Here is a 55,738-nt window from a genome sequence, read left to right on the forward strand (position 1 = left end):
TTCAAAGGGCAATGACTCTTGCAAATTTCTTCGAAGCCGCACCGCTTCTGCGATCACTGACTTCTCAGTTGTTGTCACCTTGTTTAGCGGCGACTTTTATAATATAACACATTTGCCTATTGTTTTGCAATACCTTTTTGAAAGTTTTTTATTTCCCTTAAATTCTTGATGGATTTCAAAAACCTCTAAAAAAGGAACGAGATATAACTTACCATAATTCCAAACTGAAAGTCAACCACTTTTTCTAATAAATTAATGATACATGCGATTCCTTGCGTATTTTGAAATTTCCTTAGGAGAAGCCAGCCTGGCGTACATTCGAAATATGATTTTGTATCTCGATTCGATCGCCACTTTGATATCGGGATCAATCCGTTTATCGTTGAGATCGAAAAGCATCTCATCGAGTTCTTTTTTCAATACATAGTCCAATTCCTTGCATTCTCTTTCATTAAACAAAAAACCAAGCATTGGCTCCTGTGCCCCTTTCAGATATGTGCTGCAATGTGGGATTAGACACAAAAAAGGTATGTTACTGAGATAAGCACGGTTATTGCATTGTTCTGCTGCGCTTCTCCAGACATACCTTTCAGTCAAAGCATATTTCGCGCTTTACTGTTATGCACATATTTGGTTATTTTTATGCTATTTGGGGCTTTGTGGTTTTACGAGCCAGTAAGTAAAGGTGCTTTCAATTAATGCTGCCGCCGACAGGGAAATAACCAGAATGAGAACCACGGGGAGCAGTATCTTGAGAAAAGCCCGAAACTCCTCTTTGATTTGAACTTGCCGTGCGGGACTTATCACCGAGACAATCCACTTCATCACAAGTGCACCAAAACGAAGTCCGATTGCACATGCGAATATGATTGCCGGGATTTCAATAATTCCATGAGGCACAATAGCTTTAATCACATAGAGCAGCGATTCTTTTTGAGCGGAAGCAGACATGACATATCCAAGCAGCAGCCCATTTCCAAGAAGGAAAAAAAGCGGGAGAACACCGAAAAAGGCACCCAGTCCAATAATTAATATGGATTTGGACGTATTATTCCAGAATATAAGCCAGAATAAGGCCCACTGCGGGTTCGGTTGACCGGCTATCGATTGAGAAAGCTGTTCCAATCCCTTCATTTGCGCTTCGATATAGGTTTGGAATTGGCTTGAAAACCCTGCTCCCAGCACCATCCCTGTTATAAAAACAAGTGCCGACGCTATAAAATAATGTTTCATTCTTCCAAATTGCTGCATCATATTTGCCACGATAAATCACCTTTCTCCTATGCTTGATAGCATATCTTTCTTGTCCCAGCATACATTTTATTAAACTTATTATTAAAACAAGCCCTACTTGTACCGCGGGGCACGAAGGAGGCTATGAATTGTGAATTATTTTTACGTGCTGAACGGGAAAAAGATTAAACAAGCGTTCATTATTGCGGTATCCATTCTGTTCGCTATCGGCATTATTTATTCGGAACGTGATAATGTGACAGTGTTCTCACAAAATGAGCCTGCTGCTATCTACAGCGTTCAGACGGATAAAAAAGTCATTGCGCTTACTTTTGACATCAGCTGGGGTGACAAACGCACGGAGCCGATACTCAAGATTCTAGAGGAAAAGGGTGTGAAGAAAGCTACCTTCTTCCTTTCCTCCCCATGGAGTAAAAGTCATCCTGAAATTGTTAGCCAAATTGTAAAAGGCGGCTGGGAGATCGGAAGTCATGGCCATAAGCATACGAATTACAGCGGTTTGAGTGACGAAGAGATTCGTTCACAAATTACAACGGCACATCAAATTCTGAACGAAGTGACGGGACAAAGCCCGCGTTTACTTCGATTGCCCAACGGTGATTTTGACAAAAGGGTGTTAAGGATCGCCAATGAATTAAATTACTCTGTTATTCAGTGGGATACGGATTCCCAGGATTGGCTGAACAAAGGGGCTGACAATATTATAAATCGTGTCGTAACGAAAGCTCATCCAGGAGATATTGTTCTGCTCCATGCCAGCGATTCGGTTAAACAGACCCACGAGGCCCTTCCTGTGATCATAGACCAACTTAAAGCAAAAGGATATCAGTTCGTAACTGTCAGCGAACTTTTAAAGCAAACCCAAGTAGATAACAAACCACCGGTTGAAGATCAAGCGATGAAAAGAGTTCAATAACAAGTTATACGAAAAAGACGAAGAGCCGTTACAGCGGCTCTTTGTTTGTTTTTAATACTTTGGATAAAATTAAAATTTGCCATGCATTGCATGCCAATAATGGAACCATCATAAACAAGGTAGAGGCTGCACTATCCAGCCTTAATGCAGGGACGGCCTCAATCGCTGTTACTGCCGTCATAAAAAACAACGTAGGAATGAATCCATTGCGGTTCGTGAGCTTCACTTTCAATAGCGCAACACTCACGGCCAGGATAAGCATCAAGAGAGGCAGTGCTAAATACGTTGTCCAGCCTGAGGATTGCTCTGTATGTCTTAAGACAACGAGATCCACAATAGAGACAATAACCAGAAGCAGTTGCAAGGTGTCCCAAACCCATTTGCTTCTAACTATACCCATTGCTATAAAGCGAATGATTAAGTAAGCAAAAAAGCCCATTTGACTTAATACGCTAATGGTTGCGCCGCCCAGGAGCATATTGACGATATTAAATCCTAACGCCGATCCACCTAGCCAGCTGAACTCTTGGTCATTGGCCTGCAGAACAAGTCCCGTAATTAAAGCACCCAAAGCGCCAATAACCAGCGTTGTCCAGAATAAGTAAAACCATTTTCTCAACGTCACCGTTCTATTCCCCCAAAACCATCATGTGTTCAAATGTTAATTGTACCAACGTTCTCAATAAAAAGCCAATAAATCAACGGAGTGAAATATGTCCTTTCGACAAATACTAACAACACTTACACTCAAGAAAGGAGCTTCAGATAATGATGAAATGGTGGTTGCGTTCCGTCTCCCTCCTTTTAATTGTGATCGTGATGAGCTCTTGCGGGTCTGATAAAAACGCTTCTCAATCCCCAAATGCAGGTTACAAAGATACAAAAACCATGGTACTTGATATCCTGAAAACAGAAGATGGTCGAAATGCCATCCAGAATGCAATGATTCGGGTTACAGCGCAAGACGAAGGACAGCTTAAGCTCTTATCGACCGGCGATACCCAGCAAATGAAATTAGCCGTAAAGGATGTGCTTACCGACACTGAAAGCAATAAATTTTTGCAGCAATTAATACTTGATCCCCGGTTTGCCGGACAATTTGCAAAAGCCATTCAAAAAGATACGAAGCAGCTGCAAAAGGAATTAATGAAAGACCCAGAGTATCAACAAGCATTAAGCGACGCAATGAAAAATCCCGATTTTCAAAAGATGCTGATGGACACGTTGAAAGGACCTCAATACCGTCAACAAATGAAAACCATTATGCAGGAATCTTTACAAAGTCCTATGTTCCGTCTGGAGCTTATGAACCTGATGAAAAAAGTACTGGAAGAAGAAGCTATGCCTAAGGAGCAAGGCCAAAATAAGCAACAGCAAAGTAAAGGCGGAAGCAGTAGTGACCAAGGGAATCAAAGCCAAAAGGATCAAGGCAATAAATAAAATAAGGACTGGCCCAAGGCCAGTCCTATTTCATTCGTAATTCCATTAGCTTAGCTTATTTAAAACCTGACTCGCTAGATCCAAGTATATTTTCCCAGTCTCGGAATCGGCTTTATAGACAGATGGAGAATAGTCTGCTTCGGCAATATGATTATCCGGTGCTCCGAGTGGAATCTGGGCTAATAAATCGGTATGCAGCTCTTCTGCTAGCTTCCCGCCTCCGCCGCGTCCAAAGATATAGTCTTTTTCTCCACAATGGCCGCATTGATAATAGGACATGTTCTCAACGATACCCAGCATCTCATGGTTCGTATGAATGGCCATAGCTCCTGCTCTAGCCGCTACAAATGCCGCTGTGGCATGCGGTGTGGTCACGATAATTTCTTTACTTTGCGGAATCATCTGATGCACATCCAGCGCAACATCTCCTGTTCCTGGAGGTAAGTCAAGCAGGACATATTCCACATCACCCCAATCGACCTCGGAGAAGAAGTTGCGTAGCATTTTACCAAGCATTGGACCTCTCCATATGACAGGGGTGTTTTCCTCGACAAAAAAACCCATGGAAATCACTTTGACTCCAAAACGCTCGATGGGAATAATCCGATTCTGAATGAGCTGTGGTCTTTCTTCAATCCCCATCATATCCGGCACGCTAAAGCCATAAATATCGGCATCAATCAAAGCAACCTTTTTACCTAGCCGGGCTAAGGCAACCGCCAAATTCACCGTAACCGTCGATTTGCCGACTCCCCCTTTACCACTAGCTATCGCGATAAAATGGACACCTTGCTCCGGATCCAGCAGATTGCGGACAGGTGCAGTCGGTACTTCAGCAGATGTGTTTTTCTCCTGCAGCTTGCGCTCAGCCTCATTACGATCAAATTCCGTCATAGCTCTATACCGAAGATGAACCTCTTCAGCGCCTGCTTCCCTGAAGGCATTAGTTATCTGATCCTGTAGATCGGAACGATAACCTTCGTCTTCGTTTGATAACAGCACCGTGGCTGATACGAGACCTTCTTTAATCACTATATCCCGAATCAATTGAAGCTCCGTCAGAGTCAATTGAAATTCAGGGTCTTGAAGATGATGAACCGCATCTAATAACTTTTCTTTAGTTAACACGTTTTCACCTCGGGGAATCAATAATAAGTAGCTTTATTTATTATATCACATTTGACTCAAGAACCTACTTTTTCCCCGGAATAGTATCGCAAAATCCCCTGGTATATCGCTGCAGCTACTTTTTTCTGATACGCCGGGCTGCGGAGCAGGTCCGCCTCGGATGGATTCGACAAAAAACCAACCTCTACTAACGCACTAGGTATCGTTAAAGTTTTGAGCAAATAAATATTATCAATCGACTTAGCTACCCTGTCCGTATTTTGCATATTTTTCTTCATTTCATCTTGAATGAGTGCAGCTAAGGTGGCATTGTCCTGATTACCAGGATAGTAGAACGTCTGTGCCCCTGACCATTTATTCGAAGGAATGCTATTCAAATGCACACTGACAAACAAATCAGATTTTTGCTCTATGATGAACTGTGCACGATTCAATAGATCTTCTGTCTTTCGCTTGCTATATCCTTTTGTTGTTGATTGAGCCAAGTCACGATCGCTCTCCCTAGTCATGACTACTAGCGCCCCTGCCTGCTGCAAATAATCCCGGAGATGCAGTGTAATAGCCAGATTGATATCCTTCTCAATAATTCCGTCCTTGCTTTCGGCACCACCGTCAGGACCACCATGCCCGGGATCCAGAGCGATTTTCTTCCCTGACAACGGCATCGTCCAGTACGTCCAGGTTTTCGTTGCAGGCAGCTCGTAAGTAAACATAAACAACATTAAGGCCACAAGTAATGCAGACATCACAATTTTCAAGCTGCCATGCATCGTCATCCATACGACAATTCTTTTCCTCCTTTTGAACATAAAAAAATCCACCTCACATCCCCATAGACTTTTAATCATCTATATGGGACGAGGTGGACAAATATACCACTGAACGTTAATTAAGAGTTCGCCGGCTCCAATTGATCCCTCATACCGTCGATAAGAATCTCGGCCACTTCCGGTCTTGTAAATTCAATTGGAGGACAATGTCCATTGCGAAGCAATGCACGAACTTTTGTTCCGGACAAGTGCATGTGATCCGCTTTATCGTGAGGACAAGTTTTGCTGGAAGCCATGTTGCCGCACTTTGTGCAGAAAAAGCTATGCTCAAAAAACAGCGGGGTAATACCAAGCTCTTCTGCAGTAAAGTTGCTGAAAATCTCCTGCGCTTCATATGTCCCATAGTAGTCACCCACCCCTGCATGGTCGCGACCTACGATGAAGTGTGTGCAGCCATAGTTTTTGCGAACCATGGCATGGAAAATAGCTTCGCGTGGTCCTGCATAGCGCATGGCCGCCGGGAATACTCCTAAAAACACACGGTCTTTCGGATAATAATTTTCCAATAATGCCAAATAGCTGCGCATGCGAACGTCAGCCGAAATATCATCGGATTTGGTTTCCCCAACCAGCGGGTTAAGAAAAAGGGCATCTACAATTTCCATCGCACTCTTCTGAATGTATTCATGGGCGCGATGAACCGGATTCCGGGTCTGGAATCCGACAACGGTTCTCCAGCCTTTTTCAGCAAAGATACGACGCGTCTCCGAAGGGTCAAAATAGAAATCTTCAAATTTCCCAAGTTTCGGTCTGTTAAGTACTTGAATGGAGCCTCCTACATGAGTAGAAGGACGTGATAACAGCTTCTGTACTCCAGGATGTTCGGTATTATCTGTCTTGAATACTTTGACTGCTTCATGCTTCTGGTCCACATTGTAAATGCTCTGAACATTCAAAATAGCGTACACGACATCATCAATGTCGCCAACCAGAGCTACCTGCTTGCCTTCGCACAATTGTTCAGCTGCGCCTTGTTCCACCGGCAAGGTGATAGGAATACTCCATACGGTTCCATCGGCCAATCTCATACGTTCCACTACAGATTCATAATCCTCTTTCCCCATAAAACCAGTCAATGGAGAAAATGCGCCCACACCGATCAAATCCAAATCAGAAATAGACCACTTATTAATTTTCAATGCATACAAGTCTTTGGCATGCTCAAGAAGAGCTTCTCTTTCGGCACCATCTACGATTCGATTAATTAGAACACCGCCATGAGGCTTAATCGTTTCTGCCATTAGCTGTGCCTCCTAACGAATGTTATTTATGAAGACCACATTCTGTCTTTTCAAAACCAGCCCAACGACCAGCACGAGGGTCTTCTCCCGCGGCTACTTGACGTGTGCAATGCTCGCAGCCGATACTTGGATAATTGCGGTCATGCAGCGGATTATAAATAATATTGTTGTTACGAATGTAGTTCCACACATCCTCTGAAGTCCAGGCCGCTAACGGATTAAACTTAACCAATCCGAATTTCGTATCATACTCCACCTTTTTGGAGTTGGCGCGAGTCGGTGCTTGATCACGACGAATTCCGGTTATCCAAGCATCGTAGTTTCTCAAAATATCTGTTAACGGATCCACTTTACGGATATTGCAGCATTGGTTAGGTTGGGATTTCCATAGCTCTTCACCATATTGAGCAGCTTGCTCCTCAAGTGTAAGCTTTGGCAGAACTTGTACAAATTCAACACCATAGTGCTGCTGCAATCGGTCACGTGTCTCATAGGTTTCTTTAAAATGCACATTCGTATCCAGGTAGAAAATATCTGTCTTCGGGCTCACCTTTTGCAGCATATCAACCAATACTACATCTTCTGAGCCAAAGCTACAGGCTAAAGTAATATTAGGAAACTTCTCAACAGCAAGTTCAATTAACGCTTCCGGAGACTGATTCTCAAACTTCTCAGCCATTTCGTTAATCCATCGCTCTTTCTCAAATAAATTCATTCTTTTTCCTCCTATAGTAAATTCCGAGTATTTTAATGTGTTTTATTGTGTATGATTTAATTATAATGATTGGCTACTTTTTGTCAATTTAATTTTTTGTTAGGCATGTGTTTATTATATTCTCAGTTATCTAGGTATGTGCGGAGCAAAACAAAAAAACCTTTCCACCGAAATAGTGGAAAGGTTTTTGCGTCGTAATATCGGTACGAAACTTAACGTTTCGAGAATTGAGGCGCACGACGAGCAGCCTTCAAGCCGTATTTTTTACGTTCTTTCATACGAGGGTCACGAGTCAAGAATCCGGCTTTTTTCAAAGATCCGCGGAATTCTGGATCTGCTTTCAACAATGCGCGGGAGATACCATGACGGATTGCTCCTGCTTGTCCTGAAATACCACCGCCGTTAGCAATAACCAATACATCGTATTTACCCAATGTTTCAGTCAGGTTCAACGGTTGTTTCACGATCAATTTCAAAGTCTCCAGACCAAAATACTCATCCAAATTACGTTTGTTAATGATAATACGGCCTTCGCCCGGCACCAAACGTACACGTGCTACCGAGTGCTTACGACGACCTGTTCCATAGTATTGAACTTGTGCCACAAGACAGTCCTCCCTTTATATTAACCGCGAAGTTCCCAAACTTCAGGTTGTTGTGCTTGATGCGGATGCTCAGAACCGGCATATACTTTCAACTTCGTTTTCATGCTATCGCCAAGGCGATTTTTTGGAAGCATGCCATGAATAGCGAATTCAAGCACACGCTCTGGTTTTGTGTTCAGCAAATCTTGAGCGGAAGTTACTTTCAAACCTCCGGAATACAAAGAGTGACGATAGTACATTTTGTTTTGCAGTTTTTTACCGGTCAATCTGATTTTCTCAGCATTGATTACGATAACGAAATCACCAGTATCCACATGCGGTGTGAATTGTGGTTTGTGCTTACCGCGAATGATACTAGCAGCTTCGCTCGCAAGACGACCTAAAGTTTTGTCGGTTGCATCAATGATGTACCATTTGCGCTCAACTTCATTTGGCTTAGCCATATATGTGGTACGCATGAATAGTTCCTCCTAAACGTAATTGCACTTCGGTGCTTGTTTGATGAAATGACACACAGCTATATGATGATATAGATTGAAAGGTCATTCCATCATCAAATCTATCTGCATCATATGTTCATTATTTTCATTGTGAGAAAAGCTATGGATGGTTTCTTGACCCGGGGCCGTGGGTTAGCCGATCATGAAACGCCAAGTGATATTGTACTACAAATCACTTAAACAATCAAGTGTTAAAGCATCTTCATTATACGAAACTTCCCACAGTGTCAAACCGTGCGGTACGGCCGTAGGGCCTGCCTTAGCACGATTTTTAGCCTCAAGAATCGTACGAATCGCTTCACTCGTTCGTTTGCCTTCTCCGACCTGAATTAAGGTCCCAGCAATGATTCTAACCATATTGTATAAAAAGCCGCTTCCGGTCAAATAAATATGGATAGCGTAGGATTCAAGCATAGCATCGGGTGGATCGCATTCCAGCTTTGCCTCAAATATCGTACGTACATTGGATAATTTGGTCGATCTTTCGGAACAGAAGGATGTAAAATCATGCGTACCTACAACGTGTAGAAGCCCCTCACGCATCGCATCCGTATTCAATCTAGTTGGATGATAAAACTCCAGATGTCTTTTAAACAAATCCGGATGCCGTCCACAGCGAATCGTATAACGATATGTTTTCCGAATAGCAGATCTTCTAGAGTGAAACTCCATTGCAACCTGTTTGGCTCCACTAACGACAATATCCGCCGGAAGCAGCGTGTTCATCGCCAGACACCATCTCTCGATAGGTATCTTGGCTGCTGTGTAGAAATTGATGACTTGACCACGCGAATGAACACCTGCATCTGTCCTTCCGGAAGAGGTAACCTTAATTACCTCACCGGTTAGACGGAGCAGTGCCTTTTCCAAATAGTCCTGTACGGTGTTTTGGCTTGGCTGCGTTTGAAATCCGCTGTAAGCTGTACCGTCATAGCTGACAGTCATACATATGTTTCTCACGGCCGACCTCCGCTTTGACTACAAAAAAAAGGGTTTCATCAGAATCAGAAGATCCCGTCCACCCTTTCCCATCCTTTTATGCACGATCTACTAGCTCTAAATATACCATTGGTGCTGCATCGCCACGACGTGGTCCCAGCTTCAAGATTCTGGTGTAACCGCCTTGACGTTCAGCATAACGGGGTGCTAGCTCAGCAAACAATTTTTGGATTGCATCCTGATTTTCATCAACTGCTTCACGACGAACAAAGGAAGCAACTTGACGGCGAGCATGAAGATCTCCGCGTTTTGCCAATGTGATCAATTTTTCTGCGATCGAGCGCAATTCTTTAGCCTTAGCTTCAGTTGTTTGGATGCGCTCATGTATGAATAAGTCAGTTACCAGGTCACGAAATAAAGCTTTACGCGCACTGGAATCACGACCTAATTTTTGGTATGCCATTTGTGCAACCTCCTTCTGTTAATAATAACCTAACGTTTAGTCTTCCATTCTAAGCCCAAGTCCAAGCTCTTCGAGCTTCTCTTGAACCTCTTCAAGAGACTTACGTCCTAGATTACGAACCTTCATCATGTCTTCTTCCGTTTTCGTAATCAATTCTTGTACCGTATTAATACCTGCGCGCTTCAGGCAGTTGTAAGAACGAACGGAAAGATCCAGCTCTTCGATAGTCATCTCAAGCACTTTCTCTTTTTTGTCCTCTTCTTTTTCTACCATAATCTCAGCATCTTTCGCTTCGTCTGTCAAACCGACAAACAGCATCAAATGCTCTGTCAAGATTTTAGCGCCCAAGCTTACGGCTTCTTCAGGTCGAATACTTCCATCGGTCCAGACTTCGAGGGTTAGTTTATCATAGTTGGTAACTTGGCCGACACGAGTATTCTCAACGCTGTAGTTGACGCGGGTAATCGGAGTGTAGATCGAATCAATCGGAATCACACCAATAGGTTGATCTTCCTTTTTATTCTTGTCAGCTTGAACATAACCGCGGCCACGGTTCGCATGAATTCGCATATGAAGACGTGCGTCCGATGATAAAGTAGCAATGTGCAAATCCGGATTAAGGATCTCAACATCGCTATCGCCACGAATATCGCCAGCTACGACAGCTCCTTCACCTTCAGCATCAATTTCCAACACTTTCTCTTCGTCGGAATGAATCTTTAACGATAGCCCTTTTAGGTTTAGGATAATCTCCGTAACATCTTCCATGACACCCGGAACGGTAGAGAACTCATGCAGAACACCATCGATTTGGACGGATGTCACTGCTGCCCCCGGAAGCGAGGACAACAAAATTCTGCGAAGTGAGTTCCCCAACGTCGTTCCATAACCTCTCTCAAGAGGTTCTACAACAAACTTGCCGTACGTGCCATCTTCACTCAATGATACGGTTTCTATTTTCGGCTTTTCGATTTCGATCATTTATAACCCTCCTTCAAAACGTCGTTTCCCTCTGGATAACTTAAGACGCATAAAACGTGCAGTATTCCTATCCAAATAGTATTCACAACTTTTGGATATTTATACCACTGTTTGCAATCCTGAATTAGACACGACGACGTTTTGGAGGACGGCAACCGTTATGTGGAATTGGAGTCACGTCTTTAATCAGGTTAACTTCCAAACCAGCAGCTTGAAGCGAACGGATCGCAGCTTCACGGCCTGCTCCTGGACCTTTAACCATAACTTCAACCACTTTCATACCATGCTCCATTGCAGCTTTGGCAGCAGATTCAGCAGCCATTTGAGCAGCAAACGGAGTGCTTTTACGGGAACCTTTGAAACCCAGGTTACCAGCACTTGCCCAGGAGATTGCATTACCGTGTGGGTCAGTGATAGTTACGATAGTATTGTTAAACGTGGAACGAATGTGAGCCACGCCAGTATCAATATTTTTCCGGTCACGACGTTTCGTACGGACAACTTTTTTAGGTTTAGCCATTTAATTGTTAACCTCCTTTACTATTTTTTCTTGTTAGCTACAGTACGACGAGGACCTTTACGCGTACGAGCATTTGTTTTAGTACGTTGACCACGAACAGGCAAACCACGACGATGACGAACACCACGGTAGCATCCGATCTCGATCAAGCGTTTGATGTTCAGGGCGATTTCACGACGAAGGTCGCCTTCTACTTTAACTGTTTTATCAATAGCATCCCGAAGTTTGGAAACTTCGTCTTCCGTAAGATCGCGAACGCGAGTAGATGCGTCTACTCCTGTAGTAGCCAGAATCTTCTCAGAAGTGGTCTTGCCGATACCGAAAATGTACGTCAACGCGATTACAACGCGCTTGTCACGGGGTAAGTCTACACCAGCAATACGTGCCATTTATAGGAGCACCTCCTTATCCTTGTTTTTGTTTATGCTTAGGGTTTTCGCAAATTACCATTACGTTACCTTTGCGGCGAATGACTTTGCATTTTTCGCAAATGGGTTTGACCGATGGTCTTACTTTCATTTTGGTTACCTCCTAAGAGCTTGTGTAACAAGCTAACTACGTAAGAGTAAGCTTTGTTTCCGTTAGAAAACTCACTTCGTAAAGACAATCCATTTATTTAAAACGATAGGTTATACGGCCTCTGGTCAAATCATACGGGGAAAGCTCCACCGTAACCTTATCACCGGGCAAGATCCGGATAAAGTGCATTCTGATTTTGCCGGATACATGAGCAAGTATCTTATGACCGTTCTCCAGTTCCACCTTAAACATTGCATTCGGAAGAGGTTCAATCACTGTACCTTCAACTTCAATTACATCTTCTTTGGCCACAGTCATTCTCCTTTCTCTAGTGCTTCTGATTTCATTAGGTCCACATATTTATTCAGTGCATAACGTAATTTCCCGTTTGTTACACGACCGCTCTCATTTAAGCTATCCACTACTTCGCTGCTTATCGCTTCTAACAACTCGAGGTGAATCAGATTCTTCTTCTTAGGCTGGTCGAACTTCCGTTTGTCGCCGTCAGCAATCCACACGAATCGTTGGTCTTCGACGCCAATAACGACGGCGTACTTCCCGGAATCTCTCCCCCGAATAATCCTAACGAGTTGTCCGAGTTGAGGTATGTTACCCGAATTCAAACTATCACCTACGATCCAGATTTCGTGAGTATTTCATATCCGTCTGGTGTAATAGCAATGGTATGCTCAAAATGTGCGCACAGTGTGCCATCCACTGTAACAACCGTCCAATTGTCCTGCAGTGTTCTAACGTATCTTTCACCGACATTGACCATTGGCTCGATGGCTAATACCATTCCCGGCTTCAAGCGAGGACCACGTCCTGCTGGGCCGTAATTCGGAATTTGAGGCTCCTCATGAAGCTCAGTGCCTATGCCATGACCTACATATTCTCGAACAATTGAAAAACCTTCTTCTTCTACACATGTTTGAATCGCATTGGAGATAGTGAACAGCCGCGCATCCGGTTTGGCTTCCGCAAGTCCCTTGAATAAAGAACGTTCTGTTACCTCTAACAATTTCTTAGCCGTATCCGATATCGTTCCCACACCGTAGGTCCAAGCCGAATCACCATGATATCCTTTGTACTGCGCACCGATATCAACACTGATGATGTCGCCATCTTTTAGCTTACGCGCACTGGGTATGCCGTGTACCAATTCATCATTGACTGAAGCACAGATGCTGCCAGAAAAACCATTATAGCCTTTAAAAGATGGGATTGCGCCTTGACTGCGAATATAATCTTCTGCGATCTGATCCAGCTCTTTCGTTGTAATATCGGGCTGAATGGCCTTCTGTAACAATCGATGGGTGTCGGCGACAATGCGGCCGGCCTCTCTCATTAGCTCCAATTCAGCTGCTGACTTACAAATGATCATTACGCTTGCCCTCGCAATATTGAACTGATTTGTGCAGTAACCGTATTAATTTCTTGCTCGCCGTTAACCTCACGCAAGTTTCCCTTGTTACGGTAATACGTTAAAAGCGGTGCTGTTTTGTTCGTATATTCGTCAAGACGAGTCCCTACTTTTTCTTCGTTGTCGTCTGATCTTTGATACAATTCACCGGAACATTTATCACACACATTTTCACGTGTTGGAGGGTTAAACAAGACATGATACGTAGCTCCACAACTCTTACAGATTCTTCGTCCAGTCAAACGAGCCAAAAGCAGATTGCGATCTACTTTTAAATTAACTACATGGTCGATGCTTTTATCCATGGATGCCATAATGTCATCCAATGCTTCCGCTTGGGAGATGGTTCTAGGAAAACCATCCAGCAAAAAGCCTGGTTTGCAATCCGGCTGCTGCAGTCTTTCCTTTACGATACCGATAGTGATTTCGTCAGGTACAAGCAGTCCTTGATCCACATATTTTTTGGCTTCCAAGCCAAGCGCGGTTTCTTGTTTCATAGCCAATCGAAACGCGTCGCCTGTAGAAATATGCGGGATTTGAAACTCATTGACGATACTTTCCGCCTGCGTACCTTTACCTGCACCAGGAGGTCCCATAAAGATCACGTTCATAATGATTTCCTCCCCCATTGCATCGAGTGATGCTAACAGCACAATAGGTGCCGATAGCTAAAAACAACTATCAGAACCTATTTGCTATTTATTAATGAAGCCTTTGTAATGGCGTTTAATCAATTGGCTTTCAATTTGCTTCATCGTTTCCAAGCCAACCCCGATGACGATCAATAAAGAAGTACCACCGATTCTTACCGAGTTCGGCAAGTTCGCCAGACTTCCCAACACCATAGGGAGGATCGAAATGATGGACAAGAAGATGGCACCGGACAATGTAATGCGAGTCATTACTCTTGTCAGGTAAACAGAGGTTGTTTTGCCAGGACGAATCCCAGGAATATAGCCGCCGTTCTTTTTCATCTGGTCCGCCATTTGCTCAGGGTTAATCTGAACAAATGTGTAGAAGAAAGTGAAACCGATAATTAGAAGCACATACAAAGTCATCCCGAGTGGTTGTGTGTAATTCAAGTTAGTTATAATCCAGTCCGCTACCGGATTACCTCTCCAGAAGCTGGCAAGCGTAGGAGGGAAAACCAGAAGCGATAGTGCAAAGATAACTGGAATAACACCAGCTGCATTCACCTTCAACGGGATATGAGTTGATTGACCGCCGTACATTTTCCGTCCCACTACGCGTTTAGCATATTGAACCGGAATTTTCCGAACACCCTGTTGAATAAAAATGACACCTGCTATCAACGCAATAACGACGACAACGAGGATGACCACCTTCACGATATTCAAGAACAAAGCGTCGCCCGCTTGGGCAAATTGGGTTTTGTAGATTTGCGACATTCCGGTTGGAATGGCAGCTACGATCCCTGCAAAGATGATAATGGAAATACCATTTCCAATTCCATTTTCAGTGATTTGTTCCCCAAGCCACATCAGAAAAGCAGTACCCGCGGTAAGCACAATCGCGATTAGAGCATAGGTTGTAAAATTCGCATTTACAACCAGTCCCGTGTAGATTCGGTTAAATCCGATCGCCAAACCAAACGCCTGAACGAGCCCTAATACAATTGTACCATATCGAGTGATCTGCGCTAATTTCCGTCTGCCTACTTCGCCTTCTTTGGCCCATTGAGCAAACCTTGGAATTACATCCATCGATAACAGCTGAACTATGATCGATGCTGTAATATAAGGCATAATCCCCATCGCAAAGATGGAGAATTGAAACAATGCGCCTCCGGAGAACGTGTTCAGCAATCCAAATACATCATTGGAATTGGCCTGGTCCTGAAGCTTCAAAATATCTGTGTTGATATTAGGTACCGGGATGAAAGCACCAATCCGGTAGACGAGAAGTACCAACAAGGTAAATAGAATTCTTCTTCTCAGATCTTCCACTTTAAAAATATTGGATATGGTACGAAACATTAAATCACCTCGGTTTTACCGCCGGCAGCTTGAATTTTATCCACCGCAGATTGGGAGAACTTGTTAGCTTTTACGTTCAACTGAACAGTAATTTCGCCATTACCCAAGATCTTGATGCCGTCTCTTGCGTTTTTCACGATACCAGACTCAAGAAGAAGCTCTGGTGTCACTTCAGTGCCCGCAGCGAACTTGTTAAGCTCAGTCAAGTTCACGATCGCAAATTCCTTGCGGAATTGGTTCGTAAATCCACGCTTAGGCAAGCGACGATATAGAGGGTTTTGTCCTCCCTCAAATCCAGGGCGTACGCCACCGCCGGAACGAGAGTTTTGCCCTTTGTGACCGCGAGTCGACGTTTTACCCATTCCACTACCGATACCGCGACCTACGCGTTTGCGAGTCGAGCGGGAACCTGGAGCAGAAGTAAGTTCATGCAATTTCATCGTTTGCACCTCCTCTAGTACTATTTGTTAAGCAATTTAAGCTTCGATTTCTTTAACTTCGATCAAATGACTAACATGATTGACCATGCCGCGGATCGCTGCATTGTCGTTATGTGTAACCGTTTGGTGCAGCTTACGCAAGCCGAGCGAAGCGACTGTGCGACGCTGAACTTCCGGACGACCGATCAGGCTGCGTTTGAGGGTAATTTGCAATTGCTTAGCCATGGTATCCCTCCTAACCTAACAGTTCTTCAACGGTTTTGCCACGCAGTTTTGCAACTTCTTCAGCACGCTTCAGACGCTGCAATCCTTCAAGAGTAGCATTCACCATGTTGATGGAGTTAGAAGAACCTAGGGATTTTGTCAAAATGTCGCCAACGCCAGCCAGTTCAAGAACTGCACGAACAGGACCGCCAGCGATAACGCCTGTACCTTTGGATGCCGGTTTCAAAAGCACATTACCTGCTCCGAATTTACCGATAACCAAGTGAGGAATCGTAGTGCCAACGATAGGTACATGAATCAGGTTTTTCTTGGCATCTTCAATACCTTTGCGGATCGCATCAGGTACTTCACCAGCTTTACCGATTCCTGCGCCTACCCAGCCGTTACCGTCGCCAACAACGACAAGTGCGCTGAAGCTGAAGCGACGTCCGCCTTTTACTACTTTAGCAACGCGATTAATGTTAACAACTTTTTCAGTTAACTCTAAAGTATTGGGATCAATACGCAAGTGACTTTACCTCCTTGTGGATAATTTTTATTAAAATTCAAGACCTGCTTCACGAGCTGCATCAGCCAGTGCTTGCACACGTCCGTGATACAAATATCCGCCGCGGTCGAATACTACTTTTACTACACCGTTCTTTTTCGCACGTTCTGCGATCAAAGCGCCAACTTTAGCAGCTGCTTCTGCATTACCGCCGTTACCGATGCTTTCTTTCAACTCTTTATCTTGAGTGGAAGCTGCGGCAATTGTTACTCCCTTCACATCGTCGATCAATTGAGCGTACATGTGTTTGGAAGAGCGGAAAATGTTCAAGCGAGGACGTTCAGCCGTACCTTGAATTTTCTTACGAACGCGAAGATGTCTTTTCAGACGTGCTTTATTTTTATCGCCTTTTGTAATCATTGTAGGGTCACTCCTTTCGACTTGGATGAGAAATTATCGCTTTACGCGATCTTATTTCTTCTTACCGGCTTTACCTTCTTTACGAAGAATGCGCTCGCCTTCGTATTTAATACCTTTACCTTTATAAGGCTCTGGTTCACGAACGGAACGTACTTTCGCAGCAGTTGCGCCGACCAACTCTTTATCGATACCTTTAACGATAATCTTAGTGTTCGAAGGAACTTCGAATTCAATGCCGTTTTCTGGTTCGATTTCAACTGGGTGGGAGTAACCAACGTTCAAAACCAGCTTATTGCCAGTTTTGTTAGCACGGTACCCTACACCAACCAAATCAAGGGATTTTGCGAAACCTTCCGTTACGCCACTAACCATGTTGGCAACAACACTTCTTGTCGTACCGTGAAGGGATCTGTGTAATTTATTATCAGAAGGACGTTCTACAGAAATTTCGTTTTCTGCAACAACAACCTTCATGTCTCTGTGTAATTCGCGGCTCAAAGTTCCTTTTGGACCTTTAACTGTAATAACAGTGTTGTCCAAAGTAACGTTTACGCCGTTAGGAATTGTAATTGGCTTACGACCAATACGGGACATGGTTTGCACCTCCGTTCAGATGAATTGTGTTTATTACCAAACGTAGCAGACTACTTCGCCGCCAGCTTTGGATTGACGAGCTTCTTTATCGGTCATAACGCCTTGGGAAGTAGAGATAATAGCTATTCCCAAACCGCCAAGTACACGAGGAACCTCTTGGCTTTGCGTGTAAACGCGAAGACCTGGTTTGCTGATTCTTTTCAAACCGGAGATAACACGCTCATTGTTAGGGCCGTATTTCAAGAAAAGACGGATAATCCCTTGCTTGTTATCTTCGATATATTCAGCGTCACGGATAAAGCCTTCCTTTTTCAAGATCTCAGCGATTTCTCTCTTGATCTTCGAAGCCGGGATTTCAACCGTTTCATGACGCACTACGTTTGCATTACGAATGCGTGTAAGCATATCTGCAATTGGATCTGACATCACCATATTGTGTGAACCTCCTTCCCGAAACTAGGGTAATTACCAGCTTGCTTTTTTAACGCCAGGAATCTGGCCTTTGTATGCTAATTCGCGGAAACAAATTCTGCAAATTTTGAATTTCCGTAGAACGGAATGTGGACGACCGCAACGCTCGCAGCGAGTATACGCCTGTACCTTGAATTTAGGAGGGCGCTGCTGCTTAACTTTCATCGAAGTTTTTGCCACTTACTTTTACACCTCCGTTTTGACCGTCGCGATTATTTCGTGAACGGCATTCCCAATTGGGTTAATAACTCACGGGACTCTTCGTCAGTATTAGCAGTCGTTACGATAACGATATCCATACCGCGAACTTTGTCCACTTTATCATACTCGATCTCAGGGAAGATCAATTGCTCTTTCAGACCCAGTGTATAGTTACCGCGGCCGTCAAAAGCTTTGGAAGAAACACCACGGAAGTCACGTACCCGAGGAAGTGCCACATTGAACAATTTGTCCAGGAAGTGATACATACGCTCGCCGCGAAGTGTTACTTTTACACCGATTGGCATATTTTCACGCAGCTTGAAACCTGCGATGGATTTTTTTGCTTTAGTTACAACTGGTTTTTGACCAGCGATCAGCTGCAAATCTTGAACAGCAACGTCGAGTACTTTAGAGTTGGAAACTGCCTCACCAACACCCATGTTGATAACGACTTTTTCAATCTTAGGCACTTGCATAACTGTGGAATAGCTGAACTTTTGCATCAACGAAGGTGTTACTTCGTTCAAGAAACGATCTTTTAATCTTGCTGCCATGTTTCATGTACCTCCTTTCCTAACTTATACGATTAGTCGATGACTTCACCGGATTTTTTAGCTACACGCACTTTTGTACCGTTATCCAGCACTTTGTAACCTACGCGAGTAGGTTGGCCGCTCTTTGGATCAATCAGCATCACGTTCGAAACGTGAATTGGCGCTTCTTGAGAGATGATACCGCCTTGTGGGTTCGCTTGGGAAGGTTTAGTGTGCTTTTTGATCATGTTCACACCTTCAACCAACACGCGATTTTCACGAGGATATGCTGCGATTACACGACCTTTTTTACCTTTGTCTTTACCAGTAATCACGAACACGTTATCGTCTTTTTTCACGTTCAATTTATTGTTGTGAGACTCCAATTTCTTGGGTTGTTTTGGCATTGAGTTTCCACCTCCTGAGGACATTCCTGCGAATGTCTAGCTTGCTTCGATAGAAAGCACTAAGAACTAAGTTTACTATACAGTCAGACTCACATTCAAAAGAATGTTATTGCCTTATTAGATAACTTCCGGTGCAAGAGACACAATTTTCATGAAATCTCTTTCGCGAAGTTCACGAGCAACTGGTCCAAAGATACGAGTACCACGAGGACTCTTGTCATCTTTAACGATAACAGCTGCATTTTCATCAAAGCTGATATAAGAACCGTCTTTACGACGAGCGCCACGTTTTGTACGAACGATAACCGCTTTAACTACATCACCCTTTTTGACAACGCCACCTGGTGTTGCTTCTTTCACGGAGCAGATGATCAAATCACCGATATGTCCTACACGACGACCCGTACCACCCAGCACACGGATACACATAAGCTGTTTCGCACCAGAGTTGTCAGCCACATTTAAACGAGATAGAGGTTGAATCATTGTCTAAACCCTCCTTCCGGAATTGATGCACAATGCATATCTTAAACGATAACCGCTTTTTCTACCACTTCAACCAGTCTCCAGCGTTTGTCTTTGGAGATCGGACGAGTTTCCATGACTTTTACAACATCACCGATTTTCGCTTCGTTGTTTTCATCATGAGCTTTGAATTTCTTCGTATATTTGATTCTCTTGTGGTAAAGGTCATGCTTTTTGTAAGTCTCAACAGCAACAACGATGGTTTTGTCCATTTTGTTGCTCACGACTTTACCAACTTGAGTTTTACGTTCGTTACGTTCACTCATTGGGAGATCCTCCTCTCTCATTCATTAACTAATGATACCCAGTTCTCTTTCACGCAAAACAGTCTTTGCACGAGCAATCTCTTTGCGGATTTCTCGAATCTGAACTGGGTTATCCAGTTGACCGGTAGCCAGTTGAAAACGGAGGTTAAAGAGCTGCTCTTTAAATCCGGCAACCTTTTGTTCAATTTCAGCAGTGGTTAAGTTGCGAAATTCACTAGCTTTCATTTGCTTCACCACCTACATCTTCTCTTTTAACAAACTTCGTTTTGATCGGCAGTTTGTGAGAAGCAAGACGCAACGCTTCGCGTGCAATCTCTTCACTTACGCCAGCCAATTCGAACATGATTTTACCTGGTTTTACTACAGCAACCCATTTCTCTACGTTACCTTTACCGCTACCCATCCGAACTTCAAGAGGCTTTTGCGTAATTGGTTTCGCAGGGAATATTTTGATCCATACTTTACCGCCCCGTTTGATGTAACGAGTCATGGCAATACGAGCTGCCTCGATTTGACGGTTGGTAACCCAAGCTGGCTCCATAGCCTGCAAACCGAATTCGCCGAAACTAACTTCTGTACCGCCCTTAGCGCGTCCGCGCATTTTGCCGCGGTGCTCTTTACGGTGCTTTACACGTTTAGGAACTAACATGATTAGTTGCCTCCTTCCGTAACAGCCTTTTTCTTAGCCGTTGGAAGAACTTCGCCACGATAGATCCATACTTTTACGCCGATACGACCGTATGTGGTATGAGCTTCTGCTGTACCGTAGTCGATGTCTGCACGCAATGTATGAAGAGGAACAGTACCTTCGCTGTATCCTTCTGTTCTGGCGATCTCTGCTCCGCCCAAACGACCGCTAACCGATGTTTTGATACCCTTAGCGCCGGATCTCATCGATCTTTGGATAGCTTGTTTCAATGCACGACGGAACGATACACGACGCTCCAATTGTTGTGCAATGCTTTCTGCAACCAAGATAGCGTCAAGATCAGCTTGTTTGATTTCAGAAATGTTGATGTGAATCTTTTTACCGTTGGACAGTTTGGAGATGTAGTTACGGATAACTTCAACTTCAGAACCGCCTTTACCGATAACCATACCAGGCTTCGCCGTATGAATAGTAACATTTACACGGTTAGCGGCACGCTCGATATCAATATGAGAAACAGCCGAATCCTTCAGCTTTTCTTTCAAGTATTCGCGGATTTTCACGTCTTCCAATAGCAAATCGCCGAAGTCTTTACCAGCGTACCATTTGGATTCCCAATCGCGGATAATACCAATTCTAAGTCCTACCGGGTTTACTTTCTGACCCACACGTTATCCCTCCTTATTTTTCAGATACCACTACTGTAATGTGGCTGGTACGCTTATTGATACGGCTCGCACGTCCCATAGCGCGAGGACGGAATCTTTTCATTGTTGGACCTTGGTTAACATAAGTTTGGCTAATAACCAAATTGTTAGGGTCCATGGAGTAGTTATGCTCAGCGTTAGCAATCGCAGAGTTCAAAACTTTCTCAACAATTGGAGATGCAGCTTTCGGCGTATGACGCAGAATTGCAATCGCCTCTCCTACTTGCTTGCCGCGGATCAAATCGATCACCAATTGCACCTTACGAGGAGCAATACGAACGAATCTTGCAATGGATTTTGCTTGTTGCATGGAAGTACCTCCTCTCATTCACAACTTCATTCAAAAGCTCACACTAACGATTAGCGTTTGCTTGTTTTTTTGTCATCACCATGACCTTTGTAAGTACGAGTTGGTGCAAACTCACCAAGTTTGTGTCCAACCATATCTTCAGTCACGTAAACCGGTACGTGCTTTCTACCATCATACACCGCAAATGTGAAACCGATGAATTGCGGGAAAATCGTGGAGCGACGAGACCAAGTTTTGATAACCTGCTTTTTTTGAGTATCCCCTTGTTCTTCGACTTTCTTCAAAAGATAGCCGTCCACGAAAGGACCTTTTTTCAAACTGCGACCCATGTTCCGTTCCTCCCTTCTTCAAACACTCGCTTAAATCGATTACTTCGTACGACGACGAACGATATATTTATCAGAAGCTTTGCCTTTTTTACGAGTTTTATAACCAAGAGTCGGTTTACCCCATGGAGACATAGGAGATTTACGACCGATTGGAGCGCGGCCTTCACCACCACCGTGAGGGTGATCGTTAGGGTTCATAACAACCCCGCGGACTTCAGGTCTTTGACCCAACCAACGGGAACGTCCTGCTTTACCGATCTTAACCAATTCGTAGTCTTCGTTACCAACGGAACCGATAGTAGCGCGGCAAACTTTCAAGACTTTTCTTACTTCGCCGGAAGAAAGACGAATCGTTACATAACGTTCTTCTTTACCGAGCAATTGAGCTTCTGTACCAGCTGCACGAACCAATTGTCCGCCTTTACCTGGTTTCAACTCAATATTGTGAATTACTGTACCAACTGGAATGTTTTCAAGCGGCAATGCATTACCGATCTTGATATCAGATCCAGGTCCGGAAACGATTTGATCGTCTACTTTCAAGCCTTTTGGAGCGATGATGTAACGTTTCTCTCCATCCACGTAGTGAATCAAAGCGATGTTAGCGGAACGGTTCGGATCGTACTCAATTGTAGCAACGCGTCCTGGTATTCCATCTTTGTTCCGTTTGAAATCGATAATCCGGTATTTACGCTTGTGTCCACCGCCTTGGTGACGAACCGTAATTTTACCTTGGTTGTTGCGTCCTGCTTTTTTGCTTAGAGGAGCCAACAAAGACTTCTCCGGTGTAGATGTTGTGATTTCTTCAAATGTAGAAACCGACATAGCGCGTCGAGCAGGCGACGTTGGTTTATATTTTTTGATTGGCACTTGGATTCCCTCCTTACTCTAAAGAATAGATTACACAGTCTCGAAGAATTCGAGTTCTTTACTGTCTGCGCTCAAGGAAACAATCGCTTTTTTCCATTCGGATGTATATCCGGCATGACGACCGTAACGCTTAGGCTTAGCAGGCATTCTCAGTGTGTTAACATTCGTTACCTTCACTTTGAAAATAGACTCAATCGCCTGTTTGATTTCCGTTTTGTTCGCACGGAGTTCCACTTCGAAGACATATTTCTTCTCGGCCATCATATCACTCGTACGCTCAGTGATCACAGGGCGCTTAATAATGTCGCGAGGGTTCTTCATTACGCAAACACCTCCTCTACCTTCTGTACCGCGTCCTTAGTGATGATCAGCTTGTCATATACCATAACATCAAGCACGTTAATTCCTTCAGCCACCACAAACTTGACGCCAGGAATGTTACGAGCGGACAATGCTACGTTTTCTTCGTAACCAGCTGTCACTACCAAAGCCTTACGGTCTACTTTCAAATTACCAAGAATCGCTGCAAAATCTTTCGTTTTTGGTTGAGCCAATTGCAATTGATCCAACACGATGATTTCGTTAGCAACCACCTTGGAAGACAATGCAGATTTGATCGCCAAACGACGAACTTTTTTCGGAAGCTTGTAGGAATAGCTGCGTGGAGTCGGTCCGAAAACAACGCCGCCACCTTTCCATTGAGGAGCACGAATACTACCTTGACGAGCACGTCCTGTACCTTTTTGTTTCCAAGGCTTACGTCCGCCACCGCGAACTTCAGAACGACCTTTTACTTTATGCGTACCCAGACGAAGGGATGCACGCTGCATCAAAACTGCTTCATTCAACACGTGAACGTGCGGCTCGATACCGAATACGGAATCCGACAACTCAACTTCCCCAACTTGGGAACCACTTACGTTGTATAATGCTACTTTAGGCATCTGTTAATCCTCCTTTCTTGCTTAACTTAGTTCTTAACCGTAGATTTCAAGCTTACAAAGCTGTTTTTAGCACCAGGAATGGAGCCTTTAATTAGAAGAACGTTACGTTCTATGTCTACTTTAATTACTTCAAGGTTTTGAAGAGTAACTGTTTCGCTACCCATATGCCCTGGAAGGTTCTTACCTTTAGGAACACGGTTCGCTTGAATCGAGCCCATCGAACCTGGACCACGGTGATAACGGGAGCCGTGAGCCATAGGACCAGTAGATTGGTTATGTCTCTTGATAACACCTTGGAACCCTTTACCTTTAGACGTGCCTGTTACGTCAACGAATTCGCCTTCTGCGAAAATGTCAGCCTTGATTTCTTGGCCAACTTCAAAATCAGAAGCACCGCGAACTTCTTTAACGTAGCGCTTAGGGGTTGCACCAGCTTTTTTTGCATGGCCCAACTCAGGTTTGTTAGCATTCTTTTCTTTTTTATCATCAAAGCCGATTTGGATCGCTTCGTAACCGTCATTCTCAACATCCTTCTTCTGAAGAACAGTGCAAGGACCTGCTTGAATTACAGTTACAGGAATCACCAAACCTTCCGGAGTAAACACTTGAGTCATACCAAGTTTTTTTCCTAAGATACCTTTAGTCATCGTTGACACCTCTTTTCTTTCCTACATTTATTATTTATCCACATGTGGATTACAGTTTAATTTCGATGTCCACACCGGACGGCAGATCCAAACGCATCAATGCATCAACCGTTTGCGGCGTAGGATTCACGATATCGATCAAACGCTTATGCGTACGCATTTCGAATTGTTCGCGCGAATCTTTGTATTTGTGAACCGCACGAAGAATCGTAATGATTTGCTTCTCAGTTGGAAGCGGAATCGGACCCGATACTCCAGCACCGGAGCGCTTCGCAGTTTCAACAATTTTCTCAGCTGATTGATCCAGAACTCTGTGATCATAAGCCTTCAAACGAATACGAATTTTTTGCTTTGCCATAGTATTCCCTCCTTCTATCGCCCAATTTATTATCGGACATACTCTGTGAAAATCTCCTGACGCCGTCCCTATGGCAAAGGGGCCGGGTGTGTCAGCAACCTCTCACGTCATCGCAACGTCACAGACCAACGTTTAATATTATATAAAATGCAGAAAGAAAAAGCAAGCGAATTTTTATGCATTTGCCTAAAAAAATAAAACCCCTCATCTCTAATGAGATGAAGGGTTTTATAGGTGCTGGGATTACTTGCTGATTGTAGCAACCGCGCCCGCGCCAACTGTACGTCCGCCTTCACGAATCGCGAAACGAGTACCTTCTTCGATAGCGATTGGGGAGATCAATTCTACAGTAACAGTGATGTTATCACCAGGCATTACCATCTCAGTGCCTTCTGGCAGGTTGATGATACCTGTAACGTCAGTTGTACGGAAGTAGAACTGTGGACGGTAGCCAGTGAAGAAAGGCTTGTGACGGCCGCCCTCTTCTTTAGTCAGAACGTAGATTTGAGCAGAAAAGTTAGTGTGAGGCTTAACGGAACCAACTTTCGCCAAAACTTGACCACGCTCGATATCTTTACGGTCTACACCACGAAGCAATGCGCCAATGTTGTCGCCCGCTTGAGCGGAATCCAACAATTTACGGAACATCTCAACGCCTGTAACGATACATTTGCGAGTCTCTTCTTGCAAACCAACGATTTCAACCTCGTCTTGTACTTTAACAGTACCACGCTCTACACGACCAGTCGCAACTGTACCACGACCTGTGATGGAGAACACGTCCTCAACTGGCATCAAGAAAGGCTTGTCAGTGTCGCGTTCTGGAGTTGGGATGTAAGTATCAACTTGTTCAAACAACTCAACGATTTTGTCAGCCCAAGGACCATCTGGGTTTTGAAGAGCTTCACGAGCTGCACCGCGGATGATTGGAGTGTCATCGCCTGGGAACTCATATTCGTTAAGAAGGTCGCGAACTTCCATTTCAACCAATTCAAGAAGCTCTTCGTCTTCAACCATATCACATTTGTTCAAGAATACTACGATGTAAGGAACGCCTACTTGACGGGACAACAGGATGTGCTCACGAGTTTGCGGCATTGGGCCGTCAGCTGCGGATACAACCAGGATCGCGCCGTCCATTTGAGCAGCACCAGTGATCATGTTCTTAACATAGTCAGCATGGCCTGGGCAGTCAACGTGTGCGTAGTGACGGTTAGGAGTTTCGTATTCAACGTGAGCTGTGGAGATTGTGATACCGCGCTCGCGCTCTTCTGGAGCTTTATCGATTTGGTCGAATGCTACAGCAGCACCGCCGTATCTTTTGGACAATACAGTAGTGATAGCGGCAGTCAAAGTTGTTTTACCGTGGTCAACGTGACCGATAGTACCAATGTTAACGTGGGGTTTATTACGTTCAAATTTCGCTTTTGCCATGGTTAGATTGCCTCCTTAGAATAATAGTTTATATTAAGCGCCTTTGTGTTTTGCAATAATTTCTTCAGCAATTGATTTAGGCACTTCTTCATAGTGAGAAATTTCCATCGAGTAAACACCGCGACCTTGTGTACGGGAGCGCAATGTTGTGGAGTAGCCAAACATTTCGGACAAAGGTACCTTTGCACGAATAATTTGAGCGCCGAAACGAGCGTCCATACCTTCAATACGACCACGACGGGAGTTAAGGTCACCCATAACATCACCCATATACTCTTCAGGAACAGTTACTTCTACTTTCATGATTGGCTCAAGAAGAACAGGGCTACATTTATCAACCGCTGCTTTCAAAGCCATCGATCCAGCAATTTTAAACGCCATTTCGTTGGAGTCAACGTCATGGTAAGAACCATCGAGAACAACTGCTTTGATATCTACCAGCGGGAAGCCAGCAATGACACCGTTCTTCATGGATTCTTCAATACCAGCTTGGATAGGAGCAATGTACTCCCTAGGAATCGCACCACCGACAACCTTACTTTCAAACTGGAATCCAGTCCCAGGCTCAAGTGGCGAGAACTCAACCCAACAATGTCCGTATTGACCACGACCACCTGATTGACGAACAAACTTACCTTCAACCTTAGCTGTTTGACGGAATGTTTCGCGGTAAGCAACTTGAGGCTTACCAACGTTTGTTTCCACTTTGAACTCACGAAGCATACGGTCAACGAGGATTTCAAGGTGAAGTTCACCCATACCTGCGATGATTGTTTGCCCAGTTTCTTCATCCGTGTGTGCACGGAACGTAGGATCCTCTTCAGACAATTTGGACAATGCAATACCCATTTTGTCTTGGTCAGCCTTCGTTTTCGGTTCAACAGCTAGCTGAATAACCGGTTCAGGGAAGTTCATGGACTCCAAAATAACTGGGTTTTTCTCATCACAAAGTGTATCACCCGTTGTAGTATCTTTCAGACCAACGGCAGCTGCGATGTCACCAGCGTATACGACGCTGATTTCTTGGCGACTGTTCGCATGCATTTGAAGAATACGTCCAACACGCTCACGTTTACCTTTTGTTGCATTATTAACGTACGATCCGGAATTAAGTACACCGGAGTATACACGGAAGAACGTCAATTTACCAACGAAAGGATCTGTCATGATTTTGAATGCAAGTGCAGAGAAAGGTTGATCGTCCGCAGACTTACGAGTTACTTCTGTACCATCTTCCAGAGTACCTTTAATATCAGGCACATCTACTGGCGAAGGAAGGTAGTTAATAACTGCATCCAGCATCAACTGCACACCTTTGTTTCTATAAGAAGAACCACAGATTACCGGAAAGATTTTCACTTGGCACACACCAATACGAAGTGCTTTTTTGATTTCCTCATTAGTAAGCTCTTCACCTTCGAGGTATTTCATCATCAGCTCTTCGTCAAGCTCTGCAACCTTCTCTACAAGCTCAAGTCTCAATTCTTCAACTTTCGCTTTGTACTCTTCCGGAATTTCTGTTTCAACGATGTCTTTACCCAGATCATCCTTGTACATATGCGCACGACGCTCAATCAAGTCAATGATCCCGATGAAATCATTTTCAGCACCAATTGGCAATTGGATAGCTACCGCATTTGCGCCAAGTTTTTCACGCATTTGATCGATAACTCCCAGGAAATCAGCACCAATAATGTCCATTTTGTTTACATATGCAATACGAGGAACTGAATAGCGATCGGCTTGTCTCCAAACCGTCTCAGATTGAGGTTCAACGCCTTCTTTGGCACTGAACACACCAACCGCTCCATCTAATACGCGGAGGGAACGTTCAACTTCTACAGTGAAGTCTACGTGTCCCGGGGTATCGATGATATTGATGCGGTTACCCTTCCAATGAGTGGTTGTAGCAGCGGAAGTAATTGTGATTCCGCGCTCTTGTTCTTGCTCCATCCAGTCCATTGTTGCAGCACCTTCGTGCACTTCACCAATTTTATGGGTGATGCCTGTGTAGAACAAGATCCGCTCAGTAGTCGTGGTTTTACCCGCATCAATATGCGCCATAATACCGATGTTACGCGTATCATTCAAGGAGTACTCTCTAGCCATGAGGATGTCTCCTTCCATTTAATCAGCGTATTTAAATTCTACCAACGATAATGCGCGAACGCTTTGTTGGCTTCAGCCATTTTGTGTGTATCTTCACGTTTCTTAACGGAAGCACCTGTGTTGTTGCTGGCATCAATAATTTCTTGAGCCAATCTTTCTTCCATCGTTTTCTCACCGCGAAGGCGGGAGTAGTTTACCAACCAACGCAGACCCAAAGTCGTACGACGATCTGGTCTAACTTCGATAGGCACTTGGTAGTTCGCACCACCTACACGACGGGCTTTAACTTCAAGAACAGGCATGATGTTTTTGATGGCAGCTTCAAACACTTCCATCGGCTCTTTACCTGTACGTTCTTGGATCATGTTAAAGGCGTTATAAAGAATGGTCTGAGCGACACCTCTTTTGCCATCAAGCATAATGCGGTTGATTAAACGAGTAACCAGCTTGCTATTATAAATAGGATCTGGCAATACGTCTCTGCGAGTAACTGGACCTTTACGAGGCATAGTTATCCCCCTTTCTCAAAAAGTTCATTCTTATTTTAAAGCAGATTACTTTTTCTCTTTCGGACGTTTCGTACCGTATTTGGAACGAGCTTGTTTCCGATTGTTTACACCGGATGTATCCAATGCGCCGCGAACGATATGGTAACGTACCCCTGGAAGGTCTTTTACCCGTCCACCACGGATCAATACAACGCTGTGCTCTTGAAGGTTGTGTCCGATACCTGGGATGTACGCAGTTACCTCTACACGGTTAGTCAAACGCACACGAGCATATTTACGAAGTGCGGAGTTCGGTTTCTTCGGTGTCATTGTACCTACACGAGTACATACACCACGTTTTTGAGGCGCACTCAGATCAGTAGCTTCTCTTTTCAGAGCATTAAAACCTCTTTGAAGAGCAGGTGATTTGGATTTTTCCACTTTTGCTTGACGTCCTTTACGAACGAGCTGGTTAATTGTTGGCATGTCGCCACCTCCTTCCGAATGTTGTTCTTACTTTGTTTCAAGCCCACAGATCCAGGCGAATCGTAAATGAACAAAGGAAAAGTTTTTGCCGACATCACATTGCTGTTTTGAAGACAAAAACATGCTTTACATCATTCATTCACTACAGCTGCCATAGCAGCTCCAACTTCAATACCACACGCCTTACCTAACAACTTCATGGAATCAACGTATGTTACCTTAACCCCCATCTTCTTGCAGAGGTTAACCATCTTTATCGTTATTCGCGGATCTGCATCTTTGGCAACAAAAACTTCGCTAGCTTTACCTAACTCTACCATTTTCGTCGCTTGCTTTGTGCCGATACTTATGTTCGTTGCCTGCTTCACTTTTTCATAAGACATCTGAAACATCCTCCAAAGCACAGGAGACTATTGATAAAATGGCACACTTTGATATATTAGCACCACCTATGCGGCATTGTCAAGAAGATTGCTTGTCTTCACATAGAATTTAATTTCCATTTTTCCATGAAGACAAGCAACTCTGACTTTTGCACATAGGTAAACTAGTAACTACTCTACGGAAACCGTCTCAAGCTCAGTTAGCTGCTCCTCACCGGTCTCCACTTCATTCGGATTAGTAATCCGGATGTTGCGGTATCTCGGCATTCCTGTGCCTGCAGGAATCAACTTACCGATAATAACATTTTCTTTGAGACCAAGCAACTGATCGACTTTGCCTTTGATGGCAGCATCGGTCAATACTCTAGTCGTCTCTTGGAAAGATGCCGCGGACAAGAAGGAATCTGTTTCTAGAGATGCTTTGGTAATACCAAGCAGCACCGGTCTAGCAACAGCTGGCTCAAGATTCGCAAATAAAGCGACTTTATTTGCTTCCTCATATTCATGCATATCTACAAAGGAGCCTGGCAGCAAGGTTGTATCCCCTGCGTCTACGATACGGATTTTACGAAGCATTTGGCGAACCATCACTTCGATGTGCTTATCGTTGATTTCTACCCCTTGGTTACGGTAAACGCGTTGTACTTCTTGCAGAATGTAGTTCTGTACGCCGCGGATTCCTTTGATTCGAAGCATTTCCTTCGGATCGATGGAACCTTCCGTTAACTCGTCCCCAGCTTCTACTTGCTGGTTCAGCGAAACACGAATACGGGAACCGTATGGTACTGCATACACTTTGGATTCAGCTTCGCCAAGAACTTCAATCTCACGACGATCCTTCGCTTCACGAATCTCTTTGACAATACCGTCAATCTCCGAAATGATCGCTTGACCTTTCGGATTTCTGGCTTCAAACAACTCTTGGATACGCGGCAAACCTTGCGTAATATCATCTCCGGCTACACCACCGGTATGGAACGTACGCATCGTCAGCTGGGTTCCCGGTTCCCCGATGGATTGAGCGGCGATAATACCGACGGCTTCCCCGATCTCGACAAACTGACCCGTAGCCAGGTTTCGTCCATAGCATTTTTTACATACGCCATGTCTGGAACGGCAGCTCAATACCGAACGAATTTGCAGCTTCTCGATACCGGCAGCGATAATTTTATCAGCGATACCTGCTTCAATAAGCTCGTTACGCCCAACGATGATTTCGCCTGTTTCCGGATGACGAATCGTTTCGAAAGCATACCTGCCCTCAATACGGTCATACAGATCCTCGATAACCTCTTTACCGTCCTGAATTTTGCTAACAGTAAAGCCTTTGTCTGTTCCGCAATCTTCATCACGAACGATGACGTCTTGGGCAACGTCAACGAGACGACGTGTCAAGTAACCCGAGTCCGCAGTACGAAGGGCTGTATCGGCCAAACCTTTCCGCGCACCGTGAGTCGAGATAAAGTACTCCAATACCGTCAGACCTTCACGGAAGTTCGATTTGATCGGCAACTCGATGATTTTACCCGAAGGATTGGCCATCAAACCACGCATACCGCCAAGCTGGGCGATCTGTGATTTGTTACCCCGTGCCTTGGACTCAACCATCATGTTGATGGAATTGTATTTATCAAGAGACTTCATCAGGATGTCAGTCAATTCATCCTTAGCCTTACTCCAGATCGCGATAACACGGTCATAACGCTCGTCATCTGTGATTAGACCGCGGCGATATTGGTTCGTAACTACGGCAACCTTATCGTCGGATTCTTTAAGAATGGCTTCCTTCTCCGAAGGTACGGTTACGTCCGCAACAGCGATCGTAATCCCTGCCTTAGTCGAATAAGTAAAGCCCAATTCTTTAATCCGGTCCAAAATAACGGAGGTCAGCGTTGTATGATATTTACGGAAGCACTCGGCAATAATAGAGCCCAAATACTCTTTACCGATTGCCTTACACTCTGGAAGTTCTTCCATGATTTGACGGACATTCGCGCCTTTATCAAAAACGAAGTAGTTATCCGATGTCCCTGTCAGCAAGTTTGCCTTAGTAGGCTCGTTAATGTAAGGGAAGTCCGCCGGATAAATTTCGTTAAAAATAACTTTACCGATTGTAGTGATCAGCAGCGCTTCTTGTTGTTCCGGAGTAAAGCTTGTTTTATTCAGTGCCTTAGCCGGAATCGCAATACGCGCATGCAAGGATGCAGCACCCCGTTGGTACAAGGAAACCGCCTCATGAACGGAACGCACAATCGTTAGAGCACCTTTTGCCGTCTTGTTGTCCGTTGTCAAATAGAAGCTTCCCAAGACCATATCCTGAGACGGCGTAACAACCGGCTTGCCATCCTTAGGGTTAAGAATGTTACCGGACGCCAGCATCAATACGCGCGCTTCCGCTTGAGCTTCTGATGACAATGGAACGTGAACCGCCATTTGGTCACCGTCGAAGTCGGCATTGTATGCCGTACAAACGAGCGGATGCAGTTTGATGGCACGACCCTCAACCAGGATCGGTTCAAACGCTTGAATCCCTAGTCTATGCAGTGTGGGGGCACGGTTCAAAAGAACCGGATGCTCTTTAATTACTTCTTCGAGAACATCCCAAACTTCAGGACTTACGCGTTCCACTTTACGTTTCGCGCTCTTGATATTATGAGCAAGACCTTTATTTACGAGCTCTTTCATAACGAAAGGCTTAAACAATTCGAGTGCCATTTCCTTCGGAAGACCACATTGGTACATCTTCAAGTTTGGTCCTACAACGATTACGGAACGACCGGAGTAGTCTACCCGCTTACCGAGCAAGTTTTGACGGAAACGTCCCTGCTTACCTTTCAGCATGTGGCTGAGGGATTTCAACGGACGGTTACCAGGACCTGTTACTGGACGGCCGCGGCGACCGTTATCGATCAGCGCATCTACAGCTTCCTGCAGCATCCGTTTCTCATTCTGAACGATGATATCCGGCGCACCAAGATCCAGCAGTCTTTTCAACCGGTTGTTACGGTTAATAACCCGGCGGTACAGATCGTTCAGGTCAGACGTCGCAAAACGACCGCCATCCAATTGAACCATCGGACGAAGCTCCGGCGGGATAACCGGAAGTACATCCAGCACCATCCACTCCGGCATGTTTTTGGAGTTACGGAAAGCTTCCATGACTTCAAGACGTTTGATCGCACGATTACGACGTTGGCCCTGAGCCGTTTTCAGCTCTTCCTTCAGCGTTTCGACTTCTTTCTCGATATCGATATCTTGAAGAAGCTTCTTAACCGCTTCTGCCCCCATTCCTGCTTGGAACGCATAGCCGTACTTCTCACGATAGCTGCGGTATTCCTTTTCAGAGAGGAGCTGTTTCTTCTCAAGCGGTGTATCTCCTGGATCTGTAACAACATACGATGCAAAATAGATAATCTCTTCGAGCGAACGAGGAGACATATCCAGACCTAAGCCCATACGGCTTGGGATCCCTTTGAAGTACCAAATGTGGGATACCGGTGCCGCCAGCTCAATGTGGCCCATCCGTTCACGACGGACTTTTTGACGCGTTACTTCTACTCCGCAGCGGTCACAAACAACGCCCTTGTAACGAACACGTTTGTACTTACCGCAATGACATTCCCAGTCCTTCGTAGGACCAAAAATCTTTTCGCAGAACAGACCTTCCTTTTCAGGCTTTAACGTTCTGTAGTTTATCGTTTCCGGTTTTTTGACTTCCCCGCGGGACCACGAACGGATCTTTTCAGGAGAAGCCAAGCCAATTTTCATGAATTCGAAGTTGTTAACGTCCATCAAGGAGCAACCCTCCTTAAAGTTTTGTCGAGCAAAACGGATCGTAAGCTTAATCTTGAAAAACGCACTATATAAACAAACAGGAGCCTGACAAAAGTCAGGCGTGAACCTGTTACTCTACACCCATCTCCGAACCTTCGAGATTGAGGTTCAGCTTGTCGCTCGTTACCTCATCGTCGTCATCGGTTTCCCTCATTTCGATCTCTTGCTCATCGCCGGACAAGATTTTCACATCCATACCCAAGCTTTGAAGCTCTTTGATCAATACCTTGAAGGACTCCGGTACACCTGGTTCCGGAACATTCTCACCTTTGACAATGGATTCGTACGTTTTGACACGTCCTACCACGTCATCGGATTTCACCGTCAATATCTCTTGCAAGGTATAAGCGGCACCATAGGCTTCAAGCGCCCAAACCTCCATCTCCCCGAAACGCTGACCACCGAACTGTGCTTTACCACCCAGCGGCTGCTGTGTAACAAGAGAGTAAGGACCCGTGGAACGGGCATGGATTTTATCGTCAACCATGTGCGCCAGCTTGATCATGTACATGACGCCAACGGTAACTTCCCGCTCAAACGGCTCGCCCGTACGACCATCGTACAAAATCGTCTTACCGTTACGCTGCATACCTGCTTCTTCCATCGTATCAAATACGTCATACTCGCGTGCGCCGTCAAATACCGGCGTAGCTGTATGAATACCCAAATACTTGGCAGCCATACCCAAGTGAACTTCAAGCGCTTGCCCGATGTTCATCCGCGACGGAACGCCCAATGGATTCAAGACAACCTGTACCGGAGTTCCATCCGGCAGGAACGGCATGTCCTCTTCAGGCATAATGCGCGCGATAACCCCTTTGTTACCGTGACGTCCGGCCATTTTATCGCCTTCGGAAATTTTCCGTTTTTGTGCGATATAGACACGAACCAATTGATTCACACCCGGAGGCAGCTCGTCACCGTTCTCACGAGTGAACACTTTTACGTCAACGACGATACCATCAGTACCATGCGGCACCCGCAAGGAGGTATCACGAACCTCACGTGCTTTTTCACCGAAAATGGCATGCAGCAAACGTTCTTCCGCCGTAAGCTCCGTAACCCCTTTAGGAGTAACTTTACCTACCAAAATATCGCCTGCGCCAATTTCGGCACCGACACGGATAATACCACGCTCATCCAGATTCTTCAGCGCATCTTCCCCAACGTTCGGAATATCGCGTGTGATTTCTTCAGGACCGAGCTTCGTATCTCTCGCTTCGGATTCATATTCTTCAATATGAATGGATGTATACACATCCTCTTTCACCAGTTTTTCACTAAGCAGAATGGCATCCTCGTAGTTATAGCCTTCCCACGTCATAAACGCGATGACCACGTTGCGTCCTAGTGCCAGCTCTCCCATTTCTGTGGAAGGACCGTCAGCCAGAATATCCCCGACACGTACTTGCTCACCTTTGTGGCAAATAGGGCGTTGGTTGATGCAGGTACCTTGGTTGGAACGCATAAACTTATGCAGCTTGTGCTTCACCAAATCCCCATTAACCAGCTTGCCATCTACCATTGCCTGGCGGCGCACCCAAATTTCGTTAGCCGATACGCGTTCTACAACACCGTCTACTTTGGATACAATACATACACCGGAGTCTTTGGCAGCCTTATGCTCCATCCCCGTCCCTACAAGAGGAGCTTTAGGAATAAGCAAAGGAACTGCTTGACGCTGCATGTTCGAACCCATCAACGCACGGTTGGAGTCATCGTTCTCCAAGAAAGGAATCAGCGCCGTAGCGACCGATACTACTTGTTTAGGCGATACGTCCATATAATCAACGCGCGCTTTAGGAAGGATTAAGTTATCATCTTTATAACGAACGATAACCGTATCATTGGCAAACGCGCCTTCTTCTGTCAGCTTCGAGTTCGCTTGAGCAACAACGTAATTATCTTCCTCATCTGCAGTCAGATAAGCGATTTGCTCGGTTACAACACCCGTCTTAGGATCAACCCAACGGTATGGCGCTTCAATAAAGCCATATTCATTGATTCTAGCGAAGGTTGACAAGGAGTTGATCAAACCGATGTTCGGTCCCTCCGGCGTCTCGATTGGACACATACGACCATAGTGAGAGTGATGGACGTCACGGACCTCAAAGCCCGCGCGCTCCCTTGTCAAACCACCAGGTCCCAAAGCGGACAAACGACGTTTATGCGTCAATTCGGCCAATGGATTCGTCTGATCCATAAACTGAGACAATTGGGAGCTTCCGAAAAACTCTTTAATCGACGCGATAACCGGTCTTATATTAATCAATGCCTGCGGCGTTATGACATTCGCGTCCTGAATGGACATCCGCTCACGAACAACACGCTCCATACGCGACAAACCGATACGGAACTGGTTTTGCAGCAATTCACCAACGGAGCGCAATCTTCTGTTACCCAGATGATCGATATCGTCCGTGTCGCCGATGCCATGCAGCAAGTTGATAAAGTAGTTGATAGACGCAATGATGTCTGCAGGCGTAATGTTCTTGATTGATTTATCGATCTTGCCGTTGGCGATGACTTTAACTACTTTACCATCTTCAATCGGCGAATACACGTTAATGCATTGGAATGGAATATGCTCCATCTCCGTTACACCATTCACTGCCGTGTACTCTTTATAGCCTACACCGTTCTCCAGGAAAGGAAGCACCTCATCCAGCAAACGACGATCCAACACCTGTCCAGCCTCTGCAATGATTTCACCCGTTTCAGGATCTGCCAAAGTCTCAGCCAAACGTTGGTTGAACAGACGATTCTTGATATGCAGCTTCTTGTTGATTTTGTAACGGCCAACATTGGCCAAATCATAGCGCTTCGGATCAAAGAACCTAGCCACGAGCAAGCTTCTAGCATTATCAAGTGTAGGAGGCTCACCTGGACGCAAGCGCTCATAGATTTCAATCAATGCTTTGTCGGTAGAATCGGTATTATCCTTATCCAACGTATTACGGATATACTCGTCATCACCGAGCAAATCCAAAATTTCAGCGTCCGTGCCAAAGCCCAAAGCTCTCAACAGGACAGTAACAGGAATCTTACGGGTACGATCGATGCGGACATAAATAATGTCCTTTGCATCCGTCTCCAGCTCGAGCCAAGCGCCACGATTCGGAATAACGGTTGCGGTATATGTTTTCTTGCCGTTTTTATCCACTTTCGTGCTAAAATAGACGCTAGGAGAACGAACCAGCTGACTGACGATAACCCGTTCGGCACCATTGATAATAAATGTCCCTGTTTCTGTCATTAACGGGAAGTCTCCCATAAATACTTCCTGCTCTTTAACTTCACCAGTTTCTTTATTGATCAAGCGCACTTTCACACGAAGCGGAGCTGCGTAAGTGACATCGCGTTCCTTGGATTCATCGACTGAGTACTTAGGATCACCTAAGCTATAATCGATAAATTCCAACACTAAATTCCCCGTAAAATCTTGTATCGGGGAAATATCCTGAAACATTTCACGCAATCCTTCTTCCAAAAACCACTCATATGATTTTTGTTGGATTTCAATCAGATTCGGAACTTCCAGAACCTCATGAATCCGAGCGTATGACCTGCGTTTGCGTCGACCTAATTGAACAAGATGACCCGCCAACTTTGATTCACCCCTCATGTCTACTCAACAGAACAAAATAAAAGCCTCTCCTGAAGCCTTCTCGAGTAAGTACTGTTGAAGTGATACTTCTTACGGAAGCTTCTAATGCATCAACTTTCATGTTACCATAATTTTCTTCATACCTAGTATCGTTTACCTAAAATTTAAACATTATACGTCGAATGCTTAAACTTTATTCATACCGGCAGAAAAAATCTTCTTGACATTTTAGCAAACTAAAGACATATAACCCAATCTTAATGCTGACATTTTATTATGATATCATAAACAAAATGTCAAGTCAACAAAATTGTAATGGGTTCCACTTATTTCTCTGCCTTGATGACCCGATACCCTTTGTCCTTACCCAGTTCCTTCACTTTCGAGAATAAAGACTCCAGCTTGGCAAAGGCTGAAGGAGCGCCCTGCTTCTTCTGAATGACAATCCATAAAGATCCGCCAGGATTCAATACCTCGTAAGCTTGTTCAAAAATACTATGAACGACTTCTTTCCCTGCGCGAATTGGAGGATTAGTAATAACAATGTCATAGCGATGATCCATCACTTCCGACAACCTATCGCTTTGTTTAATTTCCACATTCGCAATATGATTGCGCGAAGCATTCAATTTCGCCAGCTCCACGGCTCTTTCATTAATATCAACCATGGTGACGTGACCCTGTGGTACGAGCGTTGCAGCCGCCAGCCCCATCGGTCCATAACCGCAGCCTACATCCAGCACTCTTGCATCCTCGGGAAGCTCTAACGCTTCTATCAACACTTTCGATCCGTAATCCACCCCCTTCTTGGAGAAGACTCCAGCATCGGTCACGAAGGTGAATTTACGCCCGCGCAGCGATTCTTCGATTGTATGTAAATCATGTGCCGCCGTCGGTTTTTGCGTATAATAATGATCGCTCATTTCATTTCACCGCCTACTCTAGAACTGTGCATACTTCCGTCTATCACACTCCTGATTTCCCGCTTGGAACAAGGAAAACCCCCTGAAGTGATAAGCTCCAAGGGGTCTTTAGGGTTGAAGAGAATTACTTCACTTCTACAGCTGCGCCAGCTTCTTCAAGCTTAGCTTTGATTGCATCAGCGTCTTCTTTACCCACTTTTTCTTTGATTGGTTTTGGTGCGCCGTCAACCAAATCTTTAGCTTCTTTCAAGCCAAGACCAGTGATTTCGCGAACAACTTTGATAACGTTGATTTTGGAAGCACCAGCGCTAGTCAAGATTACGTCGAATTCTGTTTGCTCAGCAACTTCTGCTGCGCCGCCACCTGCTACAACAGCTACTGGAGCTGCAGCAGTTACGCCGAATTCTTCTTCGATTGCTTTAACAAGATCGTTCAATTCCAAAACTGTCATACCTTTAATTGCTTCCAAGATTTGCTCTTTACTCATGGTATATAAACCTCCATTAATTTTGTTTTTGGGTCATGCAATTTGCCTTAATGCCAAGAGCCGATTAGGCCTCTTGCGCTCCGCCTTCTTGCTTCTCAGACACAGCTTTAACCGCAAGGGCGAAGTTGCGAACTGGAGCTTGAAGCACGCTGAGCAACATGGACAGCAAGCCTTCTCTGGAAGGAAGCTCGGCCAATGCTTTGATTTGTTCAAAATCAACTACTTTACCTTCTACTACACCTGCTTTAACGCTCAGATGCTCATTTTTCTTAGCAAAAGCCGTCAAGATTTTTGCTGGAGTAATGATATCATCTTTACTGAATGCGATGGCTGTAGGACCAGTCAAATGTTCATCCAGTGCAGTTAAATCAGCGCTCGCAGTTGCGCGTCTAGCCAATGTGTTTTTCAACACTTGGAATTCAACGCCTGCTTCACGAAGTTGTTTGCGAAGCTCAGTTACTTGAGCCACGTTCAAACCACGGTAGTCAGTAACGATCGTGCAAGAGCTGTCTTTCAGCTTCTCAGTCACTTCTGCAACCTGCTGAGATTTCAGCTCAAGAGTTTTTGCGTTTGCCATTTGTTTTGCACCTCCTAAGTGCTTCCTTACGGAAGCATTCTTCATAAGAAACTAACTAATCTTAAATCCCGCAAGGGAACATCTTACTCGATCGATCAACTTATCTCGTAAGGTGCCGCGAAGGCTTTCCATTAAAACAGAAAATGCCTCCGCAGACACTGCGAAGGCATGATGATTTCACATAATCTTTGTACAAGCAAAGAAAAGGAACTCTATATCATAACACCTCGGCAGGGAATTAAGCCCTTTAGGGGCACCTGCTGTCTACGGTAAGTCATATTCGTTTGTCAACTTAGATAGGTTAGCATGCGTGACTGTAAAAGTCAACTGCCAAGCTTATCCTTATCTAAAGGATTGCACGTTTACACGCGCACTTGGACCCATCGTCGAGGAAACAGCGATGTTTTTCAGGTATACACCTTTAGCAGCTGCTGGTTTCGCACGGTTCAAAGCATCTACCAAAGCGCGGAAGTTGTCACCCAACTTCTCAGCATCAAAGGATACTTTACCGATAGGAGCGTGGATTTGACCGGCTTTATCCAGACGGTATTCGATTTTACCAGCCTTAATCTCTTGAACCGCTTTAGTTACATCAAATGTAACCGTACCAGCTTTAGGATTCGGCATCAAACCTTTACCACCCAAGATACGACCCAATTTACCCACTTCACTCATCATGTCCGGTGTCGCTACGCACACATCAAAGTCGAACCAACCTTGTTGGATCTTGTTGATCATGTCTTGATCGCCTACGAAATCAGCACCAGCCGCTTCCGCTTCTTTAGCTTTTTCGCCTTTAGCAAACACAAGAACACGCTTTGTTTTACCAGTACCGTGTGGCAATACAACAACACCACGAACGGCTTGGTCTTGTTTACGAGGGTCTACACCCAAACGAACTGCTACTTCAACAGTTTCGTCGAATTTTGCAGTCGCTGCTTTTTTCACAAGCTCAATCGCTTCTGCAGGCTCATAAAGAGTCTCAGGATTGACAAGCTTAGCGGCTTCCAAATACTTTTTGCCGTGTTTAGCCATTTGTTCTTCCTCCTTTGTGGTATTAGCGGAATATCCTCCCACTGATAGTGAAACCGTTACATCACGCGAAGCAATGTCGGTTATCACTGATAGCGCGACAGTACATCATACAAAGCCGATGTCAGTCGTCACTGATAGTGCAACTGTTGCATTACGCAAAGCGATGCCAGTTGTCACCGGTGTAGCCGCGCATGCATGGAATTAGTCTTCGATGACTACGCCCATGCTGCGAGCTGTACCTTCGATCATACGCATAGCAGCCTCTACGGATGCAGCGTTCAGGTCAGGCATTTTTTGTTCAGCGATTTCGCGAACAGTGGAACGTTTAACTGTAGCAACTTTCTTTTTGTTCGGTTCACCGGAACCTTTCTCGATCTTAGCAGCAACACGCAGCAATACAGCAGCCGGTGGAGTTTTTGTAATGAACGTGAAAGAACGGTCCTCGAACACAGAGATTTCAACAGGAATAATCAAACCTGCTTGATCAGCTGTACGAGCATTGAACTCTTTACAAAAAGCCATGATGTTAACACCCGCTTGACCAAGAGCCGGACCGATTGGAGGAGCCGGATTCGCTTTACCAGCAGGAACCTGCAGTTTAACAACCTTGATAACCTTTTTTGCCATTGTGTGACACCCCCTTGCATGTAGTGTGGGCAGACGCTGCTCCTACAGTTTTTCTACCTGGTGATAGTCTAACTCCAGAGGCGTTTCCCGGCCGAACATGTTCACATGAACCTTCAACTTCGCTTTATCGACAAGAATTTCTTCCACCGATCCAACAAAGTTCGCAAACGGTCCTACTTTCACACGAACGGTTTCTTTCAGATCGAAGTCAATCTTCGGTTTCGGTTCTTCCATACCCATGTGTTTGAGAATGGATTCCACTTCATCAGGGAGCAGTGCAGTCGGCTTCGAACCAGATCCTGTTGAACCAACAAAACCTGTTACACCCGGCGTATTGCGCACAACATACCACGAGTCATCGGTTTGGATCATTTCGACCAATACGTAACCCGGATACACTTTACGCATAACCGTCTTCTTCTTGCCGTCTTTGTTCACCAGCTCTTCTTCCATCGGAACCAGAACACGAAAGATCTTGTCCTTCATATCCATTGATTCAACGCGCTTTTCCAAGTTTGCCTTGACCTTATTCTCATACCCAGAATAGGTATGTACGACGTACCATCTTTTTTCCATTTCCATATTAGCCACCTATACTCCCGCTTATTTAAAAACAAGACGAAGCAGCTCAGAAATACCCAAATCAAGTACGTAGAAGTAAATGGTCACGAGGGCAACCGTAAAAAGTACAACAAGCGTATAGCTCGTCAACTCCTTACGACTTGGCCATTTCACTTTCTTCAATTCGGACCAGCTGTCCGTAAAGTAAGAAAACGTGTTGCCGAATCCTTGCCTCATTCTTGCCAAAAAGGACACAACTACACCTCCAAAAAGCTACCTAGTTTCGCGATGAGCGGTATGTTCATTGCAAAACCTGCAAAACTTCTTCAACTCCATGCGGTCTGGATTGTTGCGCTTATTTTTATTGGACGTATAGTTTCTTTGCTTGCAGTTCGTGCACGCTAATGTGATAATAACCCGCATGATGTACACCTCCTACGGACCAGCCTCAAATTTTTGAAAACCTTAAAGGTTCAGCAAAAAAACGCCTTACAGTTTTAAGGCTACCTGAATACTTTAGCATAACGCTATTTTCGTGTCAAGGAGAACCTATGAATATAGCCCGCTCATCAATATGTTCCAGTATTAACATAGAATCCAGCGGATAAACCTGCCCACAAAAAATAAAGCACCCCCGCAAATGTCCTGCGAAAAGGTGCCATTTCTATGCATCTCTAACTTCCAAATATCGTTCAAGCTTTCGTTTGACCCGCTGCAGTGCATTGTCAATCGACTTCACATGCCGATCCAAATCTACCGCAATTTCCTGATAGGATCTTCCGTCCAAATAGAGCATAAGTACTCTTCGTTCCAGATCGCTTAAGATTTCACCCATCTTATCTTCCAAGCCGCTGAATTCCTCTTGATTGATAATCAATTCTTCCGGATCGGTCACTCGTGACCCGCAGATGACATCAAGAAGGGTGCGGTCGGAATCTTCATCATAAATAGGCTTGTCCAGTGATACGTAGGAATTAAGGGGAATATGCTTCTGACGCGTTGCGGTTTTGATGGCCGTGATGATCTGACGAGTGATACAAAGCTCAGCAAAGGCCTTGAAGGAGGCAAGCTTATCGCCGCGAAAGTCTCGAATCGATTTATATAAACCTATCATTCCTTCTTGCACGATATCTTCCCTGTCGGCTCCTATCAGAAAATAAGAGCGCGCTTTGGCGCGAACGAAGTTCTTGTACTTGTTAATCAAGTACTCTAATGCGTCGCCGTCCCCGTCGCGGACCGCTTCCACAATGTCTTCATCAGCCTTGAGGTCATATTCGTACATTCTCAACTCTTTGAGGTCGACACTCACCAACAATCCCTCCGGCCCGGCAAGACTACATTTTTGGTTCATAGCTTCTTACCTTTTACACGTTGAAAAGATAGGATAAGTATACATTATGTAATCTATTATCGTCAACCGAATTCCAGCTAGCCAAAGCACCAATAACCGGAACCTTATTGGCCTCTGCGCCATTTTTCAAACAGGTCCTTCATCTCGCCTGTCAATTTGCTGTCAAACGTATTCCGGTGGCTTGTCGGCTTCTCACGGATTTTGACCTGAATGTCCCGCTTCGATTGGTTCACTTTAACCAACAGCTCACTCGCAGGGATTCGAAAGGCTCCCTTGCCGAAAATGACATGCTGCTCCGTCATATCGGAGGTCGCCACATAAATTTGCTTGCGGCGGCCGATATTCTCCGTAACCAGCCGTTCGATCAGCTCGTCGGCTGTTTCCTTTTCCTTGGTGTAAAAGATGCGCAGCTTGCTCTGGACATACTTCCCCCCTAGCCCCGGTACATAGTACGCATCGAATACAAGCATGACCTTCATTCCCGAGAAGGACTGGTACTCCGCCAGCTGCTGAATGAGCCGGTCCCTTGCGTCTTCGAGACTTATATCCTTCAGCCTCTGTAATTCCGGCCAGGCACCGATAATATTATAACCATCTACAATGAGAATTTCCTGGATCATCGCGGTATTCCGCTATTTCGCCGTAATTCGTTGGCGTACAACCTCATACATAAGCACGGATGCCGCCACCGATGCGTTCAATGAATTGATGTGCCCGAACATGGGAAGCTTCAGCAGGAAGTCACATTTTTCTTTGATTAAACGTCCCATCCCCTTATTCTCGTTCCCGATAACAATGGCCAGCGGCATATTCAGGTTCGTTTGGTATACAGGCTGCTGCGCTGCTACATCGGTACCGGCCACCCATACGCCGCGCTCCTTCAACTGCTCGATAGTTTGAGCCAGATTCGTCACACGAGCAACAGGAACATATTCGACTGCACCCGCCGACGTCTTCGATACGGTCGCCGTGAGGCCGACTGATCTGCGTTTCGGTATGATCACTCCATGTACCCCGGTACAATCAGCGGTCCGAAGAATCGAGCCCAGGTTGTGCGGATCCTCAATCTCATCCAGGATGAGAATGAACGGCTCTTCGCCGCGGCTTTGCGCACGCGCCAGGATATCCTCCACCTCAACATAATCGTAAGCCGCAACTTGAGCAACTACGCCTTGGTGCTGCACATTCTCGACCATTTGATCCAGCTTGCGCTTGTCGGCAAACTGGACAATGATCCCGTTCTGCTTCGCTTCCGCCACAATAGGCTGCGTCAGCTGCTTTTGTGCATTTTCTGCAATCCAAATCTTATTAATCGTTCGGCCTGAGCGTAAAGCTTCAAGCACCGAGTGCTTACCGGCGATAAAATCTTCCATGTGTTTCTCTCCTTAACCCTTATCCAGGGATAGCATTAACAAATACTGAAGCCGTTCCCACTGCTTCGTGTAGTACAAATAGCCAATCAAGCATTCAAAAGCCGTACTGTGCCGGTACTCCAAAATATCTGCATTCTTGGCCGACGTACCGGATTTGGCATTACGGCCTCTTTTTACGATATCGGTTTCGTCCTCCGTCAAATGCGGCAGCCATCCCTGCAATGCTTTCGCTTGGGCTTTAGCCGACACATACTGGGTGGATAACCGATGAAGATGGTTCGGCCTCTGATTCGGATGTGAAATTACGTACTGACGAATGAATACCTCATAGATGGCATCCCCTATATAGGCGAGGACGATAGGATTCAGTTGTTTGGGATCCTTGGCCGGCGGGAAGCTGAACAAATTAAAGTCTAACGCAAATGACTCCGGTTCCTGCTCCATTACTTCCTCCGCCAACGGATACCTTGAGCCGTATCCTCTAAAATAATACCGCGCTCCGTTAGCAAATCACGGATTTCGTCGGCGCGGCCCCAATTTTTCGTTTTACGGGCCTCGGTTCTTTCCACGATCAGCTGCTCCACTTCCTCATCCAGCAGCCCTTCTTCCGCCTTGGCTAGTATGCCCAATACATGATCCATCGTTTCAAAGCGTGAAAGGAGCAGCTCCAGCGAGCTTCGCGTTACGCTCTCCTGCTGCAAATACGGATTCGCCGCATTGACAAGCTCGAATACCGCAGTAATCGCATCCGGCGTGTTGAAGTCGTCATTCATCTTCAGCTCGAATTGACGCTGTACTTCCGTAACCGCATGCACGATTTCTTCAGCAGGCTCGCCTACCTCAGCAGTCGAAAGCCGATGTTTAATATTCGCGATGCAATTCTCAATTCGGGACAGACCGTTCTTCGCCTGCTCGACAGCTTCCTCGCTGAAGTTCAGAGGGTTCCGGTAATGAGCGGACAGCATAAAGTAACGAATGACTTGCGGAGGAATCGCTTGAAGCATTTGATTGACATTGATACCGTTCCCCATCGATTTGGACATTTTTTCATTGTTAATATTAATATAGCCGTTATGCATCCAGTAGTTAGCCATCGGATGACCGGTGAAGCATTCAGACTGAGCAATCTCGCATTCGTGGTGAGGGAACTGCAAATCTTGCCCGCCGCCATGGATATCGATCGTATCGCCGAGGTACTTACGCGCCATAGCCGAACACTCAATATGCCAGCCGGGACGGCCTTCCCCCCAAGGGCTTGCCCACGAAATCTCACCCGGCTTAGCCCCTTTCCACAACACGAAGTCTTGAGGGTTCTCCTTGCGATCGTCCACCTCGACACGAATGCCAAACTGCAGCTCCTCGAGATTCTGGTGCGATAGCTTGCCGTACTCGGCGAATTTGGTTGTGCGGAAGTATACATCGCCGCCATTCTCATAGGCGTAGCCTTTATCCACCAAGCCTTGAATGAAGTCGATGATCTCCTGAATATTTTCAGTGACGCGAGGGTTCAAGGTTGCTTTGTGTACCCCTAAGCCTTCCGTGTCTTCGTAAAACTTTTGAATAAACAGCTCCGCTACCTCCGGTACCGTTGATTCCATCTGTGCGGCTTTGCGAATCAGCTTATCGTCCACATCGGTAAAATTGACAACATAGGTTACATCATAGCCTGAAGACTCCAAATACCTTCTCACGACATCAAAAAAGATAACCGGACGTGCATTGCCGATATGGATATAATCATATACCGTCGGACCGCATACGTACATTTTCACTTTTCCCGGTGTAATCGGCTTGAATTCATCCTTGGACCGGGTCAACGTATTGTAAATTTTAAGCGCCATCTTGTTGGCAGCCTCCGTTCTTCGACTGAAAATTCAATTCACTTTATTTTTGTTCAATTCATCCAATTCCTGCTTGAGCCCCTCAATTTGCTGCTGCATCTGGCGGAACATATCGATGACCGGATCCGGCAAATTGTTATGATCCAGCTTTCCGATACGAACACCATCCCGCTTCACGATACGACCCGGGATACCGACCACGGTGCTGTTTTGCGGCACTTCGCTTAAAACGACCGCATTCGCGCCGATTCTTGAATTGTCCCCTACCTTAAACGAACCCAACACCTTGGCGCCTGAGGCGATAACGACATTGTTACCAATCGTAGGGTGACGTTTGCCTTTCTCTTTGCCGGTTCCTCCGAGTGTAACCCCTTGGTACAAAACGACGTCATCCCCGATTTCACAGGTTTCGCCAATGATAACTCCCATACCGTGATCGATAAAGAAGCGGCGCCCGATCACGGCACCCGGATGAATCTCAATCCCAGTCATAAACCGGCTGATCTGGGAAATGATACGAGCGGTGGTATACCAGCCTCGTTTGTAGAACCAGTGTCCTACCCGGTGCGCCCAAAGCGCATGAAGACCGGAATACGTAAAGGCGACCTCGAACCAGCTGCGAGCAGCCGGATCGTTTTCAAAAATCGTTTCGATATCTTCTCTCATGTACTTAAACAAGATGATCACCCGCTCTCTCCCGTGAAGCGTTATACATTCAGAGCAACAGAAAAAGCCCCCGCAGCCCGAAGGCTGCAGAGGCGAAAATTGTCGCGGTTCCACTCTGCTTGAACACTGCTGACACAGGTTCATCTCGTGCGTTCGTAACGTGAACGTATACGGTAGGACTACCTTGCCTTCGCACCATAAGGTGGCAGGCAGCTCGTCGATACGGCTCCCAGGTGCATTTCCAACTGACTGGCATGGTGCAACTTTCAGCACGGACGTGTCAATAGCCACCGCCCGGTTGCCCTCTCTGTGAAGCCCTTGATCTGTTGTACTCTCCTGTTCAACGCCTCGGTCTTATATTGTTATTTAGTATACCGCTAAACATTTTGGTTTACAATAATTTGTTCAATCTTTCGACAACCTTTTGTTTACCGAGCAAATACAAGGTCATGTTCAAGTCAGGTCCGTGTGTCTGACCGGTTAATGCAACACGGATCGGCATAAATAGCTGCTTGCCCTTGAAGCCCGTCTCCTTTTGTACAGCTTTCAGCATAGGGGACATATGCTCCGGCTCGAAGGCTTCGGCCTGGTCTACCTGATCCAAAAATGCTTTCAGCACAACCGGGACTGACTCCTCGGCTAGTACGGCCTTCGCTTCTTCATTCTCCAGCGTAACGTCCTCCTGGAAGAAGAGCTGAGCGAGCGGCACAATTTCGGCAGCATAATGCATCCGCTCTTGATTCAAGCCAACCAGGCGCTCGACCCATACCTGCTGTTCCTCAGTCAAAGCTGCAGGAATGAAGCCCGCTTTTTGCAGGTGAGGCAGTGCCAGCTCCACAACATGGGCAGGGTCTGATTTTTTCAGGTAATGGTTGTTCATCCAGTTTAATTTATCCATATCAAATACCGCGGGGCTTTTGGATACACGATCCAGGTCGAATTGGGAAATAAGCTCCTCTTTCGAGAAAATTTCTTCTTCCCCTTTGGGCGACCAGCCCAACAGAACGATAAAATTAAGCACCGCTTCAGGCAAATAGCCGAGCTCCTTGTACTGCTCAATAAACTGGATGATGGATTCGTCGCGCTTGCTCATTTTCTTGCGGTCCTGATTCAAAATCAGCGAGAGATGAGCGAATTGCGGCACAGGCAAATTTAGTGCCTCGTACATCATAATTTGTCTTGGCGTATTGGATAGATGCTCTTCCCCGCGGATAACCAAAGTAATTTGCATCAGATGATCATCCAAAATGACGGCAAAATTATAGGTCGGGATACCATCCGGACGAACAATAATAAAGTCACCGATTCCATTCGTCTCAAACTCAACGTGTTCGCGCACGCGGTCCTCGAAAGCAATAACTTGATCTGCCGGGACACGAAAGCGAATGGAAGGCTTGCGCCCTTCCGCTTTGAACTTCTCCACCTGCTCCGCAGTCAAATGACGGCATCTGCCGGAATACCGCGGCATTTCGCCTTTGGCCTCCTGCTCCGCGCGCTCCTGCTCCAGATCCGCCTCCGAGCAGTAGCAGTGGTAGGCGTTCCCGCCCTCCAGCAGTTGATCCACATAGGGCTGATACAAGCCCAGCCGTTCCATTTGCCGGTAAGGGCCGTAAGGACCTCCGATATCGACGCTTTCGTCCCAGTCCAAACCAAGCCATTTCAGACCGTTCAGTTGATTATCAATCCCTGACTCCACGTGCCGGGTTTGGTCCGTATCCTCGAAACGTACGATAAACTGACCGTTATGCTTGCGTGCCAATAAATAATTCAACAAGGCTGTGCGCGCACCGCCAATATGAAGATGTCCCGTAGGACTTGGTGCATAACGCACACGAAAATGACCTGACATAAAAATTGCCCCTCTCCTGATTAAACCTAGAACCGTAGAATATTAGTTGTTATGATAGCACATCTTGAATCAGACAAACAACAGATTGTGCGGCGATCCCTTCACCGCGCCCCGGGAATCCAAGCTTCTCCGTTGTCGTTGCCTTCACATTGACTTGCGAAGGGTTTGCTTCCAGCGCTTCCGCAATCCGTTCTACCATCGCGGGAATATACGGCGCCATTTTGGGCTTCTGGGCAATGATGGTCGAATCGATATTGCCAAGCTTATACCCCGCTTCTTTCGCCAGCTTCCACACATGCACAAGCAGCTTGTAGCTGTCTGCATCCTTGAATTCCGGATCCGTATCCGGGAAATGCTTGCCGATATCTCCAAGCCCCAGCGCACCGAGAATCGCGTCACTAATCGCGTGCAGCAGAACATCTGCATCCGAATGCCCTAGCAGTCCCAGTTCATAAGGGATGTCCACTCCCCCGATAATGCATTTTCGTCCTTCTACCAGCTGATGCACGTCAAAGCCTTGTCCTACTCGAATCATGCTTCTCTCTCTCCCCTGACATTCTGTATAATCCATTCCGCCCAAGGCAAGTCCTCCGGCGTCGTGATTTTGATATTATAATAGTCTGCCTCCACCACGCGAACACTCGTTCCTGACCGTTCTACAAGCATTGCATCATCCGTTCCGGTAAAAGCCTCCTTCTCCGCTTGCTCATAGGCTTGCAGAAGCAAAGAAAGACGAAAAGCTTGTGGGGTTTGAATCGCCCACAAGCTGCGCCGGTCCGGTGTAGATACGATAGTCCCTTCCGGATCGACTACTTTGATCGTGTCTTTAACCGGAACAGCCAACACGGCTGCCCCCGTCTCCATGGCTTGGCGCCAGCAGGCCAGGATATGCTCCTCCGCTGCAAAAGGGCGGACACCATCATGGACCATCACCCATTCTACAGTGTCTCTCAATACTTCCAATCCTTTATGCACGGAATCCTGACGTTCCTTGCCCCCGACGACAACGCTGGCCACTTTCGATAATGCATAGCGCTCCACATATTCCCTGCAACGCTCCACATCCTCGGAGCCGGTAACGAGCACGATCGTATCCACCTGCTCCATCCGTTGAAACAATGCTAATGTATGTACAAGAATCGGCTTCCCTGCCAATTGCAAATATTGCTTGCTTTCCTTCGTCCGCATCCGTGAGCCTTTGCCGGCGGCGACGATGACAACCCCTAACTGCTTCATCCGACCCTCTCCTGCTACTATCACAATAAGAGCATGTCCCAGGCTGACTGTATTGGAAAAGGGCCGTTACTCCTTGCCAAGATGAATGCTCGGAGACGTCACCCCATTCTCGCAGCACCACTTCAGGACCGCGCAAGGTACATCCCCTATATCATATACGTTTTAGAGCGCTTTTTCCAACAATTTCGGTTTTGCGAAAATCATTCGTCCGGCCGATGTCTGCAGCACGCTGGTAACCAGGACATCCAAGGTCGTACCGATGAAGTCTCTACCGCCTTCAACAACAATCATCGTACCGTCATCCAAATAGGCTACGCCTTGACCATGCTCCTTGCCGTCCTTGATCACCTGCACCAAAATTTCTTCTCCAGGCAGCACGACCGGTTTCACGGCATTGGCCAGATCATTAATATTCAAGACGGAAACTCCCTGGAGCTCACACACTTTATTCAGATTAAAATCGTTCGTAATCACTTTCCCCTGAAGGACCTTGGCCAGCTTCACCAGCTTGCTGTCCACTTCAGAGATTTCCTCGAAATCTCCCTCATAAATCAGCACGCGGACATCCAATTCCTTTTGAATCTTGTTCAAAATATCCAGTCCCCGCCGTCCGCGGTTTCTTTTTAACAGATCCGACGAATCCGCAATATGCTGCAGCTCCTCGAGCACGAATTCCGGGATCACCAATGTTCCTTCGATAAAGCCTGTTTTGCAAATGTCTGCAATCCGTCCATCGATAATGACACTCGTATCCAAAATTTTATGCTCCTCGAACCCTTTCACTTCGCCCGGCCCCCCGCGATCTCTAGCCGAGCCCCTTTTGGACAACAGCGAAATAAATTCCTCCCTCTTCGCATACCCGATGCGAAAGCCCGTTGCCCCCAGCATCATCGTCACAATCACCTGCAGTACAGGCGGAAGCAATCCCGCTTGCTCGAACGGACTCAGCAGCATCACCGCCAACAGCAATCCGATTACCATCCCCATGGTGCCTGTAATCAAATCCGCCATCGGGATTTTAGTCACCCTATCTTCTCCCTCCTGCATCCATCTTGTTGCATAGGGAGCCAACCATGATCCGATCCAATAAAAAATTACGCCTCCAAGCAGCATCACCCAAACGGCCCCGCCTTGAATCCGATCCAAACCGAAAACCGTTTCTATGAGAGTAAAAAATGGCCGACTGACGGTATCACTCCATTGAAAACACAACACGCCTCCGATAACTGCAAATACATACTGGAACCATTTCCTTATCATAGAATCACCTCCAACCTCATTTCATAAAAGTGTGTTCGTTACAATTATGAACCAAAAGTTTCCTGCCTAATCGTCTCCAGCCCATAAAAAATAAAAAAAGCATTCATTTCCCTCTTCACAAGGAAAATAAATGCTTTTCATTTTCGCAATATTACATGGATCTCGTTTCGGAATTGACGTCATCCAAAGATTTATTCTTTCTTCTGCGCTTCGGAATCAGGCGTTCAACGTTTTTTTTTAAGCCGTACAGCGCATAAAGGAGCAGCGGTACGAAAATCATTTTGGATAAGGAGCCCGGGAACTTAATCGCTACGAATACAGCAATCGCAATGACAATTGGTGTAATCCAGATCGCTTTTTTCGGAATCCCGACTTTTTTGAAGTTAGGATATTTGACCGTGCTCACCATCAGGTAGGAAAGCAGCAATGTGCTCAGAACCAAAATAATTGTATTCAATTCATTGTGAAACAGAGCTAGTGTACATAGAACACCGCCAGCCGCAGGGATAGGAAGTCCGATAAAATAGCCCGGTACCCCGGCCACCACGTTAAAGCGAGCCAAACGTAGAGCTCCACATATTGGGAAAATAGCGGTAACAATCCAAGCTGCCGCTGCGTTCATGCCCGTAAAAGCAACAACGTACATAATAAAGGCAGGTGCAACACCGAACGATATGACATCCGACAGCGAGTCCAGCTCTTTACCGAATTCGCTCTGCGCATTCAACGCCCGTGCTACACGTCCATCCAAGCCGTCACACAGCATAGCGATAAGGACCATAATGGCAGCCAGTTCCGCTTTCTGATTAAATGCGAGGATGATCGAGATAAATCCCAAAAACAAGTTCCCTACTGTGAATAAATTGGGAAGCGATTTAGTTAGCATTAGTTTTGTCCACCTCTGGTTATACTGTACCCTAATACAACTTATTATATTAGGGTACCCTCTGATTGTATGCAAGTTAAATATGTCTGTCAATGAGTACTTGATCTTGAATTCGTTTTAAACCTTCCTTAATGGTCCGCGCTCTCACTTCTCCGATCCCGTCCACTTCATCCAACTCGTCGATCGTAGCCATCATCAGGTGAGGCAGCTGCTCGAAGCGCTCGACCAAGTTTTGAATAATGACTGCCGGGAGTCTAGGTATTTTATTCAAGACCCGGTAGCCTCTAGGGGAGACGGTCTCTTCTGCACTGCTGACCGCATTAGGATAGCCAAGCAGCTTAGCAATATGATGATGATCCAACAATTCATCTGCAGCCAGCCGGCGAAAAGCATTGCTCAAGTCTTTGAGCTTATCCTCCTGCAGCTCCTTTACGTAATCCTTCAGCAAAAGTTGCGCCTCCAGATCCACCGATCCCGCGAGCTCATCCAGCTGCATACTTATTAATCGGCCTTCTGTGCCTAATTCATTAATATATCTTTTAATTTCTGCTTTAATTTTAAGCACCATCTCGATTCGCTGCATCACATTGGTTACATCGTGCAGGGTTACCAGCTCTTCAAATTCAGAAGCACCTAGGTTGGTCAGCGCTTGATCCAAAACCGACTTATATCTCTCCATCGTTTGGATGGCCTGATTCGCCTTCGTCAAAATAACACCCATGTCCTTCAAGGCATATCGCAAATTCCCTTGGTACAAAGTAATCACATTGCGGCGCTGGGATATGGACACAACGAGCTTGGAAGTTTGTTTCGCAACCCGTTCAGCCGTACGATGGCGTATTCCTGTTTCGATGGAAGTGATGGATGAATTGGGAATCAGTTGGGTATTGGCATACAAAATCCGCTTGAGATCTTCACTTAAAATAATCGCTCCATCCATTTTGGCGAGCTCGTACAAATAGTTCGGAGAGAAGTCACAATTGATCGAAAAGCCTCCGTCTACAATTTCCATCACTTCCGGGCTGTAGCCAACGACGATAAGCGCGCCTGTTTTGGCCCGCAGGACGTTCTCTAACCCATCACGGAAAGCGGTTCCGGGTGCAACCATTTGTAGCAGTTGACTCATCACGTCTCTCTTGGTTTCTTCCTTGCTCATGTTGTCCCTCCAATCCGCGTATCTTATTCGGCGCTCTAAGGTCAGCCTAGCGTGGCCTTTAGGGCCTCGGCTACCGTATTCACACCGATGACTTCGATTCCTGAGGGTGAAGTCCATCCCTTTAAGCTTTTTTCCGGTAAAATGACGCGCCGAAAGCCCAGCTTTTCCGCTTCCTTCACTCTTTGGTCCACACGCGATACACCGCGTACTTCCCCTGTTAAGCCGACCTCGCCAAAAACAACGTCGAAGGGCTGCGTCGGTTGCTCGCGCAAGCTTGATGCGATGCTGACTGCAATCGCCAAATCGACAGCCGGTTCATCCAGCTTGACACCGCCAGCGACGTTTACATACGCATCCTGATTGGCTAGAAACATCCCCATTCTCTTCTCCAGCACAGCAATAATTAAAGCCAGCCGGTTATGATCGATCCCCGTGGCCATCCGCCGCGGCGAAGGAAAATTCGTTGAGGATACAAGCGCCTGAAGCTCGACTAATACGGGGCGAGTCCCCTCCATACTAGCGACAACAGTTGATCCTGAAACACCTAACGGACGCTCCGATAAAAATAGCTCTGACGGATTGCTCACCTCGACCAAGCCGCTCTCCTGCATTTCAAAAATACCAATCTCATTCGTCGCACCGAACCGGTTCTTGACCGCTCGAAGCAGCCGATACGAATGATGCCGTTCCCCTTCAAAATAAAGGACACAATCGACCATGTGCTCTAAAAGTCTAGGCCCTGCTATAGCCCCTTCTTTAGTAACATGGCCTACAAGAACAGTAGCAATACCTTTTATTTTGGCAATGCGCATAAAATGGCCGGTACATTCCCGTACCTGAGAAACACTTCCGGGAGCAGACGTTACCCCGGGGTGATACACGGTTTGAATGGAATCAATGACAAGAAAATCCGGCTGCACCTCATCGATAGCCGCCTCAATCTGCTCCAGATTCGTCTCGCACAGCACATACAAAAGCTCGGATGAAGCATTTAACCGATCCGCCCGCAGCTTCGTTTGGCGTACAGACTCCTCTCCGGAGACATACAATACCTTTTTATCGCTTTCCGTTAAATCATGCGATGTCTGCAGCAGCAGCGTCGATTTGCCGATTCCCGGGTCTCCTCCGACCAATAGCAGAGAACCGGGAACAAGTCCTCCGCCCAACACGCGATTCAGCTCTTTATTGCGGGTTACAATCCGCTGTTCCTCACTGCTTTTTATATTTATGATGGAAACCGGCTTTTCTTTCGTACGTAATATCGAAGAATGCACCCCTTGGGTCTTGGAAACTGTCTCAACCTCTTCCACAAAGGTGTTCCACGATTGGCAGCCCGGACATTTCCCCAGCCACTTCGGGGACTCATAGCCACATTCTTGACAGCAGAACTTTGTTTTCGTTTTTGCCATAATAACTCTCCTAGCTGTTCCATCGTCCGAATCCACAATTCGCATCTATCAAAGTTTACCATTTTGTAACAATAAAGAAAACCCTGAGGCCTTAGAATACAAAAAAAACATCCTGCACCTCATGAAGGTACAGGATGTTTTAGCAAGATGATTTATGGTGTTGTTACCCCTTGCGTACGTTCAACGGTTAATTCCCCGTCTTTTTCATCGATAGTCAAGGTGTCGCCTTTGGAAATTTGACCGCGAAGCAGTTCTTCAGACAACCGGTCTTCAATATGCTTTTGAATTGCGCGGCGCAGAGGTCTCGCTCCATACGTCGGATCAAAGCCTTCTTTCGCCAAGAACGCCTTGGCTTGATCAGTAAGCACAAAATCGACTTCTTGCTCTTTCAGACGTTTACGCAAATCATCTGCCATCAGCGTTACGATTTGAGCAATATGCTCCTGCTCCAGAGAGTGGAACACGATGATTTCGTCGATCCGGTTCAAGAACTCCGGACGGAAGCTTTTTTTCAGCTCGCCCATCACTTTATCCTTCATGTTGGAGTAATCTTTACCTGCATCATGAGCGGCAGTGAAGCCGAGCGATGAATTTTTCTTAATCGTATCAGCACCTACATTGGAGGTCATGATAATTAGCGTATTGCGGAAGTCCACTGTACGTCCTTTGGAGTCGGTCAAGCGACCGTCTTCCAATACTTGCAGCAGGATGTTAAATACTTCCGGATGTGCTTTCTCAATCTCATCCAGCAGGACTACCGAATAAGGCTTGCGGCGAACTTTCTCAGTTAATTGCCCGCCTTCTTCATAACCAACATATCCCGGAGGCGCCCCTACCAAACGGGAAGTGGAGTGCTTCTCCATATATTCCGACATGTCGATTCGGATGACGGCATTATCATCACCGAACAACGATTCGGCTAGTGCACGAGCAAGCTCCGTTTTACCTACACCCGTAGGTCCAAGGAAAATAAAGGAGCCCATCGGACGCTTCGGATCTTTCAAGCCTGCTCTAGCCCGGCGGATGGCACGGCTGACGGCTTTCACCGCTTCGTCCTGTCCAATCACGCGGTCATGCAGGATCTCTTCCATTTTGAGCAGTCGCTCAGTTTCTTCTTCCGCCAGCTTCACAACCGGAATGCCGGTCCAGCTAGCCACAACCTGCGCGATGTCGTCCGGAGTTACCTCGGAGTCCGTACGGCCTTGCTTTTCTTTCCACTCGTTTTTCGTGGAATCGAGCTCCTCACGCAGCTTTTGTTCCGTATCTCTAAGAGAAGCAGCCTTCTCGAACTCTTGGCTTTGAACCG

General features: G+C 45.9%; 72 protein-coding genes and 1 other annotated feature (1 of these 73 cut by a window edge). Of the genes, 2 read left to right on the forward strand and 70 right to left on the reverse strand.

Annotated elements, in window-relative coordinates; translation table 11 throughout:
• Window positions 1–252: 252 nt before the first annotated feature.
• Entirely contained in the window at window positions 253–471 is a 219-nt protein-coding gene (locus tag CF651_RS27230) for a hypothetical protein (protein WP_094018015.1), read from the reverse strand.
• A 174-nt stretch (window positions 472–645) separates the two neighbouring features.
• Window positions 646–1,254, reverse strand: coding sequence for a stage II sporulation protein M (locus CF651_RS27235; protein ID WP_094018083.1), 609 nt, complete (start codon window positions 1,252–1,254; stop codon window positions 646–648).
• 130 nt (window positions 1,255–1,384) lie between these two features.
• On the opposite strand from CF651_RS27235, the gene pdaB reads away from it, so the two are divergent.
• A complete protein-coding gene (gene pdaB / locus CF651_RS27240) occupies window positions 1,385–2,170 on the forward strand; it encodes a polysaccharide deacetylase family sporulation protein PdaB (protein ID WP_094018016.1) in 786 nt (261 codons plus the stop codon).
• 28 nt (window positions 2,171–2,198) lie between these two features.
• On the opposite strand, the gene CF651_RS27245 is transcribed toward pdaB, so the two are convergent.
• Window positions 2,199–2,795 carry a KinB-signaling pathway activation protein gene (locus CF651_RS27245; RefSeq protein WP_094018017.1) on the reverse strand — a complete coding sequence of 199 codons (597 nt, stop codon included), beginning with the start codon at window positions 2,793–2,795 and terminating at the stop codon, window positions 2,199–2,201.
• A gap of 143 nt (window positions 2,796–2,938) precedes the next feature.
• Between CF651_RS27245 and gerD the strand changes: the two genes are divergently transcribed.
• A complete protein-coding gene (gene gerD / locus CF651_RS27250) occupies window positions 2,939–3,610 on the forward strand; it encodes a spore germination lipoprotein GerD (protein ID WP_094018018.1) in 672 nt (223 codons plus the stop codon).
• Window positions 3,611–3,655: 45 nt separating this feature from the next.
• On the opposite strand, the gene CF651_RS27255 is transcribed toward gerD, so the two are convergent.
• The 67 genes from CF651_RS27255 to clpC all read right to left on the reverse strand — a co-directional run.
• Window positions 3,656–4,738 (reverse strand): Mrp/NBP35 family ATP-binding protein, encoded by a 1,083-nt coding sequence (locus tag CF651_RS27255; RefSeq protein ID WP_094018019.1) that lies wholly within the window; start codon window positions 4,736–4,738, stop codon window positions 3,656–3,658.
• 56 nt (window positions 4,739–4,794) lie between these two features.
• A complete protein-coding gene (gene cwlD, locus CF651_RS27260; RefSeq protein ID WP_094018020.1) occupies window positions 4,795–5,547 on the reverse strand; it encodes an N-acetylmuramoyl-L-alanine amidase CwlD in 753 nt (250 codons plus the stop codon).
• Between the two features lie 80 nt (window positions 5,548–5,627).
• Window positions 5,628–6,809 carry a sulfate adenylyltransferase gene (gene sat / locus CF651_RS27265; protein WP_094018021.1) on the reverse strand — a complete coding sequence of 394 codons (1,182 nt, stop codon included), beginning with the start codon at window positions 6,807–6,809 and terminating at the stop codon, window positions 5,628–5,630.
• Between the two features lie 22 nt (window positions 6,810–6,831).
• Window positions 6,832–7,524, reverse strand: a complete 693-nt coding sequence (locus CF651_RS27270; RefSeq protein WP_094018022.1) for a phosphoadenylyl-sulfate reductase — start codon at window positions 7,522–7,524, stop codon at window positions 6,832–6,834.
• Window positions 7,525–7,736: 212 nt separating this feature from the next.
• Entirely contained in the window at window positions 7,737–8,129 is a 393-nt protein-coding gene (gene rpsI / locus CF651_RS27275) for a 30S ribosomal protein S9 (RefSeq protein WP_094018023.1), read from the reverse strand.
• 20 nt (window positions 8,130–8,149) lie between these two features.
• On the reverse strand, window positions 8,150–8,587 hold the full coding sequence (gene rplM / locus CF651_RS27280) for a 50S ribosomal protein L13 (protein ID WP_094018024.1): 438 nt from the start codon (window positions 8,585–8,587) through the stop codon (window positions 8,150–8,152).
• A gap of 207 nt (window positions 8,588–8,794) precedes the next feature.
• Window positions 8,795–9,589: a tRNA pseudouridine(38-40) synthase TruA gene (gene truA / locus CF651_RS27285; RefSeq protein WP_094018025.1), complete on the reverse strand. Its 795-nt coding sequence runs from the start codon at window positions 9,587–9,589 to the stop codon at window positions 8,795–8,797.
• A 76-nt stretch (window positions 9,590–9,665) separates the two neighbouring features.
• Window positions 9,666–10,031 carry a 50S ribosomal protein L17 gene (gene rplQ / locus CF651_RS27290; RefSeq protein WP_094018026.1) on the reverse strand — a complete coding sequence of 122 codons (366 nt, stop codon included), beginning with the start codon at window positions 10,029–10,031 and terminating at the stop codon, window positions 9,666–9,668.
• Window positions 10,032–10,067: 36 nt separating this feature from the next.
• Window positions 10,068–11,012 carry a DNA-directed RNA polymerase subunit alpha gene (locus CF651_RS27295; protein ID WP_094018027.1) on the reverse strand — a complete coding sequence of 315 codons (945 nt, stop codon included), beginning with the start codon at window positions 11,010–11,012 and terminating at the stop codon, window positions 10,068–10,070.
• 124 nt (window positions 11,013–11,136) lie between these two features.
• Window positions 11,137–11,532, reverse strand: coding sequence for a 30S ribosomal protein S11 (gene rpsK, locus CF651_RS27300; RefSeq protein ID WP_094018028.1), 396 nt, complete (start codon window positions 11,530–11,532; stop codon window positions 11,137–11,139).
• Window positions 11,533–11,552: 20 nt separating this feature from the next.
• Window positions 11,553–11,921 (reverse strand): 30S ribosomal protein S13, encoded by a 369-nt coding sequence (gene rpsM, locus CF651_RS27305; RefSeq protein ID WP_094018029.1) that lies wholly within the window; start codon window positions 11,919–11,921, stop codon window positions 11,553–11,555.
• Between the two features lie 16 nt (window positions 11,922–11,937).
• A complete protein-coding gene (gene rpmJ / locus CF651_RS27310) occupies window positions 11,938–12,051 on the reverse strand; it encodes a 50S ribosomal protein L36 (protein ID WP_003333770.1) in 114 nt (37 codons plus the stop codon).
• A 93-nt stretch (window positions 12,052–12,144) separates the two neighbouring features.
• The gene (gene infA / locus CF651_RS27315; RefSeq protein WP_009676800.1) at window positions 12,145–12,363 is read right to left on the reverse strand and encodes a translation initiation factor IF-1; all 219 of its coding nucleotides are present in this window, start codon (window positions 12,361–12,363) and stop codon (window positions 12,145–12,147) included.
• Between the two features lie 2 nt (window positions 12,364–12,365).
• Window positions 12,366–12,659 carry a KOW motif-containing protein gene (locus tag CF651_RS27320; RefSeq protein ID WP_425436342.1) on the reverse strand — a complete coding sequence of 98 codons (294 nt, stop codon included), beginning with the start codon at window positions 12,657–12,659 and terminating at the stop codon, window positions 12,366–12,368.
• Window positions 12,660–12,682: 23 nt separating this feature from the next.
• Window positions 12,683–13,435 carry a type I methionyl aminopeptidase gene (gene map, locus CF651_RS27325; protein ID WP_094018031.1) on the reverse strand — a complete coding sequence of 251 codons (753 nt, stop codon included), beginning with the start codon at window positions 13,433–13,435 and terminating at the stop codon, window positions 12,683–12,685.
• Window positions 13,435–14,085: an adenylate kinase gene (locus CF651_RS27330; protein WP_094018032.1), complete on the reverse strand. Its 651-nt coding sequence runs from the start codon at window positions 14,083–14,085 to the stop codon at window positions 13,435–13,437. The genes map and CF651_RS27330 overlap by 1 nt, the downstream gene beginning before the upstream one ends.
• An 84-nt stretch (window positions 14,086–14,169) precedes the next feature.
• Window positions 14,170–15,471, reverse strand: a complete 1,302-nt coding sequence (gene secY, locus CF651_RS27335; RefSeq protein ID WP_094018033.1) for a preprotein translocase subunit SecY — start codon at window positions 15,469–15,471, stop codon at window positions 14,170–14,172.
• Window positions 15,471–15,911, reverse strand: a complete 441-nt coding sequence (gene rplO / locus CF651_RS27340; protein ID WP_094018034.1) for a 50S ribosomal protein L15 — start codon at window positions 15,909–15,911, stop codon at window positions 15,471–15,473. Before rplO ends, secY begins: the two co-directional genes overlap by 1 nt.
• 36 nt (window positions 15,912–15,947) lie before the next feature.
• Window positions 15,948–16,136, reverse strand: coding sequence for a 50S ribosomal protein L30 (rpmD, locus tag CF651_RS27345; protein WP_094018035.1), 189 nt, complete (start codon window positions 16,134–16,136; stop codon window positions 15,948–15,950).
• A 10-nt stretch (window positions 16,137–16,146) separates the two neighbouring features.
• Window positions 16,147–16,644, reverse strand: a complete 498-nt coding sequence (gene rpsE / locus CF651_RS27350; protein WP_094018036.1) for a 30S ribosomal protein S5 — start codon at window positions 16,642–16,644, stop codon at window positions 16,147–16,149.
• A gap of 30 nt (window positions 16,645–16,674) precedes the next feature.
• Window positions 16,675–17,043 (reverse strand): 50S ribosomal protein L18, encoded by a 369-nt coding sequence (gene rplR / locus CF651_RS27355; RefSeq protein ID WP_094018037.1) that lies wholly within the window; start codon window positions 17,041–17,043, stop codon window positions 16,675–16,677.
• Window positions 17,044–17,094: 51 nt separating this feature from the next.
• Window positions 17,095–17,637, reverse strand: a complete 543-nt coding sequence (gene rplF / locus CF651_RS27360) for a 50S ribosomal protein L6 (RefSeq protein ID WP_094018038.1) — start codon at window positions 17,635–17,637, stop codon at window positions 17,095–17,097.
• A 33-nt stretch (window positions 17,638–17,670) separates the two neighbouring features.
• A complete protein-coding gene (gene rpsH, locus CF651_RS27365; protein ID WP_094018039.1) occupies window positions 17,671–18,069 on the reverse strand; it encodes a 30S ribosomal protein S8 in 399 nt (132 codons plus the stop codon).
• A gap of 33 nt (window positions 18,070–18,102) precedes the next feature.
• Entirely contained in the window at window positions 18,103–18,288 is a 186-nt protein-coding gene (locus tag CF651_RS27370) for a type Z 30S ribosomal protein S14 (protein WP_026326663.1), read from the reverse strand.
• Between the two features lie 32 nt (window positions 18,289–18,320).
• A complete protein-coding gene (rplE, locus tag CF651_RS27375) occupies window positions 18,321–18,863 on the reverse strand; it encodes a 50S ribosomal protein L5 (RefSeq protein ID WP_094018040.1) in 543 nt (180 codons plus the stop codon).
• Between the two features lie 32 nt (window positions 18,864–18,895).
• Window positions 18,896–19,249, reverse strand: a complete 354-nt coding sequence (rplX, locus tag CF651_RS27380; protein ID WP_094018041.1) for a 50S ribosomal protein L24 — start codon at window positions 19,247–19,249, stop codon at window positions 18,896–18,898.
• Window positions 19,250–19,366: 117 nt separating this feature from the next.
• Complete coding sequence (rplN, locus tag CF651_RS27385; protein WP_094018042.1) at window positions 19,367–19,735, reverse strand: 50S ribosomal protein L14; 369 nt, start codon at window positions 19,733–19,735, stop codon at window positions 19,367–19,369.
• A gap of 41 nt (window positions 19,736–19,776) precedes the next feature.
• Window positions 19,777–20,040 (reverse strand): 30S ribosomal protein S17, encoded by a 264-nt coding sequence (gene rpsQ, locus CF651_RS27390; protein WP_094018043.1) that lies wholly within the window; start codon window positions 20,038–20,040, stop codon window positions 19,777–19,779.
• A 24-nt stretch (window positions 20,041–20,064) separates the two neighbouring features.
• Window positions 20,065–20,265, reverse strand: coding sequence for a 50S ribosomal protein L29 (rpmC, locus tag CF651_RS27395; RefSeq protein ID WP_094018044.1), 201 nt, complete (start codon window positions 20,263–20,265; stop codon window positions 20,065–20,067).
• Window positions 20,255–20,689, reverse strand: coding sequence for a 50S ribosomal protein L16 (rplP, locus tag CF651_RS27400; RefSeq protein WP_094018045.1), 435 nt, complete (start codon window positions 20,687–20,689; stop codon window positions 20,255–20,257). Before rplP ends, rpmC begins: the two co-directional genes overlap by 11 nt.
• A gap of 2 nt (window positions 20,690–20,691) precedes the next feature.
• Window positions 20,692–21,357: a 30S ribosomal protein S3 gene (gene rpsC / locus CF651_RS27405; protein ID WP_094018046.1), complete on the reverse strand. Its 666-nt coding sequence runs from the start codon at window positions 21,355–21,357 to the stop codon at window positions 20,692–20,694.
• A 13-nt stretch (window positions 21,358–21,370) separates the two neighbouring features.
• The gene (gene rplV, locus CF651_RS27410; RefSeq protein WP_094018047.1) at window positions 21,371–21,706 is read right to left on the reverse strand and encodes a 50S ribosomal protein L22; all 336 of its coding nucleotides are present in this window, start codon (window positions 21,704–21,706) and stop codon (window positions 21,371–21,373) included.
• Window positions 21,707–21,756: 50 nt separating this feature from the next.
• Window positions 21,757–22,035: a 30S ribosomal protein S19 gene (gene rpsS / locus CF651_RS27415; RefSeq protein WP_094018048.1), complete on the reverse strand. Its 279-nt coding sequence runs from the start codon at window positions 22,033–22,035 to the stop codon at window positions 21,757–21,759.
• 39 nt (window positions 22,036–22,074) lie between these two features.
• Window positions 22,075–22,905 (reverse strand): 50S ribosomal protein L2, encoded by an 831-nt coding sequence (gene rplB, locus CF651_RS27420; RefSeq protein ID WP_094018049.1) that lies wholly within the window; start codon window positions 22,903–22,905, stop codon window positions 22,075–22,077.
• Window positions 22,906–22,935: 30 nt separating this feature from the next.
• Window positions 22,936–23,226 carry a 50S ribosomal protein L23 gene (rplW, locus tag CF651_RS27425; protein ID WP_094018050.1) on the reverse strand — a complete coding sequence of 97 codons (291 nt, stop codon included), beginning with the start codon at window positions 23,224–23,226 and terminating at the stop codon, window positions 22,936–22,938.
• Window positions 23,226–23,849 carry a 50S ribosomal protein L4 gene (gene rplD, locus CF651_RS27430; protein WP_094018051.1) on the reverse strand — a complete coding sequence of 208 codons (624 nt, stop codon included), beginning with the start codon at window positions 23,847–23,849 and terminating at the stop codon, window positions 23,226–23,228. The genes rplW and rplD overlap by 1 nt, the downstream gene beginning before the upstream one ends.
• Before the next feature lie 26 nt (window positions 23,850–23,875).
• Window positions 23,876–24,496: a 50S ribosomal protein L3 gene (gene rplC, locus CF651_RS27435; RefSeq protein WP_094018052.1), complete on the reverse strand. Its 621-nt coding sequence runs from the start codon at window positions 24,494–24,496 to the stop codon at window positions 23,876–23,878.
• 49 nt (window positions 24,497–24,545) lie between these two features.
• Window positions 24,546–24,854 carry a 30S ribosomal protein S10 gene (rpsJ, locus tag CF651_RS27440; RefSeq protein ID WP_006212922.1) on the reverse strand — a complete coding sequence of 103 codons (309 nt, stop codon included), beginning with the start codon at window positions 24,852–24,854 and terminating at the stop codon, window positions 24,546–24,548.
• A gap of 243 nt (window positions 24,855–25,097) precedes the next feature.
• Window positions 25,098–26,288 (reverse strand): elongation factor Tu, encoded by a 1,191-nt coding sequence (tuf, locus tag CF651_RS27445; protein WP_094018053.1) that lies wholly within the window; start codon window positions 26,286–26,288, stop codon window positions 25,098–25,100.
• Window positions 26,289–26,321: 33 nt separating this feature from the next.
• Window positions 26,322–28,397 (reverse strand): elongation factor G, encoded by a 2,076-nt coding sequence (gene fusA / locus CF651_RS27450; RefSeq protein WP_094018054.1) that lies wholly within the window; start codon window positions 28,395–28,397, stop codon window positions 26,322–26,324.
• Window positions 28,398–28,435: 38 nt separating this feature from the next.
• Complete coding sequence (rpsG, locus tag CF651_RS27455; protein WP_028552019.1) at window positions 28,436–28,906, reverse strand: 30S ribosomal protein S7; 471 nt, start codon at window positions 28,904–28,906, stop codon at window positions 28,436–28,438.
• 45 nt (window positions 28,907–28,951) lie between these two features.
• Window positions 28,952–29,371, reverse strand: a complete 420-nt coding sequence (gene rpsL / locus CF651_RS27460; protein WP_094018055.1) for a 30S ribosomal protein S12 — start codon at window positions 29,369–29,371, stop codon at window positions 28,952–28,954.
• A 131-nt stretch (window positions 29,372–29,502) separates the two neighbouring features.
• Complete coding sequence (locus CF651_RS27465; protein ID WP_094018056.1) at window positions 29,503–29,754, reverse strand: ribosomal L7Ae/L30e/S12e/Gadd45 family protein; 252 nt, start codon at window positions 29,752–29,754, stop codon at window positions 29,503–29,505.
• A 171-nt stretch (window positions 29,755–29,925) separates the two neighbouring features.
• Window positions 29,926–33,549 (reverse strand): DNA-directed RNA polymerase subunit beta', encoded by a 3,624-nt coding sequence (rpoC, locus tag CF651_RS27470; RefSeq protein ID WP_094018057.1) that lies wholly within the window; start codon window positions 33,547–33,549, stop codon window positions 29,926–29,928.
• A gap of 109 nt (window positions 33,550–33,658) precedes the next feature.
• Window positions 33,659–37,195: a DNA-directed RNA polymerase subunit beta gene (gene rpoB, locus CF651_RS27475; RefSeq protein WP_094018058.1), complete on the reverse strand. Its 3,537-nt coding sequence runs from the start codon at window positions 37,193–37,195 to the stop codon at window positions 33,659–33,661.
• A 326-nt stretch (window positions 37,196–37,521) separates the two neighbouring features.
• Complete coding sequence (locus CF651_RS27480; RefSeq protein WP_094018059.1) at window positions 37,522–38,118, reverse strand: class I SAM-dependent methyltransferase; 597 nt, start codon at window positions 38,116–38,118, stop codon at window positions 37,522–37,524.
• Between the two features lie 124 nt (window positions 38,119–38,242).
• A complete protein-coding gene (rplL, locus tag CF651_RS27485) occupies window positions 38,243–38,605 on the reverse strand; it encodes a 50S ribosomal protein L7/L12 (RefSeq protein ID WP_094018060.1) in 363 nt (120 codons plus the stop codon).
• Window positions 38,606–38,669: 64 nt separating this feature from the next.
• Entirely contained in the window at window positions 38,670–39,182 is a 513-nt protein-coding gene (gene rplJ, locus CF651_RS27490) for a 50S ribosomal protein L10 (RefSeq protein ID WP_094018061.1), read from the reverse strand.
• 130 nt (window positions 39,183–39,312) lie between these two features.
• Window positions 39,313–39,470: a sequence feature (ribosomal protein L10 leader region), on the reverse strand.
• A 54-nt stretch (window positions 39,471–39,524) separates the two neighbouring features.
• The gene (gene rplA / locus CF651_RS27495) at window positions 39,525–40,217 is read right to left on the reverse strand and encodes a 50S ribosomal protein L1 (protein ID WP_094018062.1); all 693 of its coding nucleotides are present in this window, start codon (window positions 40,215–40,217) and stop codon (window positions 39,525–39,527) included.
• 201 nt (window positions 40,218–40,418) lie between these two features.
• A complete protein-coding gene (gene rplK, locus CF651_RS27500) occupies window positions 40,419–40,844 on the reverse strand; it encodes a 50S ribosomal protein L11 (protein WP_094018063.1) in 426 nt (141 codons plus the stop codon).
• Between the two features lie 42 nt (window positions 40,845–40,886).
• On the reverse strand, window positions 40,887–41,420 hold the full coding sequence (nusG, locus tag CF651_RS27505; protein ID WP_094018084.1) for a transcription termination/antitermination protein NusG: 534 nt from the start codon (window positions 41,418–41,420) through the stop codon (window positions 40,887–40,889).
• Between the two features lie 27 nt (window positions 41,421–41,447).
• Entirely contained in the window at window positions 41,448–41,660 is a 213-nt protein-coding gene (gene secE / locus CF651_RS27510; RefSeq protein ID WP_094018064.1) for a preprotein translocase subunit SecE, read from the reverse strand.
• An 18-nt stretch (window positions 41,661–41,678) separates the two neighbouring features.
• Window positions 41,679–41,828: a 50S ribosomal protein L33 gene (rpmG, locus tag CF651_RS27515; protein WP_094018065.1), complete on the reverse strand. Its 150-nt coding sequence runs from the start codon at window positions 41,826–41,828 to the stop codon at window positions 41,679–41,681.
• A gap of 241 nt (window positions 41,829–42,069) precedes the next feature.
• A complete protein-coding gene (gene sigH, locus CF651_RS27520; RefSeq protein ID WP_094018066.1) occupies window positions 42,070–42,714 on the reverse strand; it encodes an RNA polymerase sporulation sigma factor SigH in 645 nt (214 codons plus the stop codon).
• A 146-nt stretch (window positions 42,715–42,860) separates the two neighbouring features.
• A complete protein-coding gene (locus tag CF651_RS27525) occupies window positions 42,861–43,376 on the reverse strand; it encodes an NYN domain-containing protein (protein WP_094018067.1) in 516 nt (171 codons plus the stop codon).
• Between the two features lie 12 nt (window positions 43,377–43,388).
• Window positions 43,389–44,129 carry a 23S rRNA (guanosine(2251)-2'-O)-methyltransferase RlmB gene (gene rlmB / locus CF651_RS27530; protein ID WP_094018068.1) on the reverse strand — a complete coding sequence of 247 codons (741 nt, stop codon included), beginning with the start codon at window positions 44,127–44,129 and terminating at the stop codon, window positions 43,389–43,391.
• 12 nt (window positions 44,130–44,141) lie between these two features.
• A complete protein-coding gene (locus tag CF651_RS27535; RefSeq protein ID WP_094018069.1) occupies window positions 44,142–44,573 on the reverse strand; it encodes a Mini-ribonuclease 3 in 432 nt (143 codons plus the stop codon).
• On the reverse strand, window positions 44,573–45,970 hold the full coding sequence (cysS, locus tag CF651_RS27540; RefSeq protein WP_094018070.1) for a cysteine--tRNA ligase: 1,398 nt from the start codon (window positions 45,968–45,970) through the stop codon (window positions 44,573–44,575). The genes CF651_RS27535 and cysS overlap by 1 nt, the downstream gene beginning before the upstream one ends.
• Before the next feature lie 33 nt (window positions 45,971–46,003).
• Window positions 46,004–46,636, reverse strand: coding sequence for a serine O-acetyltransferase (gene cysE, locus CF651_RS27545; protein ID WP_179233018.1), 633 nt, complete (start codon window positions 46,634–46,636; stop codon window positions 46,004–46,006).
• Window positions 46,637–47,027: 391 nt separating this feature from the next.
• Window positions 47,028–48,485 (reverse strand): glutamate--tRNA ligase, encoded by a 1,458-nt coding sequence (gene gltX, locus CF651_RS27550; RefSeq protein WP_094018072.1) that lies wholly within the window; start codon window positions 48,483–48,485, stop codon window positions 47,028–47,030.
• A gap of 49 nt (window positions 48,486–48,534) precedes the next feature.
• A complete protein-coding gene (gene ispF, locus CF651_RS27555; RefSeq protein WP_094018073.1) occupies window positions 48,535–49,020 on the reverse strand; it encodes a 2-C-methyl-D-erythritol 2,4-cyclodiphosphate synthase in 486 nt (161 codons plus the stop codon).
• Complete coding sequence (gene ispD / locus CF651_RS27560; RefSeq protein ID WP_094018074.1) at window positions 49,017–49,721, reverse strand: 2-C-methyl-D-erythritol 4-phosphate cytidylyltransferase; 705 nt, start codon at window positions 49,719–49,721, stop codon at window positions 49,017–49,019. The genes ispF and ispD overlap by 4 nt, the downstream gene beginning before the upstream one ends.
• A gap of 162 nt (window positions 49,722–49,883) precedes the next feature.
• Complete coding sequence (locus CF651_RS27565; RefSeq protein WP_094018075.1) at window positions 49,884–50,981, reverse strand: PIN/TRAM domain-containing protein; 1,098 nt, start codon at window positions 50,979–50,981, stop codon at window positions 49,884–49,886.
• A 151-nt stretch (window positions 50,982–51,132) separates the two neighbouring features.
• A complete protein-coding gene (gene pssA / locus CF651_RS27570; RefSeq protein WP_094018076.1) occupies window positions 51,133–51,867 on the reverse strand; it encodes a CDP-diacylglycerol--serine O-phosphatidyltransferase in 735 nt (244 codons plus the stop codon).
• Between the two features lie 76 nt (window positions 51,868–51,943).
• Entirely contained in the window at window positions 51,944–53,023 is a 1,080-nt protein-coding gene (gene disA / locus CF651_RS27575) for a DNA integrity scanning diadenylate cyclase DisA (RefSeq protein ID WP_094018077.1), read from the reverse strand.
• Between the two features lie 41 nt (window positions 53,024–53,064).
• Window positions 53,065–54,432 carry a DNA repair protein RadA gene (gene radA / locus CF651_RS27580; protein ID WP_094018078.1) on the reverse strand — a complete coding sequence of 456 codons (1,368 nt, stop codon included), beginning with the start codon at window positions 54,430–54,432 and terminating at the stop codon, window positions 53,065–53,067.
• A 152-nt stretch (window positions 54,433–54,584) separates the two neighbouring features.
• A protein-coding gene (clpC, locus tag CF651_RS27585; RefSeq protein WP_094018079.1) for an ATP-dependent protease ATP-binding subunit ClpC crosses the window boundary here: on the reverse strand, window positions 54,585–55,738 show its 3' end. The gene runs 1,288 nt beyond the window's last position; 1,154 of the gene's 2,442 nt are visible here — the last part of the coding sequence; the start codon falls outside the window, past its right edge; it ends in the stop codon at window positions 54,585–54,587.

Source organism: Paenibacillus rigui, from assembly GCF_002234615.1.
Taxonomy (GTDB): Bacteria; Bacillota; Bacilli; order Paenibacillales; family NBRC-103111; genus Paenibacillus_S; species Paenibacillus_S rigui.

What these genes read in the sequence shown, in the direction of transcription:
- CF651_RS27230 (WP_094018015.1), bottom strand. Translation starts at nt 471, where the DNA reads ATGCTTGGTTTTTTGTTTAATGAAAGAGAATGCAAGGAATTGGACTAT.
- CF651_RS27235 (WP_094018083.1), bottom strand. Translation starts at nt 1,254, where the DNA reads ATGATGCAGCAATTTGGAAGAATGAAACATTATTTTATAGCGTCGGCA.
- gerD (WP_094018018.1), top strand. Translation starts at nt 2,939, where the DNA reads ATGATGAAATGGTGGTTGCGTTCCGTCTCCCTCCTTTTAATTGTGATC.
- cwlD (WP_094018020.1), bottom strand. Translation starts at nt 5,547, where the DNA reads ATGTTCAAAAGGAGGAAAAGAATTGTCGTATGGATGACGATGCATGGC.
- sat (WP_094018021.1), bottom strand. Translation starts at nt 6,809, where the DNA reads ATGGCAGAAACGATTAAGCCTCATGGCGGTGTTCTAATTAATCGAATC.
- CF651_RS27270 (WP_094018022.1), bottom strand. Translation starts at nt 7,524, where the DNA reads ATGAATTTATTTGAGAAAGAGCGATGGATTAACGAAATGGCTGAGAAG.
- rplM (WP_094018024.1), bottom strand. Translation starts at nt 8,587, where the DNA reads ATGCGTACCACATATATGGCTAAGCCAAATGAAGTTGAGCGCAAATGG.
- rplQ (WP_094018026.1), bottom strand. Translation starts at nt 10,031, where the DNA reads ATGGCATACCAAAAATTAGGTCGTGATTCCAGTGCGCGTAAAGCTTTA.
- CF651_RS27295 (WP_094018027.1), bottom strand. Translation starts at nt 11,012, where the DNA reads ATGATCGAAATCGAAAAGCCGAAAATAGAAACCGTATCATTGAGTGAA.
- rpsK (WP_094018028.1), bottom strand. Translation starts at nt 11,532, where the DNA reads ATGGCTAAACCTAAAAAAGTTGTCCGTACGAAACGTCGTGACCGGAAA.
- rpsM (WP_094018029.1), bottom strand. Translation starts at nt 11,921, where the DNA reads ATGGCACGTATTGCTGGTGTAGACTTACCCCGTGACAAGCGCGTTGTA.
- rpmJ (WP_003333770.1), bottom strand. Translation starts at nt 12,051, where the DNA reads ATGAAAGTAAGACCATCGGTCAAACCCATTTGCGAAAAATGCAAAGTC.
- map (WP_094018031.1), bottom strand. Translation starts at nt 13,435, where the DNA reads ATGATCATTTGTAAGTCAGCAGCTGAATTGGAGCTAATGAGAGAGGCC.
- CF651_RS27330 (WP_094018032.1), bottom strand. Translation starts at nt 14,085, where the DNA reads ATGAACGTGATCTTTATGGGACCTCCTGGTGCAGGTAAAGGTACGCAG.
- secY (WP_094018033.1), bottom strand. Translation starts at nt 15,471, where the DNA reads ATGTTTCGTACCATATCCAATATTTTTAAAGTGGAAGATCTGAGAAGA.
- rplO (WP_094018034.1), bottom strand. Translation starts at nt 15,911, where the DNA reads ATGAAATTGCATGAACTTACTTCTGCTCCAGGTTCCCGCTCGACTCGC.
- rpmD (WP_094018035.1), bottom strand. Translation starts at nt 16,136, where the DNA reads ATGGCTAAGCAATTGCAAATTACCCTCAAACGCAGCCTGATCGGTCGT.
- rplR (WP_094018037.1), bottom strand. Translation starts at nt 17,043, where the DNA reads ATGATTACAAAAGGCGATAAAAATAAAGCACGTCTGAAAAGACATCTT.
- rplF (WP_094018038.1), bottom strand. Translation starts at nt 17,637, where the DNA reads ATGTCCCGTATTGGTCGTAAGCCAATTACAATTCCTAACGGCGTAAAC.
- rpsH (WP_094018039.1), bottom strand. Translation starts at nt 18,069, where the DNA reads ATGGTGATGTCAGATCCAATTGCAGATATGCTTACACGCATTCGTAAT.
- rplE (WP_094018040.1), bottom strand. Translation starts at nt 18,863, where the DNA reads ATGGCAGCAAGATTAAAAGATCGTTTCTTGAACGAAGTAACACCTTCG.
- rplX (WP_094018041.1), bottom strand. Translation starts at nt 19,249, where the DNA reads ATGCCAAAACAACCCAAGAAATTGGAGTCTCACAACAATAAATTGAAC.
- rplN (WP_094018042.1), bottom strand. Translation starts at nt 19,735, where the DNA reads ATGATTCAACCTCTATCTCGTTTAAATGTGGCTGACAACTCTGGTGCG.
- rpsQ (WP_094018043.1), bottom strand. Translation starts at nt 20,040, where the DNA reads ATGAGTGAACGTAACGAACGTAAAACTCAAGTTGGTAAAGTCGTGAGC.
- rpmC (WP_094018044.1), bottom strand. Translation starts at nt 20,265, where the DNA reads ATGAAAGCTAGTGAATTTCGCAACTTAACCACTGCTGAAATTGAACAA.
- rplP (WP_094018045.1), bottom strand. Translation starts at nt 20,689, where the DNA reads ATGTTAGTTCCTAAACGTGTAAAGCACCGTAAAGAGCACCGCGGCAAA.
- rplV (WP_094018047.1), bottom strand. Translation starts at nt 21,706, where the DNA reads ATGCAACAAGCAAAATCCATTGCAAGATTCGTTCGTATTGCTCCTCGT.
- rpsS (WP_094018048.1), bottom strand. Translation starts at nt 22,035, where the DNA reads ATGGGTCGCAGTTTGAAAAAAGGTCCTTTCGTGGACGGCTATCTTTTG.
- rplW (WP_094018050.1), bottom strand. Translation starts at nt 23,226, where the DNA reads ATGAAGAACCCTCGCGACATTATTAAGCGCCCTGTGATCACTGAGCGT.
- rplD (WP_094018051.1), bottom strand. Translation starts at nt 23,849, where the DNA reads ATGCCTAAAGTAGCATTATACAACGTAAGTGGTTCCCAAGTTGGGGAA.
- rplC (WP_094018052.1), bottom strand. Translation starts at nt 24,496, where the DNA reads ATGACTAAAGGTATCTTAGGAAAAAAACTTGGTATGACTCAAGTGTTT.
- rpsJ (WP_006212922.1), bottom strand. Translation starts at nt 24,854, where the DNA reads ATGGCAAAGCAAAAAATTCGTATTCGTTTGAAGGCTTATGATCACAGA.
- tuf (WP_094018053.1), bottom strand. Translation starts at nt 26,288, where the DNA reads ATGGCAAAAGCGAAATTTGAACGTAATAAACCCCACGTTAACATTGGT.
- fusA (WP_094018054.1), bottom strand. Translation starts at nt 28,397, where the DNA reads ATGGCTAGAGAGTACTCCTTGAATGATACGCGTAACATCGGTATTATG.
- rpsG (WP_028552019.1), bottom strand. Translation starts at nt 28,906, where the DNA reads ATGCCTCGTAAAGGTCCAGTTACTCGCAGAGACGTATTGCCAGATCCT.
- rpsL (WP_094018055.1), bottom strand. Translation starts at nt 29,371, where the DNA reads ATGCCAACAATTAACCAGCTCGTTCGTAAAGGACGTCAAGCAAAAGTG.
- CF651_RS27465 (WP_094018056.1), bottom strand. Translation starts at nt 29,754, where the DNA reads ATGTCTTATGAAAAAGTGAAGCAGGCAACGAACATAAGTATCGGCACA.
- CF651_RS27480 (WP_094018059.1), bottom strand. Translation starts at nt 38,118, where the DNA reads ATGAGCGATCATTATTATACGCAAAAACCGACGGCGGCACATGATTTA.
- rplL (WP_094018060.1), bottom strand. Translation starts at nt 38,605, where the DNA reads ATGAGTAAAGAGCAAATCTTGGAAGCAATTAAAGGTATGACAGTTTTG.
- rplJ (WP_094018061.1), bottom strand. Translation starts at nt 39,182, where the DNA reads ATGGCAAACGCAAAAACTCTTGAGCTGAAATCTCAGCAGGTTGCAGAA.
- rplA (WP_094018062.1), bottom strand. Translation starts at nt 40,217, where the DNA reads ATGGCTAAACACGGCAAAAAGTATTTGGAAGCCGCTAAGCTTGTCAAT.
- rplK (WP_094018063.1), bottom strand. Translation starts at nt 40,844, where the DNA reads ATGGCAAAAAAGGTTATCAAGGTTGTTAAACTGCAGGTTCCTGCTGGT.
- nusG (WP_094018084.1), bottom strand. Translation starts at nt 41,420, where the DNA reads ATGGAAAAAAGATGGTACGTCGTACATACCTATTCTGGGTATGAGAAT.
- rpmG (WP_094018065.1), bottom strand. Translation starts at nt 41,828, where the DNA reads ATGCGGGTTATTATCACATTAGCGTGCACGAACTGCAAGCAAAGAAAC.
- CF651_RS27525 (WP_094018067.1), bottom strand. Translation starts at nt 43,376, where the DNA reads ATGATCCAGGAAATTCTCATTGTAGATGGTTATAATATTATCGGTGCC.
- rlmB (WP_094018068.1), bottom strand. Translation starts at nt 44,129, where the DNA reads ATGGAAGATTTTATCGCCGGTAAGCACTCGGTGCTTGAAGCTTTACGC.
- CF651_RS27535 (WP_094018069.1), bottom strand. Translation starts at nt 44,573, where the DNA reads ATGGAGCAGGAACCGGAGTCATTTGCGTTAGACTTTAATTTGTTCAGC.
- cysS (WP_094018070.1), bottom strand. Translation starts at nt 45,970, where the DNA reads ATGGCGCTTAAAATTTACAATACGTTGACCCGGTCCAAGGATGAATTC.
- cysE (WP_179233018.1), bottom strand. Translation starts at nt 46,636, where the DNA reads ATGAGAGAAGATATCGAAACGATTTTTGAAAACGATCCGGCTGCTCGC.
- gltX (WP_094018072.1), bottom strand. Translation starts at nt 48,485, where the DNA reads ATGTCAGGTCATTTTCGTGTGCGTTATGCACCAAGTCCTACGGGACAT.
- ispF (WP_094018073.1), bottom strand. Translation starts at nt 49,020, where the DNA reads ATGATTCGAGTAGGACAAGGCTTTGACGTGCATCAGCTGGTAGAAGGA.
- ispD (WP_094018074.1), bottom strand. Translation starts at nt 49,721, where the DNA reads ATGAAGCAGTTAGGGGTTGTCATCGTCGCCGCCGGCAAAGGCTCACGG.
- CF651_RS27565 (WP_094018075.1), bottom strand. Translation starts at nt 50,981, where the DNA reads ATGATAAGGAAATGGTTCCAGTATGTATTTGCAGTTATCGGAGGCGTG.
- pssA (WP_094018076.1), bottom strand. Translation starts at nt 51,867, where the DNA reads ATGCTAACTAAATCGCTTCCCAATTTATTCACAGTAGGGAACTTGTTT.
- disA (WP_094018077.1), bottom strand. Translation starts at nt 53,023, where the DNA reads ATGAGCAAGGAAGAAACCAAGAGAGACGTGATGAGTCAACTGCTACAA.
- radA (WP_094018078.1), bottom strand. Translation starts at nt 54,432, where the DNA reads ATGGCAAAAACGAAAACAAAGTTCTGCTGTCAAGAATGTGGCTATGAG.